The following is a 56,457-nucleotide window of genomic DNA, read 5'->3' as shown; positions in this document are numbered from 1 at the left end:
ACGTCACCCTCTTCGACACCAGCCCCGGCGGCTTCGCCGACATCGTCGGTGAAGCCCTCCCCCAGCGGCCACGACGGGCGATGCGGAGGTGGCAGCACGGCCCCGCGGCGTACAAGCTCGACCTGGCCGTCCGCGGCCCGATCCCGTGGCGCGACCCGCAGATCGGACGCGCCGGGACCGTCCATCTCGGCGGGACCAGCGCCGAGGTGGCCGCGAGCGAGAAGGAGATCGCCGCGGGCCGGATGCCGGAGCGTCCGTTCGTGCTGATCGGTCAGCAGTACGTCGCCGACCCCTCCCGCTCGGCGGGAGACCTCAACCCGGTCTGGGCCTACGCGCAGGTCCCGCACGCCTTCGAGGGTGACGCCACCGACGCGGTGCTCGCCCAGATCGAGCGCTTCGCGCCGGGCTTCCGCGACCGGATCGTGGCGACCCACGTGACCACACCGGCCGACTACGCGGCCTACAACCTCAACTACGTCGGGGGTGACATCTCCACCGGCGCCAACACCCTTCGCCAGCTGATCATCAGGCCGACCCTCACCGCCTACGAGACCGGTATCCCCGGGATGTTCCTCTGCTCGGCCGCCACCCCGCCCGGCGCCGGCGTCCACGGCATGTGCGGCTACCACGCCGCCCACCGCGCCCTGCGCCACCTGGCCGCGATGGGGAAACCAGGTGCCACCGGCTTCCGTCCTGGCTAACGTCTGGCCCATGCCGCAAGCCCGTCTGCGCACCGAGCGTCTCGACCTGGTCCCGCTGAGCGAGGAGCATCTGCCGTTCCTGGTCGAGCTCAACTCCGACCCGGTGGTGCTGCGCTTCCTGTTCACCCGCGCGCTCACGCCGCAGGAGACCGAGGAGCGAATGCACACCTGGATCCGGGTGGCGAAGGAGACCGAGGGGCAGGGCAAGTGGATCGGGTACGCGGCCGGTGAGGCCGTGGGCCTCTACATGCTCGAACCGCCCGACCATCCGCCCCGCACCGACGCCGCCGAGCTCGGCTACCGGCTCCCGCAGCGGCACTGGCGGAAGGGGTTCGCCAAGGAGGGGTCGCGCGAGCTGCTCCGGCACGCCTTCGAGGACCTCGGCCTCGACACCGTGATCGCGCAGACGATGGCCGTCAACGAGGCCTCCCGGGCGACCATGGTCTCGGTCGGGATGAGCTTCGTGCGCAGCTTCCACGAGGAGTTCGAGGAGCCGCTCGCCGGGCACGCCGAGGGCGAGGTCGAGTACGAGATCAACCGCGAGACCTGGCTCGCGGGCCGCGCGGGGTAGGCTGCGAGCACGCTCGTGGCGCAGGAACCCGGTGAGAGTCCGGGGCGGTTCCGCCACTGTGACGTCCGTACCGCTGCCGGTCACGGGCACAGCCAGACACTGGCCGCGGGCATCCGACCGATCGACGGGGCGAGAACCCCTAGGAGGACCCCGGCATGGCCGACCCTGCACGCGTACGCATCGCTCTTCTGTCCACCTCGGACACCGACCTGCTCTCGGCCCGTGCCAGCGGCGCCGACTACGCCTGGGCGAACCCGTCGCGGGCGAGCGACCTCGAGGCCGTCGTCGCCGGAGCCGACCTGGTGGTCTTCCGGCTCCTCGGCTCGCCCACCGAGCTGTGGGACGGCCTGAGCGCGGTCAAGGAGCGCGGCACCCCGGTGGTGGTCCTGGGCGGCGAGCAGCAGCCGAGCGCCGAGCTGATGGAGCACTCCACGGTGCCGATGGGTGTCGCCGCGGAGGCCCACCGCTATCTCGCCGAGGGCGGCCCGGCCAACCTCGCCCAGCTGCACGCGTTCCTCTCCGACACGGTCCTGCTGACCGGGTTCGGGTTCGAGCCGCCGGCCGAGGTGCCGGCGTGGGGGTTCGCGGAGCGGCCCGCGCCCGCCGACGAGGCGCGGCCGAGGATCGGCATCCTCTACTACCGCGCCCACGAGACCAGCGGGAACACCGCGTTCGCGCACGCGCTGGCCGACGCCATCGACGCGACCGGCTCGGCCACCGGCGTACCCGTCTTCGCGGGCTCGCTGCGCTCGGCCCCCGACGACCTCTACGAGGCGCTCGGCACCCTCGACGCCCTCATCGTGACCGTGCTCGCGGCGGGCGGCTCCGTGCCCGCGTCCGCCTCCGCCGGTGGTGAGGACGAGGCCTGGGACGTGGAGCGGATGGCCGCACTCGACATCCCGGTGCTGCAGGGCCTGTGCCTGACCAGCTCGCGCGCGGAGTGGGAGGTCTCCGACGACGGCGTCACGCCGCTCGACTCGGCCAACCAGATCGCGATCCCGGAGTTCGACGGGCGGATCATCACCGCCCCGTTCTCGTTCAAGGAGCTCGACGAGCAGGGTCTCCCCCACTACGTCGCCGACCCCGAGCGCACCGCGCGGGTGGCCCGGATCGCGGTCAACCACGCCCGGCTCCGCCACACTCCGAACGCCGAGAAGCGCCTCGCGCTGGTGCTCTCCGCCTACCCGACCAAGCACGCCCGGATCGGCAACGCCGTCGGCCTGGACACCCCGGTCTCCGCGATCAGGATGCTGCGTCGCCTTCGCGAGGAGGGCTACGACCTGGGGCAGGACAACGAGGTCGTGCGCCTCCTCGACGGCCCGGACGACACCGCCGCCGGCGACGCCCTGATCCACGCGCTGATCGCCGCGGGCGGTCAGGACGAGGAGTGGCTGACCAACGCGCAGCTGACCGACGCCCACGTCCGTGTCTCGAAGGCGTCCTACGACGAGTGGACCAAGGATCTCCCTGCTGAGCTGCGAGAGCAGATGGTCGAGACCTGGGGGCCGACGCCGGGCAACCTGTTCGTCAACGACGACGGCGAGCTCGTCCTGGCCACGCTCCAGGCCGGCAACATCGTCATCCTGATCCAGCCGCCGCGCGGGTTCGGCGAGAACCCGGTCGCGATCTACCACGACCCTGACCTTCCCCCCAGCCATCACTATCTCGGTGCCTACCGCTGGCTGGAAGCCCCCAGAGATCAGCACGGCTTCGGTGCCGACGCCGTCGTCCACCTCGGCAAGCACGGCTCGATGGAGTGGCTGCCCGGCAAGAACGCCGCCCTCTCGGCGAGCTGTGGCCCGGATGCGGCGATCGGCAACATGCCGCTGATCTACCCGTTCCTGGTCAACGACCCGGGCGAGGGCGCCCAGGCCAAGCGCCGCGCGCACGCCACGATCGTCGACCACCTGGTCCCGCCGATGGCGCGTGCGGAGTCCTACGGCGACATCGCGCGGCTGGAGTCGCTGATGGAGGAGTACGACCGCATCTCCTCCATGGACCCGGCCAAGCTGCCCGCCATCCGCGGCGAGATCTGGCAGCTGATGAAGGCCGCCGAGCTCCACCGCGACCTCGGCATGGAGGAGCGTCCCGAGGACGACGACTTCGACGACTTCATGCTCCACATCGACGGCTGGCTCTGCGAGATCAAGGACGCCCAGATCCGCGACGGCCTGCACGTGCTCGGCGCAGCCCCCGAGGGCGAGGCGCGGATCAACCTGGTGCTCTCGATCCTGCGCGCCGCGCAGGTGTGGGGCGGCGTCGGCGGCGCCGTGCCCGGTCTGCGGGCGGCGCTCGGCCTCAAGGAGGGCGCCGACACCCGGGCCGTCGACGAGATCGAGACCCAGGCTCGCGCTCTGGTGGAGCGCATGGATGCGGCCGGCTGGGACCCGGCCGTCGCCGAGTCGCTCCACGACGACCCGGCCGTCCGGCAGGTGCTCGTCTTCGCCGCCGAGCAGGTGGTGCCGCGGCTGGCGGGGACCACCGACGAGCTGTCCGCCGTCCTGCACGCGCTGGACGGTGGCTTCGTCCCCGCGGGGCCGTCGGGCTCACCGCTGCGGGGGCTCGTCAACGTACTTCCGACCGGGCGCAACTTCTACACCGTCGACCCGCGCGCGGTCCCGAGCCGGCTGGCCTGGCAGACCGGGCAGGCGATGGCCGACTCGCTGCTGCAGCGCTACCTGGACGAGACCGGTGACTACCCGACGTCGGTCGGGCTCTCGGTGTGGGGCACCAGCGCGATGCGTACGTCCGGCGACGACGTCGCCGAGGTGCTCGCGCTGCTCGGGGTGCGGCCCGAGTGGGACGAGGCGTCACGGCGGATCACCCATCTCGACATCATCTCGCTGGAAGAGCTCGGCCGGCCGCGGATCGACGTGACCGTACGCATCTCCGGGTTCTTCCGCGACGCGTTCCCGCACGTCGTCTCGATGCTCGACGACGCGGTCCGGATGGTGGCCGACCTCGACGAGCCGGCCGCGGACAACTTCGTCCGCGCGCACACGCTGGAGGACCTGGCCGAGCACGGCGACCAGCGTCGTGCGACGGCCCGCATCTTCGGCTCCAAGCCCGGTTCGTACGGTGCCGGGATCCTGCAGGTGATCGAGGCCGGCAATTGGCGCTCCGACCAGGACCTGGCCGAGGTCTATACGGCCTGGGGCGGCTTCGCCTACGGCCGCGACCTCGACGGTGCCCCGGCGGCCGACGACATGCGCACCAACTACCGCCGGATCAAGGTCGCCGCCAAGAACGTCGACTCCGCCGAGCACGACATCGCCGACTCCGACGACTACTTCCAGTACCACGGCGGCATGGTCGCGACCGTCCGCGCGCTGACCGGCAGCGAGCCGAAGGCGTACGTCGGTGACTCCACCTCGCCCGACGCCATCAGGACCCGCACGCTGCAGGAGGAGACCAACCGCGTCTTCCGGGCCCGGGTGGTCAACCCGCGCTGGATCTCGGCGATGCAGCGCCACGGCTACAAGGGCGCCTTCGAGCTGGCCGCGACGGTCGACTACCTCTTCGGCTTCGACGCGACCGCCGGGGTGGTGCAGGACTGGATGTACGAGAAGCTCGCCCGCGAGTACGTCCTGGACGAGACCAACCAGGAGTTCATGCGGACCTCGAACCCGTGGGCGCTGCGTGGGATCGTGGAGCGGCTGCACGAGGCGGCCGAGCGCGGGCTGTGGGAGGCGCCCGACCCCGAGGTCGTCGCCCAGATGCAGGAGATCTATCTCGACATCGAAGGCGACCTGGAGGAAGGCCAGTGACCTCTTCCGGACAGCGTCGGATCAAGATCATCGGCGTCGGTCCCGGCGACCCCGACCAGGTCACCCTGGAGGCCGTCGCCGCGATGCGGTCGGTCGACTACTTCCTGGTCACCGACAAGTCCGGCACGGTCAAGAAGGGCATGCCCGACCCGCTGGTGCGGGCCCGCGAGGAGCTGCTCGACCGCCATCTCGACGAGCCCGCGCGGGTGGTGAAGGTCGCCGACGCACCCCGCGAGCGGCGTGAGGAGTTCACCGGGACCGACGCGGACTACCAGGCGGCCGTCCGGGAGTGGCACCGCGCCCGGGTCGAGCGCTACCTCGCCGTGCTCGCCGAGCATCCCGGCAACGTCGGCTTCCTGGTCTGGGGCGACCCGGCCTTCTACGACTCCACGATCCGGGTCGTCGACCAGATCGCCGAACAGCTCGACGTCGAGGTCGACGTCATCCCCGGGATCTCCTCGGTGCAGCTGCTCGCCGCGCGGCATCGGCTGGTGCTCCACGACGTCGGGCGCCCGCTCTACGTCACCACCGGACGCGCGGTGCTCGAGGCCGTCGAGGCCGGGCACGACAACCTCGTGGTGATGCTCAACCGCGTCGTCGAGCTCCCCGGGCTCGCGGACTGGCGGATCTGGTGGGGCGGCAACCTCGGCACCCGCGAGGAGGAGCTCGTCGCCGGTCGGGTCGGCGAGGTGCTCCCCGCGATCGATGCGGCTCGGGCGCGGTTGCGCGAGGCCTCCGGCTGGGTGATGGACATCTACCTGCTGCGGGCTCCCCGGCATGGGTGATCAGTGATGAGCGGGCTGCTGGTCGCCGGCACCACCTCGGACGCGGGCAAGTCGGTCGTGACCACCGGGCTGTGCCGGGCCTTCGCCCGCCGCGGCGTCAAGGTGGCGCCCTACAAGGCCCAGAACATGTCCAACAACTCGATGGTCTGTGCCGCTCCCGACGGGACGACGGCGGAGATCGGGCGCGCGCAGTGGGTGCAGGCGCTCGCGGCGCGGGTCACCCCGGAGCCGGCGATGAACCCGGTGCTGCTCAAGCCGGGCTCCGACCGCCGCAGCCACGTGGTCCTGATGGGCCATCCCGCCGGGGAGGTGTCCTCGCACGACTGGGAGGCGGGGCGCCGGCATCTGGCGACCGCGGCCCATGCGGCGTACGACGATCTCGCCTCTCGGTTCGACGTGATCGTCGCCGAGGGCGCGGGGAGCCCGGCCGAGATCAACCTGCGGGCCGGCGACTACGTCAACATGGGGCTGGCGCGGCACGCCGGGCTGCCGACCGTGGTCGTGGGCGACATCGACCGGGGCGGGGTGTTCGCGGCGATGTACGGCACCCTGGCTCTCCTCGAGCCCGAGGACCAGGCCCTGATCAGCGGTTTCATCATCAACAAGTTCCGCGGCGACGCGGGTCTGCTCCAGCCCGGGCTCGACTCGCTGGAGTCGCTCACCGAGCGCCGGGTCTTCGGGGTGCTGCCCTGGGAGCCGTCGCTGTGGCTCGACTCCGAGGACGCGCTCGACCTCGACGGGCGCCGCGCGGTGGCCGGTGCCACCCGCAAGGTCGCGGTCGTACGTCTGCCCCGCATCTCCAACTTCACCGACGTCGACGCGCTCGGCCTGGAGCCGGACCTCGACGTCGTCTTCGCCTCCTCACCGGCCGACGTCGCCGACGCCGACCTGGTCGTCCTGCCCGGCACCCGCTCCACGATCAGCGACCTGACCTGGCTGCGCTCGCGCGGCCTCGACGTGGCCCTGACCGAGCACGTACGCCGCGGCCGCCCGCTCCTCGGGATCTGTGGCGGCTTCCAGATGCTCGGCGGCACGATCGCGGATCCCGACGGGGTCGAAGGGTCGGTCGCCGAGGTCGAGGGGCTGGGCCTGCTCGACGTACGCACCGACTTCACCCCCGCCAAGAACCTCCGGCTGCCCACCGGGTCGGCGCTCGGGGTCGAGGCCGGTGGCTACGAGATCCACCACGGCCGGATCACCCGCGGCGACGGGGTCACCGAGTTCCTGGGTGGCGCGCGCTCCGGGCTGGTCTTCGGCACGATGTGGCACGGGTCCTTGGAGGGCGACGCTCTGCGCGGCGCGTTCCTCGAGGCGACGCTGGGCCGCGAGCCGTCCACCGTCTCCTTCCCCGCCGCCCGCGAGCGCCGCCTGGACCTGATCGGCGACCTCGTCGAGGAGCACCTCGACGTCGACGCCCTGCTCGACCTCGCCCGCGGGGGGATCCGATGAGGCTCCTGATCCTGGGCGGGACCGGGGAGGCGCGGGACCTGGCGGCGCGGCTGCTCGAGGAGGGGGTGGACGTCACCTCCTCCCTGGCGGGCCGGGTGGCACGTCCGCGGCTGCCGGTGGGCGAGGTGCGGATCGGCGGGTTCGGCGGGGTCGAGGGCCTGAGGGGGGCCCTCGACCAGTTCGACGCGGTCGTCGACGCGACGCACCCGTTCGCGCGCGGGATATCGGCCAACGCGGCCGCGGCCTGTGCCCTGACCGGCCATCCGCTGCTCCGGCTGGAGCGGCCGGGCTGGCCGGCGGACCCGTCCTGGGCCTACGTCGACACCCACGACGAGGCGGCCACGCTCGCCGCCGGCCTCGGAGCGCGTCCCTTCATCACGGTCGGGCGCCAGGAGCTGGCCCGGTTCGTCCCGGCGCTGGCCGGCCATGCGGCCCTCGCCCGGGTGGTCGACCGGCCCGACCTCGACCTCCCCGAGCCCTGGACCCTGCTGACCAGCCGCGGGCCCTACGAGATCGAGGGCGAGCTCGCGCTGATGCGCGAGCACCGGAGCGACGTGCTCGTCACCAAGGACTCCGGCGGGACCTTCACCTGGCCGAAGATGGCCGCGGCCGCCGAGCTCGGCGTGCCCGTCGTGGTCGTACGCCGCCCCGCCCCCGCCGACGGCGTCCGCACGGTCGACGACGTCGCCGAGGCGGTCGCCTGGGTCCGGAGCCTCGGATGAGGGTGCTCGTCGGGATGTCGGTGACCGATGTCGACCGGCGCCAGGACCTGCTCGCCTGGGCCGGCGAGCTCGACGCGAGCATGGCATTCCTGCAGCTGGGCGATCCGTCGCTCGCCGCCGAGCTGACCCGGCTCGCCGACTCCGGCGCGGCAACCATCACGCTCGCGGGAGTCAGTCTCGGCCCGCTCGCGCCGGGCCACTCCTGGCTCCGCCGGATCGCGGCCCACTGGTGGCGCGAGCGCCCCGGGAGCCGCCCCGAGATCCAGGTCGCGACCCGGCTGGCGACCACGCACGACGACCTCGCCGACGTGCTGACCGAGACCAGACCGATCACCGGCACCGAGCCCGGACTCACCTCGCCCGCGTGGGAACGAGTCCCCGAACACGTACGCCAGGTGCTGATCTGCCGCGGCCCGCGCTGCACCGCGAAGGGCTCCGAGGAGACCGCCCGGGCGGTGATCCTGGGCGCGATGGAGGCCGGTCTCGACGACGACGATCTGCTGATCACCCACACCGGCTGCCAGTTCCCGTGCAACCAGGCGCCGGTGCTCAGCGTCCAGCCGGACGATGTCTGGTACGGCCACGTGGAAGCGGCCGCCGCCCGGGTGATCGTGCGTGATCACCTGGTCGGCGGCCGTCCGGTGGAGACCTACCGCCTCCCCCGCTAGCCCCTCAGAGGCTGGCGGCCAAGGCCTTGCGCTCCGCGACAGCGCGCTCTGCCGCGTACAGACGAATCACCAGCCCGGTCAGCGCCACTCCGAGCACGCCCCACATCGTGGCGAGCGTGATCAGCGAGGCCCGGCGGAAGAACCACAGCGTGTCGGCCGGGAAGTCCCCGACCTCGTTGACCGTCGTGAACAGCTGCCCGGCGACGACCATCACGACCAGGTAGGCAGCGATCGCGCCGACGACGGCGAGATAGGTGCCGAACCGTCCGCGCAGCCGCACGGCGGCGTACGTCACGACCACTGCCGCCACGACCGAGAGGGCTTGGAAGGCGAAGTAGACCGCGGTGCGGGCGCCGATGGTGTCGCCGCTGCCAACCGCCGGCGGGGTCGCCGGGTATTTGAGGAAGGGCACCAGGGCGACCGCGACGAACCCGATCAGGGTGACCAGCGCCGTCGACTGTCCCGGCGTGAGCCGTCCGAGACGACCCAGCGTGGCCGCGGCGACGAGCCCGATGATGCCGCCGAGCGCGACGCCGACCGCGAGGGTGCCGGTCAGCAGCCCCCAGGTGCTCTGGTTGGTGCGAGAGACCTCGGCGGCCTCCTCACCACCCTCGGCAGCCTCGGCGGCGTGAGAGTGCGAGTGCCCGTCGGCACCGGCCGACTCCTCCAACGCGATGGCAGCACCGACCTGCGGCTCACCGACGGAGTACGCCACCAGGAAGGTGGCGACTCCGGCGAGGAGTCCAGCTAGCAGGCCGCGTACGAGAAAGGCACGCGGGCTCATCAGTGGCAGGGGTAGCCGAGCAGATGGCGACCGTCGTGGACCCACTCGTGGACGAGCGTGCCGGACGGGATCGAGACGGCGCCCTGGTCGGCGCTGATGAAGAAGAGCACCAGGAGACCGAGCAGACCGAAGAAGAGCGCCCAGGGGGCGAGCTCACGGAGCGGGATGGTGGGAAGGTCGGCGCCGGCGACGGGCGCCACAGCGTGCTGCGACATATGTCCTCCTCAGGGATACCTGCGTCCCTGTTCGTTGGGGTTGGACGGACACTCGGGTCTGACTCCACCGCCGCGAGGCGATGTCACAGTAGCGCGACTGTGCCGGAGTTCCACCGGCTTCCTCATGTCCGTTCCGAGCACTATAGCGGGATCTCAGCGGAGCCACCGGTTGCCGTCGAGGTTGGTGAGATCGCTGATGTCGAGCGCCGGTTCGATCCCGGACTCGGGCGCGAGCCCGAAGTGCTCGAGCGAGCGCCGGACCCACTCGGCGGCGTCGATGTTGAGCGGGCCGGAGACCCACATCGCGTAGGGCAGGTTCACGAACCGGTTCTCCTTGACCGCCGGCAGGTCGCGGGAGGCAGGGTTGGCCTTGAGGACCTCGACCTTCTCCGCGTAGGACTGCCCCGGGTAGTCCACGAAGTAGATGACGTCGGGCTTCGCGGCGGCGAAGCGCTCCCAGCCGACCTCGGTCCAGGTGTCCTCGACGTCCGCGGTCGCGCTCCTCACCCCGGCGGTGTCGAAGATGGCCTGCGGGCCGCCGAAGGACCCGGAGGTGAAGATCGCGTCGGTGCCGGAGTCGAAGAGGAACGCGGTCGGCGTCCTCGCCGGTCGCGGAGCACTCTCCAACGCCGTGCGGCGCTTCTCGATGTCGGCCACGACCTTCTTCGCGGTCTCCTCGTGGCCGGTCAGCTTGCCGATGTTGAGCAGGTCGGCACGCAGCGCAGCCCAGGCCTCCATGGTGCCCCGGTCACCGTCCTCCTGCCGGCAGGTCTCGCTGAGCAGGTAGGTCTCGATGCCCCGCACCTGCACCATCTCGGGCACCAGGTTGCGCGACTCGCTGAACCCGTAGCCCCAGCCCGCGAACATCAGCTGGGGATCGAGCGCCAGGACGGTCTCCAGCGTCGGGTGGTCATCGCCCACGATCTCGAGCTCGCCGACCCGGTCCTCGGGGTAGGCGAGCTCGAGCAGCTGCTTGTCCCGAGCCAGGCCGGTCACGGCGACCAGCTCCTCGCGGGCACCGACGGCCAGGGCGATGGAGATGATCCCGCCGTCGTAGGCGTACAGCTCGGTGACCGGCTCGTCGACCGTGAGCCGCTCGCCACAGTTCTCGACGGTGATCGCGCCGTTCTCGGAGGCGTCGTCGGAGGCTGTCTCCTCCGCCCCGCACGCGGTGAGGATCGTGGTGCCGAGGGCGAGCGCGGCGAGGCAGGCGAGCCGTGGGCGGCGGACGGATCTGGTGATGGTCGGGGTCATGCCGAGCGGTCCTTCCGAGGATGGATGAGCAGATGGGGCTGGTCCAGGTCCGGATGCGGCACCTGGACGGATCCGACGCCGAAGTGGTGCTCGACGCGGATCGCGTCGAGCACCTCCGCAGGCGGCCCGTGGGCCACGACGGTCGCCGGGCCGCTGTCGGGGTCGCTGCCGGCGGGCCGGCCGAGGACCGCGAGCCGATCGAAGGAGCGGAGCGCCAGGTCGAGGTCGTGGATGGTCGCGACCAACGTCTCGGCCCGCTCGGCGACGGTACGCAGCAGCCGCAGCTGCCAGGCGACGTCGAGGTGGTTGGTGGGTTCGTCCAGGAGCATCACCGGACAGTCCTGCGCGAGACCGCGGGCCATCACCGCCCGGCGCCGCTCGCCACCCGAGAGACGCTCGCACGGGTCGTCGATGCGGTCGGCCAGGCCGACGGCGTCGAGGGCCGCTCGCACGATCTCGCGCTCCTGCTGCCCGCCTCGCGACCACGGCCGGGTGCGGGGCACCCGGCCCAGCGCGACCATCTCGCCCACGAGCAGCTCGGCGGAGGCGACCTCCTCCTGGGGGACGTACGCCACTCGGCGGGCGCGTTCGCGCGAGCTGATCCGGGCGGTCTCCCGCAGGTCGCCGGAGTCGTCGTCGAGGTAGGCGTGCCCGGCACTCGGTCGCAGCACCCCGGCGAGGATCCGCAGCAGGGTCGACTTGCCCACACCGTTCACACCCACGATCCCGAGGCGGGTGCCGACGGGCACGTCCAGGTCGACGTCGCGAAGCACGTCGCGCTCGCCCAGCCTCGCGGCGACCCCACGCAGCCGCAGCGCCGGCCGGGGCGCGGGGCCACTCATCGGTCGCTGCCGAAGCGGTAGCCGCCGCGGCCCAGCAGCAGCAGGAAGAGCGGCGCCCCGACGACGCCGGTGACCACCCCCAACGGGATCTCCTGCGGGCGCGCCACCAGCCGGGCGAGCACGTCGACCCACAGCAGGAACACCCCACCGCCCAGGGCCGCGACCGGGAGCACCACCCGGTGGCGCGCGCCCACCAGCAGCCGGGCCGCGTGCGGCACGATCAGCCCGACGAACCCGATCCCACCGCTGACCGCGACCAGGACCCCGACGAGCACCGCCAGGGCGACGAAGAGCGTCGTCCGCAGCGCCGCGACGTTCACGCCGAGCGCGGCGGCGGTCTCGGGGCCGGCGGCGAGCGCGTCCAGCCAGCGGTGCAGGGCCAGCATCCCGAGACCGAGGCCGAGGCTGAGGACCGCCGGCAGCCACAGCTTCTCCCAGCTGGCTCCGCCGACGCTGCCGAGCATCCAGAACATCACCGAGTCCGCGGCGCGCGGGTCATCGCTCATGAACACCAGGAACGAGGCGATGGCGGAGAGCCCGGAGGAGAGCACGACGCCGGAGAGCACCAACCGGATCGGGGTCAGCCCGCCCTGCGCGGTGGCCACCAGCCAGACCAGCATGGCCGAGCCGACCGCCCCGACCAGGGCGCCGCCGGAGACGGCGTAGGCGCCGAGGCCGGCCAGCGCGCCGGTGGTGATGGCGGCCGTCGCCCCCACCGAGGCGCCGGAGCTGATCCCGAGCAGGAACGGGTCGGCGAGCGGGTTGCGGACCAGGGTCTGCATGCCGGCGCCGGCGACGGCCAGGCCCGCCCCGACCGCGAGCGCCATCAGCGCCCTCGGCACGCGCAGCTCCCACACGATCACGTCCCATCTCCCCGGCGGCTCACCCCGGAGCCGGTCGAGAACGGTCGCGACGACCTCGCCGACAGGGATGCGCTCGGAGCCGAAGGCCACGGACACCACGGCGCTGAGCGCCGAGGCGAGCAGCAGTCCCACGACCAGCGGCACGAACGGCACCCGTCGCCTCCCGGCTCCGGTGGTGCGTGGAATCAGGGTGGGGGTCTCACGGCTCGGCGTCAGCACGCAGGTCGGCCTCTCAGGTCCTCTGGACCCTGGTCGCGAGGGCCGTGACGAACAGCTGAGCCGACAGGTTTTCGGACTCGGGTTCAACCGGCGACGCTGCCTTCCCAGGGAGTCGGTCCCCAGTGGCTGTCTAGCGTCGCCGTCGCCCTCACCGCTGCGCGCCAGTCCCGGATTCACACCGGAGTTCCCTGGCATCCATCAGGATGCGTTCGACTCGGCGCCGAGGCTAGCACGGGTCGCCGAGCCGGTGACGGGGATGTTCCGCACGACACGGCGAAGCACTAGATCTAGGAAGTTGCATTGGTGTAATTCCCGCATATAGTGGTCCTCGCAGCTGGTTCTCCCTCCTCGGCGACGAGGTGGGAGAGGCAAGAGGGAACCCGGTGCGAGTCCGGGACTGCCCCGCAGCGGTGAGTGGGAACGACCGCCGTCACGAAGCACTGGGAGCAAGCCGGCTCCTGGGAAGCGACGGCCACTAGGACCGAGCACGATGACGCCCACGAGTCCGAAGACCTGCCAGTGCCCACCTCATGGTGGGGTCCGCGACCTCGAGGGAAGGTCAGGGGATCGAGCGCGTACGACGCCGTCCTCTCCTGCCCCGGCACGGATGCACGAGACATCCGAGCGAGCCGCGGGGGCGCGGGAGAAGGGCTGATGAGTTGATCGACACCGAGGGTCTACCGATCCGCACCGAGAAGTCGGCGTACGTCTTCGACTATCCGATGGCCGAGGACCTGGCCAAGAAGCAGCGCAGCATCTTCTGGACCGCCGAGGAGATCCCGGTCGAGAACGACAAGCAGGACTTCCTGGTCAACATGACCGACGCCGAGCAGGCCGCGGTCAAGACCACGCTGAAGCTGTTCACCATCTACGAGCTGATCCTCGGCGGCGAGGTGTGGGGCGACCGGCTCTTCCACGCGTTCCCGCGGCCCGAGATCCAGATGATGACCAACGCCTTCTCGTTCGCCGAGCTGAACATGCACGCGCCGTTCTACGCGAAGCTCAACAAGACGCTGATGATCGACACCGAGGAGTTCTACGACTCCTACAAGAACGACCCGGTGCTGGCCGAGCGGATCGCCTTCGTGTGGGACGCCATCGCCGACGAGGACCTGCTCTACGCGCTGAGCGTCTTCACGCTGATGGAGAACTGCGTCCTCTACTCCAACTTCGCCTTCCTCAAGCACTTCCAGTCCGGCGGGAAGAACCTGCTGCAGAACGTGATCAGCGGCATCAACTTCTCCGCCCGCGACGAGAACCTGCACGCCACCGGCGGCGCCTGGCTGTTCAACACCACCCTGGAGGAGTACGCCGCGACCGTCCCGGCCGACAAGTTCGAGGCCGAGCGCGACGACCTGTTCGCCCGCGTCCGCGACGTGGCCGAGCACCTCTACGCGCACGAGGCTCGGATCGTGGAGATGCTCTTCGCCGACGGGCCGATCGCCGGCATCGACCAGGCCGACCTGGAGGCGTTCGTGAAGTCGCGGGTCGACATGACGCTGGAGAACATGCGGATGGAGCCGCTGTTCGGCGTCGAGGCCAACCCGATCGCCGAGTGGTTCTACAACGGCATCAACGGCACCCAGTTCCACGACTTCTTCCAGGTCACCGGCAACGAATACAACCGCAACATCGGCGAGACGGAGTTCAGCTTCTAATGGATGACAGCCTGACGAGCAGCAACAGCTGGGAGGCGCTCTCCGCCGAGCGCAAGGCACTGCAGGACGAGGGCACCGTGCCTGCCTTCATGACCACCGCGGGCTACGCGATGTTCAAGGCGAAGTACACCGTCGCGGACCAGAGCGTCCGCGAGCGCTACGAGACCATCGCCAGGACGGCCGGTGAGCTGGCCGACGAGATGTACGCCCGCGAGGACGGCGTCTCCTGGACCGAGCGGTTCTTCGAGGCGATCTGGAACGGCTGGCTCTCCCCCTCGACGCCGGTGCTGTCCAACCTCGGCACCGACAGGGGCCTGCCGGTCTCGTGCGAGGGCTCGTACGTCGAGGACTCGGTCTGGGGCTTCTACGAGACCCTCAAGGAGGCGGCGATCCTGTCCCAGAACGGGTTCGGGACCTCGGCGTACCTGGGTGACGTCCGGCCCCGCGGCGCGAAGTTCTCCGACAACGGCAAGGCCAACGGCGTGGTGCCGGTCTTCTGCAACTTCGTGGAGATGACCAACCAGATCAGCCAGGGCGCCACCCGCCGCGGCTCCTGGGCGGGCTACCTGCCGGTGGACCACCCCGACTTCTACGAGCTCGCCGACCTGATCTTCCGCGAGCCGGCCAACAAGAACGTCGGCTGGATCTTCAGCCAGGCGTTCATCGACCGGATGCTGGCCGGCGACAAGGACGCCCTGGAGCGCTACCAGCGGGTGCTGAAGATCCGGGTGGTGCTCGGCAAGGGCTACATCTGGAAGGTCGACACCGTCAACGCCGCCCAGACCGAGTCCTACCGGGCCAACGGGCTGGCCAACAAGGCCTCCAACCTGTGCTCGGAGATCACGCTGTTCAGCGACGAGGACCACTCCTACACCTGCGTGCTCTCCTCGCTGAACCTCTCGACCTATGACGAGTGGAAGGACCGGGACACGGCGTACGTCGCGACCGTCTTCCTCGACGCGGTCGCCGAGGCGTTCCTGCGCAAGGCCCGCACCATCCGCGGCCTGGAGCGGGCGGTGCGCTACACCGAGAAGGCCCGCAGCCTGGGCCTGGGCGTGATGGGCTACCACGACTACCTGCAGAAGCAGCGGGTGCCGTTCGAGTCGGACAAGGCGGCGGCGCTCAACAAGGACATCTTCGAGCGGATCTCCTCCCACGCCGACGCCGCGTCGCGGTGGATGGGCTCGGTGGCGGGCATCCCGGAGTGGTGCGTCGGCCGGCGCAACTCCCACCTGATGGCGATCGCGCCGACGATGAGCACCGCGGTGATCGTCGGCGGCACGAGCCAGGGGATCGAGCCGTACGTCGCCAACGTCTGGAACCAGACCACCTCGGCCGGCGAGATGCCCCGGGCCAACCAGAACCTCGTCGAGGTGATGAAGGAGCGTGGCGTCTACGACCAGGCGCACATCTCCGACATCATCGACAACGGTGGCTCCGTGCAGCACGTCTCGTGGCTCGACGACCACGAGAAGGACGTCTTCAAGACCGGCTACGAGATCGACCAGGAGATCCTGCTCGCCCGGGCCTCCGACCGGCAGGTCTACATCGACCAGGCCCAGTCGCTCAACCTGTTCTTCCAGGCCGACGCGACGCCGCAGTACATCAGCAAGATCCACAAGCTGGCGCTGCTCGACCCGAACATCAAGAGCCTGTACTACCTGCGCTCGCGGGCCGGTGTCCAGGCCAGCAAGCAGTCCACTTCGACCACTTCGACCACCAAGGCGTGACCATGAACGAGAACCCGACCACCACCGACGCCATCGACGACCTCAGCTGGGACGACTGGAGCGACGCCGCGGTCTGTGCCATCGAGAACGGCCCGGACTGCGAGGCCTGCGAGGGATGAGCGGCTCGGCCCCCGGGCGGCCGACGCTGACGGTCTGCCGCGGCTGCTGCTGCGGGACCGAGCGGAAGTCGCCCGGGGCGGACCACGCGGCCGTGCTCACGACGCTGAACGCGGTGGCCGGGGAGTCGGCGACAGTCCGTGTCGCCGACTGCCTCGGCCCGTGCGAGCGAGCCGATGTCGTGGTCGTCGGCCCCTCACCCGAGGGCCGGCAGCGCGGGGCGCGGCCGGTCTGGGTCGCCCGGGTCGGCACGACCCGGGTCGCCGACGCCCTGGCCGAGTGGACCCGCGCCGGCGGGCCGGGCATCGCCGATGCTCCGCCCGCGGTCCTGGCGCGGGCCTTCCGTCACGGGCGCTGAACGATGACGGCGTACGCCGCCGCGACCAGGGCCGCGCCGATGCCGACCCTGCGGGCCAGGGTGGTCGCCTCGACCACGTCGATCGGGGCGGCGTCGCGGCCGTCGCCCATCACCGCGCGATGCTCGATCCGGTTGCCGTAGTAGCGGTTGGTGCCGCCGAGGCGGATGTCGAGCACGCCGGCGAAGGTGGCCTCCACGACGCCGGCGTTGGGGCTCGGGTGCTGGGCGGCGTCGCGACGCCAGGCCGCCCACGCCTGCTTCACGCGTGAGGGCGCGGCGGCCATCGTGAGCAGGCCGGACATCCGGGAGCCGGGCAGGTTGAGCAGGTCGTCCAGGCGGGCGCTGGCCCAGCCGAACCGCTCGTAGCGGTCGTTGTGGTGCCCGACCATCGCGTCCAGGGTGTTGGCGGCGCGGTAGCCGAGCAGGCCGGGTACGCCCGCGACGGCGCCCCATACCAGGGGCGCGACCACCGCGTCGGAGGTGTTCTCGGCGACGCTCTCCACCACCGCCCGGGAGACCTCGGAGGCGTCGAGCTGGTGGGTGTCGCGGCCGACGAGGTGGGTCAGCCGCCGGCGCGCGGCCGGGAGGTCGTCGCGGTCGAGGTGCTCGTGGACGGCCAGTGCCTCACGCTCCAGCGAGCGGCCGCCCAGGACCGCCCAGGTCGCGGCCGCGGTCACCAGCGTCTTCCCCGCTCGCCCGGGGGCGAGGCGCTCCGCGACAGCACCGAGGACCACCGCTCCGCCGACCAGCGTGGCGGTGTGGAGGACGCCGCGGGCGCGGTCGTCCGCATACCAGGCCTGCTCCGCCTTCGTCGCGACCGTGCCGAAGCCGGCGACCGGGTGGAATCGCCGCGGGTCGCCGAGCAGCCGGTCGAGCGCGAACCCGGCGAGGAGCCCGACCGCTCGCGCGCTCACCGCGCTCCCCCGGTCCGGCGCAGCGCGGCCAGGAGCCGGTCGGTCGGCTCGTGCGGGCGCACCGCGATCCGCACCCAGTCCGGGCCGAGGCCGGGGAAGGTGTCGGCGCGGCGTACGGCGATGCCGTGGTCCCGCAGGGTCTCACGGACTCCCGCGCCCGGGCGGGCCAGGACGAAGGAGGCGGTCGACGCGACGTACTCGATCTCCAGGTCGCGCAGGCCGGCCTCGAGATGGTCGCGCCAGGCGGCGATCCGCTCGGCGCGCTCGCGGGCCTCGGCGCTCGCCCGCTCGGTCGCGCAGGCGAGCATCGCGGCGGCGGCGGTGGCCGAGACGGACCACGGGGTGCGTACGGCCTCGAGGTCGCCGACCGCGGTGGGGTCGCCGACGACATAGCCGGCGCGTACGCCCGGGATCGACCAGTGCTTCGTCAGGCTCCGGATCACCAGCAAGCCCTCGGCGCGGTCGCCGGTGAGCGTCTCGGGCTCGCCGGGGACAGCGTCCATGAACGCCTCGTCGACCACGACCAGCCGGCCGGGGCGCAGGAGCGCTCGGAGGGTCTCGGCGGGATGGAGTACGCCGGTGGGGTTGGTCGGGTTGCCGACGACGACCAGGTCCGCGTCGTCGGGCACGGCGGCGGGGTCGAGGGTGAACCCGTCCTGGTGGCGGAGGCGCACCTCGGTGACTCGGTGGCCGGCCTGCTCGAGCGCCGCGTGGGGCTCGGTGAACTGCGGATGCACGACGACCGGCTTCCGCCACGTCCTGGCTCGCGCGACCAGCGTGAACGCCTCCGCCGCCCCCGCCGTCGGGAGCACCTCGTCGCGGTCGCGTGCGTGGTGCTTCGCCAGCGCCGCGCGCGCCGGCTCCTCGTCGGGGTAGGCGGTGGGCGCGAGCGAGTCGTGGAGCGCCTGGTCCAGCCACTCCGGCCGCGGGTCCGGGTAGACGTTGACCGCGAAGTCGAGCAGCCCCTCGCCCACCTCGACGTCCCCGTGGTGCCGCAGCGGATCAGCCACTCCGCCTTCGCTGCTTCCGCTGGGCGAACCGTTTCCCCCGCTGGTCGAACCGCTTCCCCCGCTGGTCGAGCCGCCGGAGCCGCTAGGCGGAGGCGTGTCGAGCGTTGTATCGAGCTTGTCGAGATGACCAACACGGTCCCCTGTCGCGCTCGATGGGACCGTGTTGGTCTCGACACGACGTCGCTCGTCCCTCACGACGTCGGCTCGACCGACGGGGGCGTCGGCTCGACGGACGGCTTCGGCGAAGCGGCGCGCCAGGTGCGGATGGCCGGCCCAGTGCACGTGGAGGTACGACGCGTGGACGGTGTCGCTGCTGAAGCCGGTCGGCATCTCGTCGACGGTCCAGGCCGCCTGGGTCCCGGCCGGGGGCGAGGTGGTGGTGCGGTGGAACTCGTGGCCGGTGACCTGCTCGCCGGCGCGCGTGAGGAGGGAGTCGGAGGCAGCGGTGGCGACCGGGTAGCGCAGGGTGAGGCGCTCGCTCATCGCGGCGCGGGCGGGGAGGGCGCCGGCCATCGGTACGCCGTCGAGAGACTCGGCCAGATAGAGCAGACCTGCGCACTCGGCGACGGTCGGGGTCCCGGCCTCGACGGCGGCCCTCAGGTCCCGGAGCAGGCTCGTGTTGGCGGCCAGCTCGGCGGCGTACATCTCGGGGAACCCGCCGCCGAGGTAGATCCCCCTCGTGCCCTCGGGGAGCGTGGGATCAGTGAGCGGGTCGAAGGAGCGTACGTCGCAGCCTGCCGCCTCCAGCAGCTCCTCGGTCTCGGGGTAGCGGAAGGTGAACGCCCTGCCACCCGCGACCGCGACGACCGGGCGTTCTCCGCCTGGCGAGGCGTCGGTCTCCAGTGCCGTGGCCGGATCCCACGGCTCGGCGTGCAGGTCGGTGGCTGAGCGGGCGACGTCCAGGAGCGCCGCCAGGTCGAGGTGAGCCGCGACCTGCTCCCCCAGCCGCTGGATCAGCGCGACCGACTCGTCGCGCTCGTCGACCGGGACGAGACCCAGGTGACGCGACGGGGACGCGAGCGACTCGTCCCGTGGGAGCATGCCGAGCACCGGCAGGCCGACCTGCTCCAGCGCTCGCCCGATCTCGGACGCGTTGCGTCCCGGGGAGCAGCGGTTGAGCACGACTCCCCCGATGCGTACCGACGGGTCGAAGGCCGCCATCCCGGCGGCGATCGCGGCGGCGGAGCGGGACATCCGGGCGACGTCGAGGACCAGGACCACCGGCGAGGAGGTCAGGGCCGCGACGTGGGCGGTCGAGGCGAAGCCGTCGGTGCCGAGGCGGCCGTCGTAGAGGCCCATGACACCCTCGACGACCGCCACGTCGGCTCCGGCGGCACCGTGGAGGAGCAGCGGCACGACCCGCGACTCCCCCACCAGGTGAGGGTCGAGGTTTCGTCCCGGACGCCCGGTGGCGAGCGCGTGGTAGCCGGGGTCGATGTAGTCCGGGCCGACCTTGTGCCCGCTCACCGTCGTCCCGGCAGCGCGCAGCGCCGCCATCAGCCCGGTGGCGATGGTCGTCTTGCCCGACCCGGTCGAGGGAGCAGCGACCACCAGCCGGGGCAGGGTCACCATTCGATGCCCCGCTGGCCCTTCTGGCCGGCGTCCATCGGGTGCTTGATCTTGGTCATCTCGGTGACCAGGTCCGCGACCTCGAGCACGGCTGGGTCGGCGTCACGGCCGGTGATCACGACGTGCTGGCGCCCCGGGCGCTCGGAGAGCACCGACGCCACCTCCTCGGCGGAGACCCACCCCCACTTGATCGGGTAGGTGAACTCGTCGAGGACCAGCAGGTCGTAGCGCTCCTCGGCCAGGCACCGCTTGATCTCGGCCCAGCCCTCGGCGGCAGCCGCGGCGTGGTCCTCGGCCTCACCCTGCTTGCGCGACCAGGACCATCCGGAGCCCATCTTGTGCCAGTCGACCGGACCGCCCTCGCCGGTCTCCTCGTGCAGCTTCCCGAGGCGCTCGAGCACGGTCTGCTCACCGATGCGCCACTTGGCCGACTTCACGAACTGGAAGACCCCGATCCGCCAGCCCTGGTTCCAGCCGCGCAGCGCGAGCCCGAAGGCGGCGGTCGACTTCCCCTTGCCGGGCCCGGTGTGGACCATCAGCAGGGGCCGGTTGCGGCGCTGGCGGGTGGTGAGCCCGTCGTCGGGTACGTTCAGCGGCTGTCCCTTGGGCATCAGGCTGCTCCCTTCCCGGCGGCGGTGTAGCCGTGCACCGCGGAGGTCAGCGCCTCGGCGCTCACCTCGGCGACCGGCACGTGCTCGGCGCCCAGATGCTCAGCGAGCCGGCGGGCCAGACCGAGCCGCATCGGCCCGCTCTCGGAGTCGATGACGACGGTGGTGACACCCAGACCGGCGACGTACGCGGCGGCCTGCTGCGATCGCCTGACGGCATCCTTGCCGTGGGCCTGCGCCGTTTTCCGGGACGAGTTCGCGCGGCCGTCCGTGACGACCACCAGCAGCGGCCGCAGATCGGGGTCGCGCAGGTGCTCGCGCTGCAGCACGCGGGCGGCCTCGAGGAGGCCTTCGGCCAGCGGCGTACGTCCTCCGGCGGGCACCTCGTCGAGGCGTGCCGCGGCGAGGTCGACCGACCCGGTCGGCGGCAGCACCAGCTCCGCGCCCTCGCCGCGGAAGGTGATCATGCCGACCTTGTCGCGACGCCGGTAGGCGTCCAGCAGCAGCGAGAGAACCGCGGCCTTGACCTGCGCCATCCGCTTGCGCGCAGCCATCGACCCGGACGCATCCACGCAGAAGAGCACCAGGTTGGCCTCGCGGCCCTCCCGGACCGCGGTGCGGAGGTCCTCGGTGCGCAGCTCGACCTTCGCGGACGTACGCGGGCGGGCGGCCTGCTTGCCCGCGGCCGCCTTGAGCGTCTCGACGAGGTGGAGCGAGCCGCGGACGCCGGTGCTCGCGCCGATCCGGCGGCCGCTGCTGCCGATCGCCTTGCTCCGGCCGCCGGTGCGGCCGGTGCCCAGGCCGGTCACGGTCAGGAGGCGGGGGCGGTAGGCCGGGGCGGCCGTGGTGACCGATTCGCCCGCGGGAGCGGTGGGCGTGGGCGGGGCCTCGGGCTGGTCGTCCACGGAGTCGGCAGCGTCGGTCTCGGCACCGTCTCGCCGGCTCTCGCCGGGCTCGGCTGACGGGGGTTCCGCGTCGGCGCGATCCTCGCCGCTGGGCGGAGCCGGATCGGACCCGTCCTCCGGCCCGTTCTCGGGGCCGTCCTCGGGCCCACCCTCGGGAGGCTCCGGCGGCAGCTCCTCGTCGCCGAGGATGCGGTCGAGCAGGTCCTCGTCGAGCCCGGGGGCGTCGAAGGGATTGCGGCGACGGCGGTGCGGCAGGGCCAGCAGGGCGGCGCGGCGGATGTCGGCGCGGGTGACCTCGGAGCGGCCGGCCCAGGCGGCGTGCGCGACCGCGGTGCGCGCGGTGACGATGTCGGCGCGCAGCCCGTCGACCTCGAACGCCGCGCAGACCTCGGCGATCTTGAGCAGCCCGGGCGCGGTGAGCCGGACCTTCCCGACCAGAGCACGCGCGGTGGAGACCCGCGCGGTCAGGTCGCGCTCGGCGGCCACATAGCGCTCGACGAAGGCGGGCGCGTCCAGGTCGAAGGCCATCCGGCGGCGGACGACCTCGGCGCGCAGCGCCGGGTCCCGGGGCGCGGCCACCTCGACGGTGAGCCCGAAGCGGTCCAGCAGCTGCGGGCGCAGCTCGCCCTCCTCGGGGTTCATGGTGCCGATCAGGACGAACCGGGCGGCGTGCTCGACCGAGACCCCGTCGCGCTCGACCGAGACCCGGCCCATCGCGGCCGCGTCCAGGAGCAGGTCGACCAGGTGGTCGTGGAGGAGGTTGACCTCATCCACGTAGAGCAGGCCGCGGTGGGCCCGGGCCAGCAGCCCCGGCTCGAACTCGACGGCCCCGCGCGAGAGCGCGCTCTCCAGGTGGAGCGAGCCGACGACCCGGTCCTCGGTGGCGCCGACCGGGAGCTCGACCAGCCGCACCGGCCGGCTCTCCACGGCGGCGGCGGACCCGAACGGCCCGTCCGGCGACTCCGCGGAGGGGTCGGCGGGATCGATCGAGAACCGATCCCCGGCGTAGACCGAGATCGAGGGCAGCACGGCCGCCAGGCCGCGTACGGCCGTCGACTTCGCGGTCCCCTTCTCGCCACGGACCAGGACCCCGCCGATCTCCGGGGAGATCGTGGTGAGCACGAGCGCGAGGCCCATGTCGTCGAGATCGTCCGCCTGGCAGCCGAGGACGGCAGAAAATGGGTAGTGCACCGGCATGAGAGGCTCCCGCTCCCTATCGCGTTGGATGGATGGACGCGAGGCCGGTCTTCGGACTTGTCGAGTCCCCGTGATGGGGCTCGATTCACCGCAGCGGGCCTGTGCCGGAATCTCACCGGCTTCCCAGATTCTCCCCAGTCGGGGCACCTCGCGCCTGTGCGGTCACTGTAGCGTCTGGCCTCATGATCGTCGTGGTGGGCATCGGTGCCGGAGGGTGGGACGAGGTCCCCGCACGTCACCAGCAGCTGGTCCGGGAGGCCCCGGTCCTCCTCGGCGGCAAGCGTCACCTCGACCTCGTCCCGGACGTCCCCGGCCAGCGGCGCGAGCCCTGGCCCTCGCCGCTGCGTGAGGGCCTCCCGGCGCTGCTCGACGGCATCGGAGACGCGGTCGCCCTGGCTTCGGGTGACCCGCTGGTCTCTGGCATCGGCACGACGCTGATCTCGCTCCTCGGCCGGGAGAACGTACGCATCGAGCCGGCCGTCTCCTCCGTCGCCCTCGCCCGCGCCCGGATGGGCTGGGCGGCCGAGTCGTGCGTGGTCGTCAGCCTGGTCGGCCGTGACGTGTCCCTGGTTGCTCGCGAGCTCGCCCCCGGCCGCCGGATCCTGGCCCTCTCCGCCGACGAATCGACCCCTGCCCAAATCGCGAACCTCCTGGTCACAGCGGGCTTCGGGGGCTCCGCCATGACCGTCCTGGGAGGGCTGGGAGCGGACACGGAGAGCGCCCGGACCGCGACCGCCTCGACCTGGACGGGCGAGTCGCCACGGCTCAACGTCGTGGCGATCGAGTGCGCCGGCGCGCACCTCTACGGCTGGTCCGCCGGCCTGCCTGACGATGCCTTCGAGAACGACGGCCAGCTGACCAAGCGCGACCTGCGCGCCTCGGCCCTGGCCCGGCTGGCACCCACTCCTGGGGCGCACCTGTGGGACGTCGGCGCCGGTGCCGGCTCGGTCGGGATCGAGTGGATGCGGGCGCACCCCTCCTGCACCACGACGGCCATCGAGGCCAGCCCCGAGCGGGCCGCCCGGATCGCCCGCAACGCGGCCCGCCTCGGCGTACCGGGCCTCGCCGTCGTCGAGGGCCGCGCCCCCGACGCCCTGACCGGCCTCCGCTCTCCCGACGCGATCTTCATCGGCGGCGGCGCGACCCGCCCCGGCGTACTCGACACCTGCCTCGCCGCCCTCCGTCCCGGCGGCCGCATCGTCGTCCACGGCGTCACCCTGGAGACCGAGCAGCTCCTGGCGCGGCAGCATGCCGAGCTCGGCGGCGAGCTGACCCGGATCTCGGTCGAGTCCGTCGACACGATCGGCACCTTCCGCGGCTGGGCACCCCAGCGCACGGTCGTGCAGTGGGCCTACAGCGCTCCCCAGGTATCGATCCGGTAAGTGGGCTCGACGACGCCCTCGATCCTGAGGGACTAGCCGAACTTCTCCTCGTGGACCACCGTCGAGAGCGGCGAGCGGTGGCGCCAGCCGAAGCGCTCCAGGTCGGGGACGTCGGGGAGGTCGGCGACGGGCCCGACGCAGAGCCAGGCGACGGGACGTACGCCCTCGGGCATGCCGACCAGGTCCCGCAGGAACTCCTCGCGGTAGAAGCTGACCCAGCCGACACCGAGGCCCTCGGCGGTCGCGGCGAGCCAGAGGTTCTGGATGGCGCAGACGACCGAGTAGAGGCCGGCGTCGGCGATGGCATGGCGGCCGAGCACGTTGGGGCCGCCGCGGGTCGGGTCGTAGCCGACCACGATGCCCAGCCCGGACTCGCGGATGCCCTCGATCTTGATCCGGGAGAAGGTCTCGGCCCGCTCGCCGGACAGGGTCGCGGCGAAGGTGTCACGCTCGGTCGCGACATGGGCGTGGAAGCGCTCGAGGCGGTCGGTGTCGCGTACGAGCACGAAGTCCCAGGGCTGCGACATGCCGACGCTCGGGGCGGCGTGGGCGGCGGAGAGGAGCCGCTCGAGCACGGCAGGATCCACCGGCTCGCCGGTGAACTCCGCACGCGTGTCCCGGCGGCGGTTGATGGCGTCGTAGAGGTCCATCAGGCACGCTCCCGAGCGGCGTCGTAGAGGAACGACTCACCACCGTCGCGGGCCAGCGCCGGGCCGGCGAGGATGACGGCGGCCTGCCGCAGGCCGGCCTCCTCGACCGCGTCGGCGGTCGTCGAGACCGTCCCGCGCAGCACCAGCTCCTCGGGCTGGCTGGCACGGTAGACGACCACGACCGGGCACTCCGGCCCGTAGTAGGGCAGCAGCTCGGCCATCAGCTCCCGGGTGCGCCGGATCGCCAGGTGGAGCACGAGGGTCGCCCCGGTCGCCGCGTACGCAGCCAGCGACTCCCCCTCCGGCATCGCCGTCGAGCGGGCCTGGGTGCGGGTGAGGACGACCGACTGCGCCACCAGCGGCACGGTCAGCTCCCGCCCCACCAGCGCGGCCGCCGCCGCATAGGCCGGCACCCCGGGGGTCACGTCCCACGGCACCTGCGCGGCGTCGAGGCGCCGGGTCTGCTCGGCCACGGCCGAGTAGACCGACGGGTCGCCGGAGACGAGGCGTACGACCTGGTGACCGGCTCGGTGAGCGGCCACGGTCCGGTCGATGATCTGGTCCAGGTCGAGCTTCTGGGTGTCGACCAGCGCGGCCGACGGGCTGCAATGTGCCAGCACCTCGGGATCGAGGTAGGTGCCGGGATAGAGCACCACGTCCGCGGCCGCGAGCAGCCGGGTCGCGCGGACGGTCAGCAGGTCTGCGGCGCCCGGCCCGGCGCCGACGAAGTGGACGGTCACGGGATCGGTCATCGGACGTACCTCGGCGTCCAGACCTGCCCCGAGGCGGTCGCCCGCGTCGAGCTCGCCCCCACGATGACCAGGCACTTCATGTCGATGGACGCGGGGTCGAGATCACCGAGGGTGGTCACCGTCAGCGACTCCTCGGCCCGTCCGACGTCGCGGCCGACGATGACGACGGTGTCGGGCTTGCGCTGCTCGAGGAGTACGTCACGGGCCAGCCCGATCTGCTCGGTGCGCGAGCGCGAGGCCGGGTTGTAGATGGCCAGGACCAGGTCGGCGGCGGCGACCGCGCGCAGCCGGTCCTCGACGACGGACCACGGCTTGAGCCGGTCGGAGAGGGACATCACCGCGAAGTCGGCCCCCACCGGGGCGCCCGCCCGCGCGGCCACCGCCTGGACGGCGCTGACCCCGGGCAGCACCCGGACGCGTACGCCGGTGTAGGCCGGATCCTCGGCGGCCTCGAAGACGGCGGAAGCCATCCCGAAGACGCCGGCGTCGCCGCCGGAGACGACGGCGACCTTCTCCCCCGCGAGCGCCAGGTCCAGGGCGTGCCGGGCCCGGTCGACCTCGACGGTGTTGCCGGAGGCATGCCGCTGCAGCCCAGCGCGCTGCGGCACCCGGTTGACGTACGGCGCGTAGCCGATGACGTGACCCACCTCCGCCAGCGCCGAGCTCACCTCGGGGGTCAGCCACGCCTCCGGGCCCGGCCCCAGGCCGACGACGAGCACCTCCCCGGAGGCCGAGTCCGTCGACACGCCCCCGCGCATCGCCTCGCCGGACTCGACCGCGGGTAGCTCCTGCCGCAGCCGCGCCGCGACCGGTGCGGGCGCCGGTGCGGGCGCCGGTGCGGGGGCCGGTGCGGGGGCCGTGTCGCCGGGGACGACGATGAGAGAGAAGTAGGGCACCGAGGAGGGGTCGACGTCGGCGACGGGCAGCCAGCGCTCCTCGGGCTGCGAGGCACGCTCGACGTACCAGGCACCTTCGAGCCGCCCGGCCGCCTCCAGGGCGGAACGCACCGCCGGGAAGGTGCGGCCGAGCTTCATGATGATGGCGGCCTCGGTGTCGGCCAGCCGGCGGGCGAGCTCGGGCTCGGGCAGCGTGCCCGGCAGCACCGTGAGGACGTCGGTCTGACGCACCAGCGGCGTCGAGACGGCCGCGGTGGCGGCCGCGAAGGCGGGCACCCCCGGCACGACGGAGGTCTCGTAGACCTCCTTGAACCGGTCATGGAGGTACATCGAGGAGCCGTAGAAGAGCGGGTCGCCCTCCGCGAGCAGGACCACGTCGCGGCCGGCGTCGAGGTGGGCCGAGAGCCGGACCGCGCAGGACTCGTAGAACTCGGCCATCGCCCCGACATAGCCGCCCGGGTGCGAGGTGGTCCCGGTGGTGACCGGGTAGCGCAGCTCCTCCTCGATCGCCCCCGAAGGGATCAGCGAGGACGCGATCCGGCGGGCGTGGGACTGCTTGCGCACCCCGGCGTGGTAGGCGACCACCGGCGCCGCACCGATCAGCCGGGCGGCCTTGAGGGTGATCAGCTCGGGGTCGCCCGGGCCGATCCCGACGACGGTGAATCGCCCCGGAGCCTGCTGAGTGCTGCTCATTCCTGCTCCTGGGCGAGTGCGTTGAGGGCGGAGGAGGTCATCGCGGAGCCGCCGCGGCGGCCACGGACGGTGACGAAGGGGATGTCGATCCCGTGGTCGGTGGCGAAGGAGGCGAGCGCCTCCTTGGACTCGGCGGCGCCGATGAAGCCGACCGGGCAGCCCACGATCGCGGCCGGTCGCGGCCCGCCGTCGAGGATCATCTCGAGCAGGTGGAACAGCGCCGTCGGAGCGTTGCCGATGGCGACCACGGCCCCCTCCAGGTAGGGCTCCCACAGCGCGAGCGCGGCGGCGGTGCGGGTCGTCCTCCACTCCCGGGCGAGCGCGGGGACCCGGTCGTCGCCGAGCATGCAGAGCACCTCGTTCTCGCGCGGGAGCCGGCTGCGGGTGACCCCGGTGGCGACCATCGTCGCGTCGCACAGGATGGGCGCCCCGGCCTCCAGCGCGCCGCGCGCGGCCTTCACCAGGCCGGGGTGGATGACCAGGTCGGCGGCGAGGTCGACCTGACCGCTGCCGTGGATCATCCGCACCGCGAGCCGCTCGGCATCGGGCGGCACCGCGGAGAGGTCGGCCTCGCGCCGGATGGTCGCGAAGGAGTCGACGTAGATCGCCGGCCCCTGGTCGATGTAGTGGTAGCGCCGGGTCGGGCGCGCCTTCGGCGAAGGCACCAGTACGCCGCGCCACGGTGTCACCACGAGCGCCGGGCCCCGCTGCGCCAGCGCCTCGACGGCGGCCCGGTCCAGGGCTCCGTCGACGGCCGCGACGTGCTCGCCCCCGGGCACCTCGCCGAACCCGAGCTCCTCGGCCGCGGCCGGCACCCGCGCATCGGCCGCCTCCGGCTCGAGGAGCGGGCCGTCGAGCTCGGTGACGTGCCAGGCCGCCGACGGCCCCTCGCCGCGTACGTCCAGGAAGCGGGCGGCGAGCGCGACCAGCCGGGACGCGGCCTCGGCGAGCGGGACGACCGGCCCCCACGCGTCACCGACGCGCAGCTGAGCCTCGGCCTCCGAGAGCGCCACCAGCCCGAGGTCGCACTCCCGCGAGACCAGGTCGCCGCGGCCGTCGTCGAGCACGAAGAGGAACCGCCCCGGCAGCGCGGCCAGCCGCGGCGAGGCGCACAGGAGCCGGTCCAGCGACGCCGCGACGCCACGCAGGTCGGCGAGGCCCCCGGCGAGCCCGGTCTGCGGGGAGACCATCACGTTGCGGACGAGCTCGTGGGTCTGGGCCGGCACCAGACCGGTCGCCTTCAGCGCGGTGAGCACCTCGCCCGGAAGGCCGCCGTCGACACTCGGCAGGCCGCGCACCTGCAGGTTGGCGCGGCCGGTGAGGTAGATCCGCCCGTCGCCGTAGGTCTCCGCGACGGAGACCAGCGAGAGCAGCGCGGCGGAGGAGACGGACCCGCCGATCAGGCGCAGCCGCACCAGCAGGCCGTCCTCGGCCGCCCACGGACGACCGATTCCGGGGCATCGGTCGGTTCGGACTCGCGACATCGGGACACCTGCTCTGCGTCATGTGCCCTTGCGCGGGGCACGTGGTGACCTGGCGGCGGGCGCCGCCAGAGCCAGCAGGTCTTCGGACTCGGAATCGATCGGTGCGGGACGCCTTCCCGGAGCCAGGCTCCAGTGGCTGCCCTCCCCGGAGAGAGGGCGTGCCCCGCCCGTCATCCTCACCGCTGCGCGTCAGTCCCGGACTCTCACCGGGTTCCCTGACCCCATCAGGCATGGAGTACGACTGGCAGGGCGAGACTACCCACTTGCGGACACGGCACCGAATTGCTCACCCCTCGGCCACGGTTTGTGCCAGTGTTCGCCTACTCGGAACCCTCCCACCCGTCTTTCCACAGATGGAGTCCCCCGTGACCGGCTCGGCTCGCCGACAACTGCTCGTGCTCGCGACCATCTCGGCGCTCGCCCTCGGCCTGACGGCCTGCGCCACGGGCCCGGAGGAGGTCTCGATCGGCCTGGTGGTGCCCACCTCCGGCGTTCACGAATCGATCGGCACCGACATGTCCCGCGGCTTCGAGCTCTACCTCGAGCAGCACGGCGGGAAGCTCGGCGGCCGGCTGGTCGACGTCGTCGAGGCCGACGAGGGCGAGCGGGTCGAGACCGGCGTCGCCGCGGTGCGCAGGCTGATCGAGGACGAGGAGGTCCACGCGGTCGTCGGGCTGGTGAGCTCGGAGACGGCGCTGGCGGCCAAGGACCTCGCGAAGAACAGCGAGACGCCGCTGATCGTCACCGGCGCCGGCGCCGACGGGCTCGCCGACGGGTCCGACTACCTGTGGCGTACGTCCTCGACCAACGCGAGCCTGGGCGGCGCGGTCGGCAAGACGGTCGCCCAGGAGACCGACGGCGGCTCTGCGTACGTCATCGGGTCCGACGACGCGGCCGGTCACCAGCTCTCCGACAGCTTCATGATCGCCCTGGAGGCATCGGGCAGCAGCGTGGCGGGCCAGAGCTACACGCCGGCGGGCGTGACCGAGGAGTGGTCGGGCCTCCTCGACAAGGCGAAGGAGTCGGGCGCGGACGCGATCTACGCCGCCTATGCCGGCAAGGAGGCCGAGGCGTTCGTGCAGCAGTACCGCGACTCCGGCCTGGCCCGGAGCATCCGGCTCTACGGCCCGGGCTTCCTCACCGAGGGCGACGTGCTGTCCGCGCTGGGCAGCGCCGCGTCCGGGGTGCGGACCGCGCTGCACTACAGCGACGCGATGGACACGTTGATGAACGACGCCTTCGTGAAGGACTACCGCAAGGCGTACGACGCCACCCCGACGGTCTACTCGGTGCAGGCCTACGACGCCGCGGCCGCGCTCGACAAGGCGCTCGACCTCTCCGACGACGTCAACCGCAACGAGATCGCCGACTCCCTCGGGTCGGTCGGCACCATCGTCAGCCCCCGCGGGAACTGGTCCTTCGACCCCAACCACAACCCCGACCAGCTCTACTTCCTGCGGGTGGTCAAGGGCACTCCCGACGGCCCCCGCAACCTGGTGCTGCGGGAGATCAGCTCAGCGGGCAGCTGAGTCCGAGCGCAGCTCGGCCCGGGTCAGCGCCAGCTCCTCGCGTACGGCGGTGAGGTCCTCGCGCAGCGAGGCGAGGACGGCCATCATCTCGGCGTCGGACTCCAGCTCGTGCTCGGTGAGGGTCTCGACGCTCTCCATGCCCGAGACGACCACGGCGAGGAAGAGGTTGAGGACCGCGAAGGTCATCACCAGGATGAAGACGACGAAGAAGATCCAGGCGTAGGGGTCCTCGGCCATCACCTCGCGGGCGATGTCGGGCCAGGCCTCGCCGGTCATGGTCTGGAACAGCGTGAACGCGCTGGTGCCGAGGTCGCCGAAGTACTCCGGCGCGATCGAGCCGTAGAGGTTGGTCGAGATGACCACCGCGACGTACATCATCAGCACCAGCAGCGCCGCGACCGAGCCCATCCCCGGCATCGCCGCGATCAGACCGTCGACCACGCGGCGCATCGAGGGGACCGAGTTGACCAGCCGCAGCACGCGCAGGATCCGCAGCGCCCGCAGCACCGACATCGGTCCGGTCGCCGGCACCAGCGCGATCGCGACGATCACGGTGTCGAAGATGTTCCACGGGTCGAGGAAGAACCTGGGGCCGTACGCCACCAGCCGCAGCACCAGCTCGACGACGAAGACCCCGAGGAGCACGCTGTCGAGCAGCGCCAGCTCGTGGGCGAGGTGTTCGGGGACCATCGTCTCGACACCGAGGACCACCGCGTTGAGGATGATCACCCCGATGATGACCTTCTGGAACGTGTCGTCGTCGACCAGCGCACGCACCCGGCCGCGCACTGTGGTGATGCCCGAACCCATCGTCGTCATGTCCTCCCGTGTAACAGCGACCTGTGACAGCGGCCGGAGCCTATCGGCCGGGTTGCCCCACCCTCACCGACGCCCCGCTCCCCCGCCGGTCGAGCCGCTCCCCCGCTGGTCGAGCCGCCGGAGCCGCTAGGCGGAGGCGTGTCGAGACCAACACGGTCCCCTGTCGCGCTCGACGGGACCGTGTTGGTCTCGAGCCGACGGAGGTTCAGGTTGTGGCGAGGTGCACGGCCAGGCCCAGACCGGCGAGGCCGACCAGCCAGCGCAGCGGGCGCTCGGGGGCGACCCGGACGATCGCCGGCCCCAGGAAGCCGCCGATCACGGCCCCCGCTCCGAGCGCGATCGCGGCAGGCCAGTCCACGGGGGCGAAGAAGACGTACGCGATCGCGGCGGTGCCGTTGGCCACGCCGGTGGCGACGTTCTTGACCGCGTTGGTGATCGCCAGGGCCTCGGTGCGCTCGAGCACGAGGACGGCCAGCGCGATGATCCCGACGCCGGCGCCGAAGTAGCCGCCGTAGATGCCGAGCACGAACACGACGGCGCCCCAGCCGAACCCTCGGGCCAGCGTGCGTCGCTCCTCGCCGCCTGGTGGTGGGCCGAGGCGTGGCGGCCGGGCGGCCGCGCGGGCAGCTGCCCAGGCCCGGATCCGGTCGCGGAGCAGCAGGAGCACCGCCCCGGCGCCGACCAGCCAGGGCACAACGGTCTCGAACGCCTCGGCCGGCGTGGTGAGCAGCAGGGCCGCGCCGACCGCACCGCCGAGGAAGGAGGCCAGGGCCAGCCAGGCGATCCTTCTGCCCTGGCCGCGCAGCTCGCGCCGTGAGCCGGCGACGGTGCCGCCGGTGACGCCGAACATGGCCACCGTGTTGGTGACGTTGGCGACGACCGGCGGCAGCCCCGCGGCCAGCAGGGAGGGGTAGCTGACGAGCGAGGCCAGACCGGCCACCGAGCCGGTCAGTCCCGCACCGATGCCGGCGAGCACGAGCCAGCCGAGCCCGGCGCTCACTCGGCGCTCACTCGGCGCTCACCGGGCGGTCATCGGACCAGGCACGGCCGCTTGGGGTCGAAGGTCCACCCCGGCACCAGGTACTGCATGGCGACGCCGTCGTCGCGTACGCCCAGCCCGTGCTCGAGATAGAGCTCGTGCGCGGCCGCGACCCGGTCGCGGTCGAGCCGGATCCCGAGACCCGGGGCGGTCGGCACCGCGACGGCACCGTCGCGGATCTCCAACGGCGACTCGGTCAGCCCCTGGCCGTCCTGCCAGATCCAGTGGGTGTCCAGCGCGGTGATCTCCCCCGGTGCGGCGGCGCCGACCTGGGTGAACATGGCCAGCGAGACGTCGAAGTGGTTGTTGGAGTGAGAGCCCCAGGTCAGCCCGAAGTCGTGGCACAGCTGGGCGACGCGGACGGAGCCGGACATGGTCCAGAAGTGCGGGTCCGCGAGGGGGATGTCGACGGCGTTGGTGCGGATCGCGTGGGACATCTGGCGCCAGTCGGTGGCGATCATGTTGGTCGCCGTACGCAGCCCGGTGGCGCGCTTGAACTCGGCCATGATCTCGCGCCCCGAGTAGCCGCCCTCGGCGCCGCAAGGGTCCTCGGCGTACGCGAGCACATCGTCCTTGCCCTTCAGCAGCCGGACCGCGTCGGCGAGCAGCCAGCCGCCGTTGGGGTCCAGGGTGATCCTGGCGTCGGGGAACCGCTCGTGGAGGGCGGTCACCGCGGCGACCTCCTCCTCACCGGCGAGGACGCCGCCCTTGAGCTTGAAGTCGTGGAAGCCGTAGCGGGCCTGGGCGGCCTCGGCGAGACGTACGACCGCCTCGGGGGTCAGCGCGACCTCCCTGCGGAGGCGGTCCCAGTCGTCGGCGGCGTCCGGCTCGCGGAGGTAGGGCAGGTCGGTCGTGTCGGGGTCGCCGACGTAGAAGAGGTAGCCGAGCATCGGCACCGAGTCGCGCTGCTGGCCGTCGCCGAGCAGCTCGGCGACCGGCACACCCTGGGCCTGACCTGCGAGATCGAGCAGTGCGGACTCCAGCGCGGTGACGGCGTGGACGGTCGTACGCAGGTCGAAGGTCTGGGCTCCGCGGCCGCCGGCGTCGCGGTCGGCGAAGGTGTCCGAGACCTGGCGCAGGAGGCTGCGGTAGCGGGTGACGGGCTGCCCCACGAGCAGCTCGGCGGCCTCTTCGATGGTGCGGCGGATGGGCTCGCCGCCGGGGACCTCGCCGACGCCCTCGCGCCCCTCGGAGTCGGTGAGGATCGCGATGTTGCGGGTGAAGAACGGCGCGTGCGCGCCGCTGAGGTTGAGCAGCATCGAGTCGTGGCCCGCGACGGGCACGACCTCGACCTTGGCGATCGTAGCGATGCTCATGGCAGCTGGAGCTCCCCGTCGATACGGCGGGCGAGGTGCCACGGGTTGTCGTCGCGTACCGCCTCCGGGAGGAGGGCGGCAGGTACGTCCTGATAGGCGACCGGGCGCTGGAAGCGCTCGATCGCGAGGCTGCCGACCGAGGTGGTGCGGGAGTCGGAGGTGGCCGGGAACGGGCCGCCGTGGACCATCGCGTGGCCGACCTCGACGCCGGTGGGCCAGCCGTTGAAGAGGATCCGGCCCGCCTTGACCTCGAGCGCGGAGACGACCCGGGCGGCGGCCTCGCGGTCGGTGTCGGTGGCGTGGACCGTCGCGGTGAGCTGGCCCTCGAGGGAGTCCAGGCTGGGCAGCAGGTCCTCGACGGTGTCGTAGCGGACCACGACGCCGGAAGCGCCGAAGACCTCGTCGGTCACCCCGGCGAGACGGGCGGCCTCGACGATCTGGGGCGCGGGGGCGTCGGTGTCACCGGCGGTGCCCTCGCCGACGACCGTCACACCGTCGGTGGATCGGAGCTTCTCGGTGCCGGCCTCGTAGGCCCGGGCGATCCCGGTCGTGAGCATGGTCGCGCCGATGGCCTCGGCGGTGGCCCGCCCGGCAGCGGCCAGGAAGGCGTCGCCCGCCTCGCTCCTCGGGAGGAAGAGCAGCCCAGGGTTGGTGCAGAACTGGCCGGAGCCGAGGGTCAGCGAGCCGACGTATGCCGCGGCGAGCGCGTCTGTGTCGCTTTCGAGAGCCCCGGGAAGGATGACGACCGGGTTGATCGAGGACATCTCGGCGTAGACGGGGATCGGCTCGGGCCGGGCCGCGGCGGCCGCGACGATCGCCAGCCCGCCCCCGCGGGAGCCGGTGAAGCCGACGGCCTTGATCCGCGGGTCGACGACCAGGGCCTGGCCGAGCTCGATGCCGCCCTTGACGTCGGTGTCGAGGAGGAAGGAGAAGGTGCCGGCGTGCAGCCCGGCCTTCTCGACCGCGCGGGTGATGGCCTGCGCGACCAGGTAGCCGGTGAGCGGGTGCGCCGGGTGGCCCTTGACCACCACGGGACAGCCCGCGGCCAGCGCCGAGGCGGTGTCGCCGCCGGCGGTGGAGAAGGCGAGCGGGAAGTTGCTGGCACCGAACACCGCCACCGGGCCCAGCGCGATCTGGCGCTGACGGATGTCGGAGCGCGGCAGCGGGGTCCGGTCCGGGAGGGCCGGGTCGATGCGTACGCCCAGGTGGTCACCGCGTCGCACGACGCCGGCGAACATCCGGAGCTGGCCGGTGGTGCGGCCGACCTCGCCGCTGATCCGGCCCTCGGGCAGGTGCGACTCGGCGACGGCGGCCTCGACGATCTCGGCGCGAGCCGCCTCGATCTCGGCAGCGACGGCTTCGAGGAAGTCCGCCCGGGCCTCGGGGGATGTGGCGCGGTAGCCGGCGAAGGCCTCGGCCGCGGCGCTGGTGGCGGCGGTGACGTCGGGCTGCTCGGAGTCGGCTCCGGCGATGATCGAGCGGTAGCTCATGGTCCCTTCCTATCGGGTCGGTCTCTCAGGGGCAGATCGGCGTCAGGAGATCCGGGCGATCAGCTCGCGCAGCTCGTCGATCTCGTCCTCGCGCAGGTCGGTCAGCGGCGGGCGGACCGGGCCGGCGGGCCGGCCGATCGCGGCCAGACCGCCCTTGACGATCGACACGGCGTAGCCGGCCGTGCGGTCGCGGATGTCGAGGTAGGGGATCACGAACTCGTTGAGACGACGGTAGACCTCGTCGCGGTCCTGAGCACGTACGGCCTCGTAGAACTCGATCGCCCACTGCGGCGCGAAGTTGAACAGCGCCGAGGAGTAGGTGCTCACGCCGAGCTGGAGCAGCGGCAGCGCGAAGGTCTCCGCCGTCGGCAGGCCACCGATGTAGATGAGCCGGTCGCCGACCCGCGCGTAGGTGCGCGTCATCTGCTCGACGTTGCCGACGCCGTCCTTGAAGCCGATCAGGGTCGGGTTGCGCTCTGCCAGCTGTGCCACGGCCTCGTCGCGCAGCACCGCGTTGGCTCGGCTGTAGACGATGACGCCAAGGCCGGTGGCCTCGCAGACCCGGCTCGCGTGCTCGACCAGACCCGCCTGGCCAGCCTCGGTGAGGTACGGCGGCATCAGCAGGATCCCGTCCGCGCCCGCGGCCTCGGCCGCCTTCGCCTGCGCGACCGCGTTCGCCGTGCTGCCCGTCGCCGGCGCCAGCACCGGCACGGCCCCCGCGACCTCCTCGACGGCTGCCCGTACGACCTGGTCGGTCTCCTCGGGGTTCAGCGAGAAGCCCTCCCCCGTGCCGCCGGCCGCGAAGAGACCGGCCACCGGGTACTCGGCCAGCCAGCTCAGGTGCTTGCGGTAGCCCTCCTCGTCGACCTGGAGGTCCTCGGTGAAATGGGTGACCGGGAACGAGAGGAGTCCGCTCTTGAGCTGAGCGGCCAGGTCGGTCGGGCTGTACTCGGTCACGAGTCACGTCCTTCAGGTGGTGGGTTGCTGAGGGGGAAGGTGGTGACCATCACGCTATGAACGTTCGGTGATGCCTGTCCAAGCCCGAATTTGAATCTCGTGATGCTTCGGGAGCATCACGGGGACTCGATGGCTGGGTTTGTCTTGGGCGGTTGTCGCGCTGATTCTTCGGGGTCCGCCTGGGTCGCCGGTCCGTTCTCGAGGGTCTTCTCGATCTCGCCCGGCGTCAATGCTTCCGCGACGTGTGCTGCGGCCGGATGTCTCGGCGGTCGAGCCGCAGCGCCGAGCGGTGGCAGGGCGGCGCAACCCTGCCGAGTCGGCATTCCCGTGGTCGAGCCTCTCGAGACCACCTGTCGCTGGCCGAGCCGCATCGACGAGCAGTGGCTGGGCGGCGTAATCCTGCCGAGTCGGCGGATCTTGACCGGCGTCTCGCGAAGCGAAGCGAGCGAGCCGGTCAAGATGCGCCGACTCGGCATTCGTTCGCTCTCGATGGTCGAGCTTGTCGAGACCACCTGTCGCGGAACGTTTCTTCGGGGCTGGTCTAGGCCGCCGACCCGTTCTTTGAGGGTCTTCTCGATCTGGTCCGGCGTCAAGGACGCCCTGCGGGCGCCGGCTTCGCCGGCCGCTTCGCGGTCCTGGACTCCGGACCAGATCGAGAAAAGATTTGGCTGGCTATCGGGGCGGCGGCCCGGGTGTGGCGCAGCGGAATCGTTACTGGGATAGGTGGTGTTGGTGGAGTGTGAGAGGTGGCCCTTCGGGCCACTTACCATCCACAGAAGCGAGGACGTTCGCTGACCGCGAAAACTCCGTTTGATCAGGGAAAATAGATAGTCAGCAGGGCGCGCGAGGCGTAGAATCAGACCCATCACAACACACCTCCTCGAAGGAACCACGCGATGAGTCTCGGCCGCGACATCAACCACTGGGGAACCAACCCCGGTGACGCGATCGACGCCGCCCTGGCCGCCATCGAAACCGCCCTCCATGACCTCCTCTCGAGCGACCCTGCCTATTGGCGCACCGCGCAGAAGAAGGACCTGCTGGCACGGTTGGAGAAACTCCAGGCTCAACAGGCCGCACTGAAGCTGCGAGTCCTCGCCGCTGCGGGCGACATCGCCGAGGAGACCGGTGCGAAAGACGTCTCGGGGTGGCTGCGGACCGAGCTCCTGGTCGACAAGGGTGTTGCCCGCTCGCAGATCAAACTCGCTGCTGGGGTCGCCAAGTACGACCTGGTCGCTGCCGGGCTGGCCGAAGGTGTGGTGTCTCAGGACAAAGCCTGGGTGATCACGAAAGCGCTTGATGCCGTCGAGGCCGACCCCGCCGCCAGTGGTGAGCACCTGCTGTCGGCCGAGAAGATGCTGGTCGACTACGCCGCCTGGATGACCGCCAACGAGCTCAAGAACGCCGGCCGACGCATCCTCGCCGAGATCGACCCCGAGAGGTTCGAAGCCGCCGAAGCCAAGGCCCTGCAGAGGGAAGAAGAACACGCCGCCCGGCGCACCTTCTACACCGCCCGCGACAACGGCGACGGCACCATCGACCTCCACGCGAGGGTCTCCCGCGCCGTCGGCATCCGGTTGCGCACCATTCTCGACTCGCTGGCGCAGCCCCGAAAGCTGTCCGCGGAGAACAAGGGCCGCAAAGCCCCCTATGACCGGCTCCTGGGCCAGGCGTTCGCCCGCGTGATCGAGACCTACGACGTCGACCTGCTGCCCAGGCATGGCGGCCACGGGACCACGGTGTTCATCACCATGAGCCTGGACCAGCTTCGTGCCGACCTCGGCACCGCTGCGTTGGGGTTCGACGGCGAGAAGATCACCGCCGCCGAGGCCCGCCGGATGGCCTGCAACGCCGACCTGGTCCCGGTCGTCCTCGGCACCGACTCCGAGATCCTCGACCTCGGCCGCACCGCCCGATTGGCGCACCCGATCCAACACCGAGCACTACGGCTCCGCGACAAGTGCTGCCAAGCCGAAGACTGCGACGCCCCCGCCGCCTGGACCGAAGCCCACCACCTAAAACCCTGGTCCGAAGGCGGCCAAACAAACCTCGCCAACATGGTGTTGCTGTGTCCCAATGATCATCACCGGATCCACGCCGCCGACTACACCTACGAGCGGCTCCCCGACGGACAGATCCGGTTCACCCGACGCACCTAGACCGGCTGATCCGGGCGGGCCGGCGCTGTCGCGCCTGCATGCCTCCGAGCCTGTCACGCGGCGATCGCTGGGATGTGTCCCGTGCCCCGTCGGGTTGTGCCGTTCAGCTGGGTGGCCGACCCGTGGCCTGTGGGTTTGCGGGCGGCACTGATCGGCTCGTGCTGGTGCCGCGTGCTGGTGCCGCCTGCCGGTGCTGCCGGTGCCACGGCGTGCCGCTGCCGACTGTTGGTCCTGCCTGCGATCCTGCGTCAACTGACGGCGTCCCGTCTGCCCCTGCGGCTGGTGATCCCGGCCGCTCTACCCTGGCGGTTGGTGATCCCGCCTCGGTCCTGCGCCGGCGGTCTGTTTGGGACCGCGTGGACAGCAGGGGTGGAGGCAGCGTCGGCTCCTGTGACGGAGTCGTCCCTGCCTGGCCTACGGCCCTGCTTGTGAAGCCTTCACAAGGCGTCATCGTCTTGTAAAAGCACCGCAAACACTCGGCCGCCAGGACCCATCGACCCTGGATCCCAGGCCCGTGCAAACCCAAAGAACTCCGCGCCAAACCCCGCCGCCGACCCGATCACCAGCCAAAATTCTCGACGGGTCCCGGTGTCCAGGACCGCGAAGCGGCCGGCGAAGCCGGCGGCCGCAGGCCGTCCTTGACTCCGGGAACCGGCGAGAACACCCTCCGTAACGGGTCGGCGGACACCAGCCCAATGAGACACCCCAACCCCGAAAAACCGGGCCCCTCAGCAACCCACCTAGCGATTCATCTCGATGATCGCGTCGAGAACCCGGCGTACGACCGGACTGACGGACCCACGCGCCCAGATCGCATGGAGCTCGACCGGGCGCTCGGGGTCCTTGTCGAGACGGGTGTCGCCGCCGCCGTGCTCGATGGGACGGAACACGACGCCTTCGACGTGCAGCGAGCTCGCGGAGACCGGGACGAAGCCGACGCCACGTTCGGCGGAGACGAGCAGCATGGCGGTGAGGACCTGGTGCACGCGTTGCTCGATGCGGGGGTGGGCGTTGGCCAGGAAGCGTACGGAGAGCTCGTGGAAGTAGCGCGACTGCTGCGGGTGGTAGCCGATGACGGGCTGGCCCTCGAAGTCCTGCGGTGTCAGCGGCCGTTCGATCTCGGCCAGGGGGTGGCCCTGCGGGAGCACGGCCATCAGCGGCTCCCGGGAGATGACCCTCGAGGAGAGCAGTTCGGTGTCGAAGGGCGGGCGGGCCAGGCCGATGTCGATCTCGCCGTGGCGGATGCCGTCCACCTGGGCCAGGGTGACTCGCTCGGAGAGCCGCACCTCGACGTCGGGGAGCTCGACGGTGAGGCGGCGCAGCAGCGGCCCCAAGATCGAGATGGCGGAGACCGCCGTGAACCCGAGCCGGACCACGCCGGCGGCGCCCGCGTCCACCCGGCGGGCCAGGTCACCGGCACTCTCGACCAGGTTGAGCATGCGATAGGCCTCATCGAGGAAGGCAGCTCCCGCGCCGGTCAGGGCGACCCGGCGGTTGTCCCGCTCGAGCAGCTGCGCACCGACCGCCTTCTCCAGCTTCTGGATCTGACGCGACAGCGGCGGCTGCGTCATCCGGAGGCGCTCGGCGGCCCGGCCGAAGTGGAGCTCCTCGGCCACCGCCACGAACGAACGCACCTGGTCGAGCGTGATCATTCGGCCAGAGTAGACCACGATGCACCAGGTGGAACACTCTATGCCGAAACGGGCTTGGACCGGTATCGCTAAGACTCTTAGTGTCGGTGGTCACACGACGCCGGGCCATCCCCTGCCACAACCAGCCCGGCCACCAGGACCTAGGAGCAACGATGCGTACCACCACCCACCTGCTCGCCGCGACCGCCGGCGTCGCGGCCCTGGCCCTCTCCGCCTGTGGTGTCTCGAACACCACCGGTGGCAGCGGCGACGGGGAGGAGTATCCCGCCGGCAACGTCGAGATGTACGTCGGCGCCTCGGCCGGCGGCTCCAGCGACCTGATCAGCCGAGCGGTCTCCAAGGGCCTCTCCGACGAGCTCGGCGCCTCCTTCCCGGTGATCAACCTGGAGGGCGCCAACGGTGCGCTCGCCGCCAACAAGGTGGCGAAGGCGAAGGCCGACGGGCAGACCATCGCCATCCAGAACGCGTCGCTCTTCGCCATCACCCCGCTGGCGGTCAGCGCGGACGAGGCCACCGACCTCGGCGACTTCGATGTCGTCCAGGGCGTCTCCCGCGACGACTACGTGATGGTCACCGGACCGAAGAGCGGCTTCAAGACGCTCGACGACATCAAGGCCGCGAAGAAGAAGGTCACCTACGGCACCACCGGCGTCGGCACGGGAGCCCAGCTCTCCTGCGGCCTGACGTACGCCTCGGCCGGGGTCGACGCCGAGGCCGTGCCCTTCGACGGTGGCGCGCCGGCTCTGACCGCCGTGCTCGGCAACCAGGTCGACACCGCCTGCATCCAGGTCGGTGAGGCGATCGAGAACATCGAGTCCGGCAAGCTGACCCCGCTGAGCGTCTTCGGTCCCGAGCGCGTCGACTACCTGCCGGACGTCCCGACCGCCAAGGAGCAGGGTCTCGACGTCGAGGTCGCGCAGTACCGCTTCATGACCGTTCCGAAGGGCACCCCGGACGACGTCAAGGACACCATCGCCGAGGCGATGCAGGCGACGTTCAAGACCGAGGAGTACCAGGCCTTCAACGAGCAGAACAGCCTCACCCCGATGGAGATCTCGGGCGACGAGGTGGTGACCCAGCTCGAGGAGGACAAGAAGCGGTTCGCCGATCTGGTCGAGCAGTACGGTCTCAACCTCGGCGCGAGCTGACCCCGCCCCACACGACGAAGGCATGACGATGAGCGACGAACGTACTCCATCTCCTGACCAGGACATCCTGGCCGAGATCCAGGCCGAGGTGGCCCATGAGCTGGAGGAGGAGCGACCTCCCGCGGGCGGACCGGCCTACCAGGTGGTGGGTGCGCTCGTCGCTCTCGTCGTCGGGATCGGCGGCGCGGTCCTCTCCTACGGCTACGGCCTGGGCTCGCTGCGCCAGCCCGGACCCGGCCTGTGGCCCTTCGTGGTCAGCATCGCCATCACCCTGATGGCCGCGGCGCTCCTCGTCGTCGGCCGCACGCTGACCGACAGCGAGAAGTTCACCCGCTCCAGCGTGCTGCCCGCGGTCGGCCTGGTGACCTTCATCCTCCTGGCCGTGCTGATGCCGGTGATCGGCTTCGAGATCCCCTCGCTGCTCCTGTGCGTGGTCTGGCTGAGATTCCTCGGCGGCGAGTCGTGGCGCAGCACGATCATCACCTCGATCCTCACGGTCGCCGCGTTCTACTTCCTGTTCCTCTACGGGCTGCGCATCCCGCTGCCCCACCTGTTCTGAGCGAGGCACCCAGTGGACGTCAACGCATTCCTCGACGGCTTCGGGCTCGTCACCGAACCGCAGAACCTGCTCTACTGCCTGATCGGCGTGCTCATCGGCATGCTCATCGGCGTACTCCCCGGCCTCGGGCCGGCGGCCACGATCGCGATCCTGCTGCCGATCACCTACAGCATCGACCCGGTCTCCGCGATCATCATGCTGGCCGGTATCTACTACGGCGCCCAGTACGGAGGCACGATCACCTCGGTGCTGCTGCGGCTGCCGGGTGAGGCCTCCTCGGTCGTCACGGTCTTCGACGGCTTCGCCCTCGCCAAGCAGGGAAAGGCGGGCACCGCCCTCGGCATCGCCGCGATCGGCTCCTTCGTCGGCGCGACGGTCTCCATCCTCGGCCTGACCCTGGTGGCCCCGCTGATCGCCGGGTGGGCGCTCAACTTCGGTGACCCGGAGTACGCCGCCCTGGCCCTGCTGGGTGTCCTGCTGGTCGCCACGATCGGCAACGGCAACAAGCTCAAGGCCATGCTCGCCGCCGCGTTCGGCCTGCTGCTGGCCACGATCGGCCGCGACAGCTTCAGCGGCGCCGAGCGCTTCACCTTCGGCAGTCTTCAGCTGACCGAGGGCATCGACTTCGTGGTGGTCGCGATGGGTCTCTTCGGTGTCGGCGAGATCCTCTACAACCTCGAGGAGCGGCACGGGAAGCCCCACGTACCCGCCGCCGTCGCCAACATCTGGCCCTCCCGCAAGGACCTCAAGCAGTCCTCCGGCGCCATCGGCCGCGGCTCGCTGATCGGCTTCGTCCTGGGTGTGCTGCCCGGTGGTGGCGCGGTGATGTCCTCCCTGGCCGCGTACGCCACGGAGAAGCGCATCTCGAAGAACCCCGAGCGTTTCGGGCGCGGTGCGATCGAGGGCGTCGCCGCCCCCGAGACCGCCAACAACGCCGCCGCGACCTCCTCGTTCATCCCGCTGCTGACCCTCGGCATCCCGGCCAACGCGTCGATGGCGATGCTCTTCGGCGCGCTGCTCATCCTGGGCATCTCGCCGGGTCCGCAGCTCGTCGAGGAGCGCCCCGACCTGTTCTGGGGCGTCATCAACTCGATGTACATCGGCAACCTGATCCTGCTGGTCCTGAGCATCCCGCTGGTCGGCATCTTCGTCCGCATCCTGCGGGTGCGCCCGGCGATCCTGGCCCCGATCACCGCGCTGATCACGATCCTGGGCGTCTACACGATCAACAACTCCACCTTCGACATCTTCGTGATGATCGTCTTCGGCCTGATCGGCTACCTGATGAAGAAGGTCGGCTTCGAGCCCGGCCCGATGGTGCTCGCCTTCGTCCTCGGCTCGATCGTGGAGGACGGCGTACGCCGCTCGATGCTGATCTTCGACGGCGACCCGACCGGGTTCTTCACCCGGCCGATCTCCGGAACCATCCTGGCCGCCTTCGTCCTGGTCGCCCTCTGGCCCGCGGCCAAGTCGGTCCTGGCCCGGCGCAAGGCCACCGCCGTCCCCGCGGCCCCGGCCGAGCGCGACGACGTCGACACCCCGACCCGCTGAGTCCGACCCGCTGAGAGAGGCACACCATGACCATCCTGATCGGCTACGTACCCACACCGGTAGGTGAGGCGGCTCTCGAGGCCGGCCTGGCCGAGGCTGCGGCTCGCGGCGACGACGTCGTCATCGTCAACAGCCCCCGCCGCGGCGCCACCGTTGACGCCGACCTCGTCGACGAGACCGCGGCCGCGAAGCTCGTCGCCCGCGCGGAAGAGGCCGGGGTGAGCGCCCGCGTCGACCACACCACGCACGGCGCCGACGTCGTGGAGACGTTCGACGGCCTGGTCGCCGAGACCGGAGCCCGGCTGATCGTGATCGGGCTGCGCCGCCGCTCCCCGGTCGGCAAGGCCCTGCTGGGCAGCGACGCCCAGCGCATCCTGCTCGACGCCGGGGTGCCGGTCCTCGCCGTGAAGCCGACCGCATGAGCGCCGGCCCCAACGCCAGCCGGATCTCGAAGGTCGTCGTCACGCCGGTCGCGTTCGCCGACCCGCCGCTGCTCAACGTGGTCGGCGTCCACCAGCCGTGGGCGCTGCGCGCGATCGTCGAGCTCCACACCGACACCGGCCTGGTCGGCCTCGGGGAGACGTACGCCGACGAGACCCACCTCGCCCGGCTCGACGCCGTCGCCCGGGCCCTCCCGGGCGCCGACCCCTACGACACCCACGGCCTGCGCCGGCTCGTCGTCGACGTGCTCGGCAAGGAGACCGGCGGGGCAGGTGCCTCCTTCGGCGGCATGCTCGACGTCTCCTCCGCCGTCGACACCGTCTACTCCCCCTTCGAGGTCGCCTGCCTCGACCTGGTCGCCCGCGAGGCTGGGCGTCCGGTCAGCGACCTGCTCGGCGGCGCGGTGCGCGACCGGGTGCCGTTCAGCGGCTACCTGTTCTACAAGTGGGCCGGCCACCCCGGCGAGCCCGACGACGCGTGGGGCGAGGCGCTGAACCCCGACCAGATCGTCGCCCAGGCCAAGCGGCTGGTCGACGGCTGGGGCTTCGGCTCGCTCAAGCTCAAGGGCGGGGTGTTCCACCCGGACGAGGAGTGCGCCGCGATCGAGGCGCTCCGCGACGCCTTCCCCGACCTGCCGCTGCGCCTGGACCCCAACGGCGCCTGGACCCCGGAGACGTCGGTGAAGGTCGCCGAGCGGCTCGACGGCGTCGTGGAGTATCTCGAGGACCCGACCCCGGGGATCGAGGGGATGGCCCAGGTCGCGGCCCGCACCGACGTACCTCTGGCGACCAACATGTGCGTGATCGCCTTCGAGCACCTCAAGCCGGCGATCGCGGCGGACGCAGTCCAGATCGTGCTCTCCGACCATCACCTGTGGGGCGGGCTGCGCCAGTCCGCGCTGCTGGGCGGGATCACCGACACCTTCGGGCTGGGCCTGTCGATGCACAGCAACTCCCACCTCGGCGTCTCGCTGGCCGCGATGGTCCACCTGGCCGCCGCGACCCCCCACCTGACCTACGCCTGCGACACCCACTACCCGTGGAAGACCCAGGACGTCGTACGCCCCGGGGTGCTCGACTTCAACGACGGCGCGATCGCGGTACCGACGGGTCCCGGCCTGGGCGTCGAGCTCGACCGTGATCTGCTCGGCGAGCTCCACGAGCAGTACCTGACGTGCGGCGTCCGCCGCAGGGAGGACACTGTCTACATGCGAACGATCCAGCCGGACTTCACACCGAACACCTCACGTTGGTGACCGACCCGGGAAGGACCGGCACCGTCCCGGTCGTCGGCTATGCCTACCCCTGGGACGTGATCGGCGATCCGTCCTTCGCCGGTCGCGCCCGGGGGCTCGGCGTCACGAAGGTCGCCCTCGCGGCGGCGTACCACACCGCCCGCGCGGCGACCCCGCTCCATCCCCGCCACCGGTTCGTCGAGGCCCGCAGCGCGGCGCTCTACCGTCCGGTGCGCCCCGAGGCCTGGGACGGTGCCCGGCTGGTGCCGCCCGCGGCGGCGTGGGTCGATGCGGAGGACCCCTTCGGCGAGGCCGCCGCCATCCTCGCCGACGCCGGGATCGAGGTGGCCGCCTGGATCGTGCTGACCCACTCCACGCTCCTCGGCGAGGCGAACCCCAAGCTCGCGGTCGTCAACTGCTGGGACGAGCCCTACCCCTACGCCCTGTGCCCCCGGCACGAGGACGTCCGCCGCTACGCGGAGACCCTGGCCGCCGAGGCCGTCCGCGACACCCCGACCTCGACCGCCGTCCTGGAGGCGTGCGGCCAGCTCGGATTCGACCACGGCGGACACCACGAGAAGACCGACGGCGCCTACGACGCGGCCACCCAGGACCTGCTCTCGATCTGCTGCTGCCCGGCCTGTCGCGAGGACTGGGCGAGGCGTGGGCTCGACCCGGAGGCCACCGTGGCGACGCTGCGCGCCGCGACCGGCCCGGAACCCGCCGGCGCGGCGGTGAACACGAACGCCCTGGACACGATCCTCGCCTCCCGCCATGCCGCCGCCGACGAGCTCCGCCACCGGGTGATCGCCGCCGTCCGCGAGGCCGCTCCCGGCATCTCCGAGATCGCCGTGCACGCCCAGCCCGACCCGTGGGCCACCGGATCCAGCCCGGGTCTGACCCCGACCACGGCCGACGACGTCGACCTGGTGATCTCCTTCTGCTGGCCGACCACCCAGGCCTCGGTGGAGACCGGGCGCCGGCTCGTCGAGGCGGTCGACGGGAAGGCCGCGGCCGCGGCGTACGTCACCGTTCTTGCGCCCACCACCGAGGACGGCTTCGGCGGCCATGTGCAGGCGCTGGTCGACGCCGGGGTCGACCAGATCCACCTCTACCACCTCGGTCTCGCGGGCGCGGACCGGCAGCACCTGCTCGCCGGGGCCACCGAGATCCGGAAGGATGCATGACCGAGCGTCAGACCGTCCTCGTCACGGGCGCCAGCGGCGGCATCGGTCGGATGATGCGCACCCGACTGGCCCGTGAGGGCCGCGTACTGCGTCTCCTCGATGTCGTACGTCCCGAGGACCCCGCCGAGGGCGAGGCCGTCGAGATCATCGAGGCGTCGGTGACCGACGAGGCGGCGGTGCGCGCCGCCTGCGAGGGCGTGGAGGCGATCATCCATCTCGGTGGGATCAGCCTCGAGGCACCCTGGGACGGCATCCTCTCGGCCAACATCGACGGCACGCGGGTGGTTCTGGAGGCCGCCCGGGAGGCCGGGGTCCGTCGCGTCATGCTGGCCTCCAGCAACCACGCGACCGGCTTCTACGACCTCGACGACGCCCCGGAGGGCGGGCTGCCGGCCGAGGCCTTCCCGCGCCCGGACACCTACTACGGGGTCAGCAAGGTCGCGATGGAGGCGCTCGGCAGCCTGTTCCACGACCGCTACGGCATCGACGTGACCGCGCTACGGATCGGCTCGTGCTTCGAGAGACCCTGGGACCGTCGGTCGCTGTGGACGTGGTTGTCGCCGGACGACTGCGCCCGGCTGCTCGAGGCCTGCCTGGCGACTCCCGAGCCCGGCTTCCGGGTGGTGTGGGGCATCTCCCGCAACACCAGGCGCTGGTGGTCGCTGGCGGAGGGCGAGGCGATCGGCTACCACCCGCAGGACGACTCCGAGGTCTACGCCTCGGAGCTGCTCGGCGACGCGGTCGACGACGGCCCGCAGGGCCCCGAGGAGCGCCTGGCCGGCGGGAAGTTCTGCTTCAGCCCGCTCGGGGAGCACATGAAGTAGCGCAGCCGGGGCGGTCTGTTGGTCTAGGTATGCAGCCGAACCGTCGCTTCCCGTGCGGAGTTCCGCCGGGGAAGCGACGGCTGGTCTGCATACCTAGACCAACCGTCAACCCTGCTGCAGGCGCCGACGGGTGCTGCCCAGGTGCACCCGCATCGCGGCCCGGGCGGTGTCGGCGTCACCGGCGAGGATCGCGGCGGCGATGTTGTCGTGCTCGCGCTGGACCCGCTCGACGTGGAGCGCGTCGCTGGGCGAGTAGGCGTCGGCGAGCCGGGTGCGGGGCAGCATGATCATCATCGGCCCCAGCGAGTCCATCAGGTCGAGGTAGAAGCGGTTGCCGGTCGCGGCCGCGACGGCACGGTGGAAGGCGAAGTCGGCCTCCACCGCGCCGTCCGGATGCGCAGTGGCCAGCGCGGCGAGCGCCTCCTCGATGGCGCGCGAGCCCTGCTCGTCGAGGTGGGCGGCGGCCAGCGCCGCCGCCTCGCACTCCACGCCGAGCCGGAAGTCGACCATGTCGAGCACGTCGTGCTGCGTACGGATCGCAGAGGACTCCAGCGCGAACGGCGAGGGCGCCGGCACCGCCAGGACGAACGAACCACGCCCCTGGAACGTCTCGACCAGACCCTCGGCGCGCAGCCGGGTGACCGCCTCGCGCGCCACGGTCCGCGACACCCCGTAGGTGGCGACCAGGTCGGACTCCGAGGGCAGCTTCGCGCCCGGAGCGAGGTCTCCGGACAGGATCTGGTCCTTGATCCCTGAGACCACGCGGTCGGCGAGCCCGGCGCTAATCGTCATGACGAGAACTTAGCCGTCTCCACGGTCAGCTTGCGCATCTGGTCGCTGAGCGTGAAGCCGAGGCCCGGGCGGTCCGGCACCCACATCTGACCGTCGTGGATGTCGATGCGCTCCTCGAAGAGCGGGTTGAGCCACTCGAAGTGCTCGACCCACGGCTCGGTCGGGTAGGCCGCGGCGAGGTGCAGGTGGATCTCCATCGCGTAGTGCGGCGCCAGCGCGAGACCGGCGTGGGCCGCGAGGGTGGCGAACTTCAGGAACGGGGTGATGCCGCCGATGCGCGGCGCATCGGGCTGCACGATGCCGCGGTAGCCGGCGTCGATCAGCGCCATGTGCTCGGGCACCGAGGTCAGCATCTCGCCGGTCGCGATCGGGGTGTCGAACGTACGCGACAGGTCGGCGTGGCCGACCGCGTCCCAGGCGTCGAGCGGCTCCTCGATCCAGATCAGGTCGAACTGCTCCAGCTCGCGGCACATCCGGCGGGCGCGGGCGCGGTCCCACTGCTGGTTGGCGTCGACCATGAAGGGGGTGTCGCCGAGGTGCTCGCGCAGGGCGGCGACGCGGCGCAGGTCCTCGGCCCAGTCGGGCTGGCCGACCTTGATCTTGATGCCGCCGATGCCGGCCTCGAGCGAGGCGGTGGCCTTCTCCTTGATCTCCTCGACGCTCGCCTGGAGGAAACCGCCGGAGGTGTTGTAGACGCGGCAGGAGTCGCGGTGGGCGCCGAGCAGCTTGGCCAGGGGCAGGCCGGCGCGACGCGCCTTGAGGTCGTAGAGCGCCACGTCGAGAGCGGCCACGGCCTGGGTCGCCACACCGCTGCGGCCGACCGAGGCGCCGGCCCACATCAGCGACTCGTAGATCTTGGCGATGTCGGAGGGGTCCTGGCCGATGGCGACCTCGGCGATCTCCTTGAGGTGGGTGTACTGCGCCGGGCCGCCGGCCCGCTTGGAGTAGCTGAAGCCCATGCCCTCGAGGCCCTGCTCGGTCCTCACCTCGACGAAGAGCAGCACGGTCTCGGTGAGCGGCTTCTGCCGCCCGGTGAGCACCTTGGCGTCACTGACCGGGTTCTCGAGCGGGAGGACGACGTGGGAGAGGGTCAGTGAGCTGATGCGGTCGGCGGCCATGGCGGGATGCTCCTCGATGGGCTAAGTTGTATGACAAGTCGAGAACTTATCCGATGAGTGGCGAGGAGTCCAGAGCGTGCATGATTCTCGGAACGTCAGACAGTTCCCCCGATGGCGTGATCTGGCGCCGTTCCTGCGACCGCGCCCGTTCCACTGGCGCGCGGCCGAGCGGCGGCTGGCCCGCTGCCTCAGCGTCGACGACCTGGAGCGGGCCGCTCGCCGGCGGGTGCCGACGGCGGTCTGGGATTACGTCTACGGCGGCTCGGACGGCGAGCACGCGATGCGCCGGAACCGAGCGGCCTTCGACCGCGTGGAGCTGCGGCCCACCGCCTTCGGCCAGGTGGCCGAGCCGGAGGTGCGTACGACGATCCTCGGGCGGCCCGCGGCGGCACCCATCGTGCTGGCACCGACCGGCTACACCCGGCTCAGCCACCACACCGGGGAGCGCGCGGTCGCCGCGGCAGCGGCCGCGGCCGGGCTGCCCTACACCCTCTCGACGTACGCGACGACCTCGATCACCGACGTCGCCCACGCGGCACCCCAGGGACGCAACTGGTTCCAGGTCTATCTGATGAAGGACCGGGCGGTGACGCTCGACCACATCACCGAAGCGGCCGCGCAGGGCTACGAGGCGCTGATGCTCACCATCGACACGACCGTGACCGGGATGAAGCGCAAGGACAAGCTCAACGGGTTCGCGATCCCGCCCCAGCTGAGCCTGCGTACGTTCGCGGGCATGGCCCGCCACCCCGGCTGGGTCACCGACATCCTGACCACCGAGCCGCTGCGGTTCGCGACCTTCCCCGAGGGCTCGCACTACGGCCGCTGGGGCATGTCCAACGAGCTGCGCGAGCAGGCGATCCGGCCCGCGGACATCGGCTGGCTCAAGGAGCACTGGGACGGTCCGGTGGTGGTCAAGGGCGTGCTCTCGGTCGCCGACGCGGTGGCTTGTGTCGAGGCCGGCGCGGACGCGCTGGTGCTCTCCAACCACGGCGGCCGTCAGCTCGACCGGGCGCCGGTGCCGCTGGAGCTGCTGCCGGCGGTGGTCGACGCGGTCGGCGACCGGACCGAGGTGTACGTCGACTCCGGCGTCCGCTCCGGCGGCGACATCGCGGCCGCGCTCGGCCTCGGTGCCCGCGGCGTGGTGATCGGCCGGCCCTACCTCTACGGCCTGATGGTCGCCGGGCAGCAGGGTGTCGACGCCACGCTGACCCTGCTCGTCGAGGAGCTGCGCCGGGCGATGTGCCTGCTCGGCACTCCCGACATCGCCGCGATCGGCCCCCAGCACGTACGTCTGCGGTCAGCATGACCGCCCGCGTCTCCCCCACCCCGTCGAAGGAGAACCCCGTGTCCAACCTGGTCCATTTTTTGCGAGCCTCGCTCGGCGAGAGCGCCGTCCTGACCGATCCGGCCGACATGGCGGCCTACGTCACCGACTGGACCGGCAGCTTCACCGGCACCGCCCTCGCGGTGGTGCGCCCGGCCTCGACCACCGAGGTGGCGACGGTCGTCCGGCTGTGCGGCGCGGCCGGGGTCGGGGTCGTCCCGCAGGGTGGCAACACCGGCCTCGTCGGGGGCGGCGTGCCCGACTCGGGCGGCGACCAGATCGTGCTCTCCCTCGGCCGGATGCGGCGCGTCCGGGAGGTCGACCCGGTCGCGGACACGCTCGTCGTCGAGGCCGGCACACCGCTGGCCACCGTCCAGGAGGCCGCCGCGGCCGCCGGGCGGCTCTTCCCGCTCTCGCTCGGCTCGGAGGGCTCGTGCACCATCGGCGGCACGATCGCGACCAACGCCGGCGGCACCGCGGTGCTGCGCTACGGGATGATGCGCGAGCTGGTGCTCGGCCTGGAGGTCGTGCTCCCCGACGGCCGGGTCTGGGACGGGCTGCGGCCGCTGCGCAAGGACAACACCGGCTACGACCTCAAGCAGCTCTTCATCGGCTCGGAGGGCACGCTCGGCGTGGTCACCGCGGCGGTGCTGCGGCTGCTGCCGGCGACACCGCGCCGGGCGACCGCGTTCGTGGCGCTCGAGTCGGTCTCGGCCGCCACCGCGCTGCTGCCGCTGCTCCGTGAGCACGGCGGCGGGCAGCTGACCACCTGGGAGCTGCTCGGGCGGCAGGCGCTCGACCTGGTCCTCGCCCACCTGCCGGGCGTCCGCGACCCGTTCGCGGACCGGCACGCGTGGTACGGCCTCGTCGAGCTCGCCGGCACCTCCACCGACGTCGACGAGCGACTCGAGTCGGCCCTCGAGGCCGCCGCCTCACAGGGACTGCTGCTCGATGCCGTGATCGCCGGCAGCCCCACCCAGCGCGAGTCGCTGTGGGCGCTGCGCGAAGGCGTCTCGGAGGCCCAGAAGAGCGAGGGCGCGACCCTCAAGCACGACGTCACCCTGCCGATCACGGCCCTGTCCCGGTTCGTCGCCGAGGTCGGCCCGACCCTGCTCGCTGCGCTGCCGGGGCTGCGGCTGGTGACGTACGGGCACATCGGGGACGGCAACCTGCACTACAACATCTCCGCGCCCGTCGGCGGCGACGCGGCGCTCAAGAGGGAGGCCCCTGAGCTGACCCGGATCGTCTACGACGCCGTCACCGCGCTCGGCGGCAGCATCTCCGCCGAGCACGGGATCGGCGCGCTCAAGCGGGATGCTGCCGCGGCGTACAAGACGGGTGTCGAGGTCGACCTCCTGCGAGCCGTGAAGCAGGCGATCGACCCCGACGGGGTGATGAACCCTCGCAAGGTGCTGTGAGTCAGGATCTGCCTGCAGCAGAACCGGTTGCCGCGTGGTGTTCGCGGTGATTGCGTGTCCCCATGCGAATCCTGGTGCTCGGCGGCACGGTCTTCCTCTCCCGCGCAGTGGCGGAGTCGGCAGTACGCAGCGGTCACGAGGTGGTGTGCGCAGCGCGCGGCCGGTCGGGCACCGTCCCGGAGGGCGCGGTACTGGTGCCGTGGGACCGCACCGAGACACCTCCCTCCACCCTGACGACCGCGACGTTCGACGCGGTCGTCGACGTGGCTCGGATCCCCTCGTGGGTTGGCCCTTCCGTCGCCGCCTTCAGCGAGGCCCACTGGGTCTTCGTCTCGACCATCAGCGTGTACGCCGACCACAGCACCCCCGGCGGCACTCCGGACTCGCTCGCTGTCCTCGCTCCGGCGACGGACGGCGTCGAGGACGACGACCCCGATGCGTACGGCTCGATGAAGGTCGCCTGCGAGGAGCTCGTCCGCGCGGGTGCGGCCTCCGCCACCGTCGTCCGCCCCGGCCTGATCGTGGGCCCAGGGGACCCCAGCGGCAGGTTCTCCTACTGGCCGCGGCGCCTGAGAGCCGGCGGCGAGATCCTCGCTCCCGGCTCGCCCGACGACAGCACCCAGGTCATCGACGTACGCGACCTGGCGGACTGGATCCTCCACTGCGCCACCAACCGGGTGGAGGGCACCTTCGACGCCACCGGTCCGTCGATGCCGATCAGCACCCTGCTGACCGAGACCGCGAGCGGCGTCGGCACCACCCCGACCTGGACCTGGCTCCCCCAGGACTTCCTCCAGGCCAACGACGTCGACCCCTGGTCAGGCCCCGGCTCGATCCCGCTGTGGCTCCCCCGCCCCGAGTACGACGGGATGCTCGCCCACGACACCACCGCGGCTCTGGCAGCCGGTCTCACCACCCGCCCGATCGCCGAGACCGCGCGCGACACCCTCGCCTGGCTGCAGGCCACCCCCGATGCGTACGTCACCGGCATCTCGCCGACCCGCGAGGCCGAGCTCCTCGACCTCTGGCGTCAGAGCCCCTGGGCGACCCGGTAGAACACCTGGTTCCAGCGCACCTGGTCGGCGAAGCCGCGGCGGGTGGTGGACTCGTCGATGACCAGCAGCTCGGTGCGGGCGATGTTGGCGAAGACCTCGAAGGCCTCGATCCCGGCGGCGGTCGACATCACCGTGTGGTGCGCGCCGCCGGCGGTCAGCCAGGCCTCGGCCGAGGTGGCGAAGTCCGGGCGCGGTGCCCAGACGGCGCGCGCGACCGGCAGGTTGGGCAACGCCTGGGTCGGAGGTACGACGTCGACCACGTTGGCGGTCAGCCGGAACCGGTCGCGCATGTCGGCCAGCGAGACGACCACGGCCCCCTCGGTGGTGTCGGCGTCGAAGACCATCCGGACCGGGTCCTCGCGGCCCCCGATCCCCAGCGGGTGGATCTCGACGCGCGGGGTGGAGGTGGTCAGCGAGGGGCAGACCTCGAGCATGTGAGCGCCGAGGATGACCTCCGCTCCCGGGGTGAGGTCGTAGGTGTAGTCCTCCATCAGGGAGGCGCCACCGGGCAGCCCCTCCCCCATCACCTTCGCGGCCCGCACCAGCACCGCGGTCTTCCAGTCGCCCTCGGCGCCGAAGCCGTAGCCCTTGCTCATCAGCCGCTGCACGGCGATGCCGGGCAGCTGGCGCAGACCACCGAGGTCCTCGAAGTTGGTGGTGAACGCCTTCGCGTCGCGCTCGACCAGGAACGCCTCCATGGCGATCTCCTGGCGAGCCGCGTAGCGCAGCGAGTCGTGGCGATCGCCGCCTCGGCGGAGCTCGGGGACGACGTCGTAGAGGTCCTCGTACTCGGCGACGAGCGCGTCCACGGCGGCCTCGTCGACGGCCTCGACGGCCGCCACGAGGTCGTTGACGCCCCAGGTGTTGACCGAGACACCGAAGCGCAGCTCGGCCTCGGTCTTGTCGCCCTCGGTGACCGCGACGTTGCGCATGTTGTCGCCGAAGCGGACCAGGTTGAGCCCGTGGGTGGCGGCCCAGCCGGCGGCGCCGCGGACCCAGGTGCCCACGCGGCGGGTGACCGCCGGGTTGGAGGCGTGGCCGACGACGGTGGTGCGGGCGACGCCGAGGCGGGTGGCGATGTAGGCGTACTCACGGTCGCCGTGGGCGGCCTGGTTGAGGTTCATGAAGTCCATGTCGATCTCCGACCAGGGGAGCTCGACGTTGGCCTGGGTGTGCAGGTGCAGCAGCGGCTTCCGGAGCGTGTCCAGGCCGGCGATCCACATCTTCGCGGGGCTGAAGGTGTGCATCCAGGTGATGACGCCGAGGACGTTGTCGTCGGAGTTGGCCTCGAGCATCGCGCGGCGGATCGCCGCAGAGTCCTTCAGGACGGGCTTCCACACGACCTTCGCCGGTACGTCGTCCGACGCGTCCAGGGCGCGGGCGACCTCCTGGGACTGCTCGGCCACCTGACGAAGGGTCTCCTCGCCGTAGAGGTCCTGGCTGCCGGTGAAGAACCAGATCTCGCGGTCGCCATAGGGTTTCGGCGCGGTGGGCTTGCTCATGTGGGGGTCCTTCCAGTGCTTGGTGCGGTTCGAGGCGGCACAGCTCAGTGCTGGCCGTAGACGTTCTGGTAGCGGTCGTAGAGGGAGTCGACGTGGCTCTGGTCGATCGGCAGGGGCTGGCCGAGCTGGCGGGCGATGTGCACCGTGCGGGCGACCTCCTCGCACATCACCGCGGCCTTGACCGCCGCGCGGCCGTCCTTGCCGATGGTGAACGGACCGTGGTTCTGCATCAGCACCGCGGGGCTGCGCGAGTCGCGCAGCGTCTCCACGATGCCGCGCCCGATCGAGTCGTCGCCGATGATCGCGAACGGGCCGACCGGGACCGGTCCGCCGAACTCGTCGGCCATCATCGTGAGCACGCAGGGGATCTCCTCCCCGCGCGCCGCCCAGGCGGTGGCGTAGGTGGAGTGGGTGTGGACCACTCCCCCGACCTCGGGCATGTTGGCATAGACGTACGCATGGGCGGCCGTGTCGGAGGACGGCGACCGCTCGCCCTCGACGAGGTTGCCGGCCAGGTCGCACACGACCATCGCCTCGGCGGTGATGTCCTCGTAGGCGACACCCGAAGGCTTGATGACCAGCAGGTCCTCGCCGTCGGGGTTCGGCACCCGCTCGGAGACGTTCCCGGCGGTCCACACGACCAGCTCCCAGCGGGGTAGCTCGGCGTGCAGCGCGGCGACGCGCTCCTTGGCGGCGTCGACGGCGGTGCGAAGCGCGGCAGGTACGCCCGTCATCACTGGTCTCCTTCTGCTGCGGTGGGAGTGTGTGCGGCCACGGCGGCGCGCTCGATGTCGAGCCCGGCCTCGTAGCGTTCGAGGTAGGTCCTGAACCCGGCCAGGTCGGCGGCGTCCGGCTCGACGACCTCGAGGTCGATGTCACCGAAGACGCGCTCGGCGAGGTAGGCGCTGAGGTTCAGGTCGCCGCCAACCTCGGCCGCCCGGGCGTACGCCGCCAGGACCGCGATCCCCCAGGCACCGCCCTCGCCGGCGGTGCGGCCGACGGCGACCGGGGCGCCGGTGGCCGCGGCGAGCAGGCGCTGCGCGACGCCCGCGGTGCGGAAGAGCCCGCCGTGGGCGAACATCGCGTCGATCTCGACGCCTTGGTCGGCGAGGACGCGCATGCCGAGGGCGAGGGTGCCGAAGACGCCGTAGACCTGGGCGCGGGCGAACCCGGCCAGGTCGAGGCGGCTGCCGGGGGTGCGTACGAACAGCGGGCGGCCCTCGTCGAGGCCGGTGATCGGCTCGCCGGCCAGGTAGTTGTAGGCCAGCAGGCCGCCGCCGTCGGGCGAGCCCTTCAGGGCCGCGGTGAGCAGGGCGCCGAAGACGGCGTCGGGCTCGCAGGGGTGACCGAGCGCGGCCGCGAACTCACCGAAGACCCCGGCCCAGGCGTCGAGCTCGCTGGCACCGTTGTTGCAGTGCACCATCGCGACCGGGTCACCGGCCGGGGTCGTGACGATGTCGATGGCGTGGTGGACGGTGGCCAGCGGCGCCTCGAGGACGACCATCGCGAAGATCGAGGTGCCGGCGCTGACGTTCCCGGTCCGCTTGGCCACGGAGTTGGTGGCGACCATGCCGGTGCCGGCGTCGCCCTCGGGCGGACACAGCAGGATGCCGGGCCGCAGGGTCCCGGTGGGGTCGAGCAGCGCGGCGCCGTCGGGAGTGAGCCGGCCGGCGTCGGCGCCTGCCGGGAGGACCTGCGGGAGCAGCCCCTCGACCCGCAGACCGGGGCGCTTGGCGGCGGCCAGATGACCGAGCTGCTCCAGCATCCGCTGGTCGTAGGTCCCGGTCTCGGGGTCGATGGGGAAGACGCCGGAGGCGTCGCCGACGCCGAGCACGTGCTCGCCGGTCAGGGCCCGGTGGACGTAGCCCGCGAGCGTGGTCAGCGAGGCGATCCGGGGCAGGTGCGGCTCGTCGTCGAGGATCGCCTGGTAGAGATGGGCGACCGACCAGCGCAACGGGATGTTGGTGCCGAAGATCTCCGACAGCTCGGCGGCCGCGACGGCGGTGTTGGTGTTGCGCCAGGTGCGGAAGGGCACCAGCAGCTCGCCGGCCTCGTCGAAGGCGAGGTAACCGTGCATCATCGCCGAGACCCCGATCGCCCCGAACGTCGTCGGGCGGGTGCCGTAGCGGCGCTCGACCTCGTCGCCGAGAGCGGCGACGGCACCCTGGACACCGGCCCAGACCGCCTCGATCGAGTAGGTCCACAGGCCGTCGACGAGCTCGTTCTCCCACAGGTGGGAACCGGTGGCGATGTGCGCATGGTCGGGCCCGATCAGGCACGCCTTGATGTTGGTGGAGCCCAGCTCGATGCCGAGCGCGGTCTCTTCGAGGTCAGGCAGCTGCCCTGCTCGCTGCGTCATCACGGCTCCGTTTCTGCCCGACGGCTCGGGGTGGGGTTCGAGACGATGTGAACGCTAACATATGACGGGCGGGTTACCGCTGTGTTCCTGGTAGAGCGCTGCCGAGGCGTCAGCCCCGTCGGGCGAGGCGTCAGCCCCGTCGGGCGAGGCGTCAGCCCCGTCGGGCGAGGCGTCAGCCCCGTCGGGCGAGGCGTCAGCCCCGTCGGGCGAGGCGTCAG

47 protein-coding genes, 1 pseudogene and 5 riboswitches (1 of these 53 only partly in view) are annotated in these 56,457 nt (G+C 71.8%); of the genes and pseudogenes, 23 read left to right on the top strand and 25 right to left on the bottom strand.

What is annotated here, in order from left to right:
* From ACZ6WN_RS22745 to ACZ6WN_RS22715, 7 genes are all read left to right on the top strand, one after another.
* Positions 1-701: the 3' portion of a phytoene desaturase family protein gene (locus ACZ6WN_RS22745; RefSeq protein WP_465867832.1), read on the top strand. Its footprint begins 748 nt before the window's first position; 701 of the gene's 1,449 nt are visible here — the last part of the coding sequence; its start codon lies off the left edge, out of view; it ends in the stop codon at positions 699-701.
* A gap of 10 nt (positions 702-711) precedes the next feature.
* Entirely contained in the window at positions 712-1,272 is a 561-nt protein-coding gene (locus ACZ6WN_RS22740) for a GNAT family N-acetyltransferase (RefSeq protein ID WP_465867831.1), read from the top strand.
* A riboswitch (cobalamin riboswitch) is annotated at positions 1,250-1,394 on the top strand. Its footprint overlaps the gene before it by 23 nt.
* Before the next feature lie 33 nt (positions 1,395-1,427).
* A complete protein-coding gene (locus ACZ6WN_RS22735; RefSeq protein WP_465867829.1) occupies positions 1,428-5,039 on the top strand; it encodes a cobaltochelatase subunit CobN in 3,612 nt (1,203 codons plus the stop codon).
* Positions 5,036-5,824, top strand: a complete 789-nt coding sequence (cobF, locus tag ACZ6WN_RS22730) for a precorrin-6A synthase (deacetylating) (protein WP_465867828.1) — start codon at positions 5,036-5,038, stop codon at positions 5,822-5,824. Before ACZ6WN_RS22735 ends, cobF begins: the two co-directional genes overlap by 4 nt.
* A gap of 6 nt (positions 5,825-5,830) precedes the next feature.
* Positions 5,831-7,273, top strand: coding sequence for a cobyric acid synthase (locus tag ACZ6WN_RS22725; RefSeq protein WP_465867827.1), 1,443 nt, complete (start codon positions 5,831-5,833; stop codon positions 7,271-7,273).
* Positions 7,270-7,995 (top strand): cobalt-precorrin-6A reductase, encoded by a 726-nt coding sequence (locus tag ACZ6WN_RS22720; RefSeq protein WP_465867825.1) that lies wholly within the window; start codon positions 7,270-7,272, stop codon positions 7,993-7,995. Before ACZ6WN_RS22725 ends, ACZ6WN_RS22720 begins: the two co-directional genes overlap by 4 nt.
* Complete coding sequence (locus ACZ6WN_RS22715; protein WP_465867823.1) at positions 7,992-8,663, top strand: (2Fe-2S) ferredoxin domain-containing protein; 672 nt, start codon at positions 7,992-7,994, stop codon at positions 8,661-8,663. Before ACZ6WN_RS22720 ends, ACZ6WN_RS22715 begins: the two co-directional genes overlap by 4 nt.
* Before the next feature lie 4 nt (positions 8,664-8,667).
* Here the strand turns inward: ACZ6WN_RS22715 and ACZ6WN_RS22710 are convergent, their stop codons facing one another.
* From ACZ6WN_RS22710 to ACZ6WN_RS22690, 5 genes are all read right to left on the bottom strand, one after another.
* Entirely contained in the window at positions 8,668-9,447 is a 780-nt protein-coding gene (locus ACZ6WN_RS22710; RefSeq protein ID WP_465867821.1) for a CbtA family protein, read from the bottom strand.
* Positions 9,447-9,662, bottom strand: coding sequence for a CbtB domain-containing protein (locus tag ACZ6WN_RS22705; RefSeq protein WP_179659100.1), 216 nt, complete (start codon positions 9,660-9,662; stop codon positions 9,447-9,449). The genes ACZ6WN_RS22710 and ACZ6WN_RS22705 overlap by 1 nt, the downstream gene beginning before the upstream one ends.
* A gap of 153 nt (positions 9,663-9,815) precedes the next feature.
* A complete protein-coding gene (locus ACZ6WN_RS22700) occupies positions 9,816-10,916 on the bottom strand; it encodes an ABC transporter substrate-binding protein (RefSeq protein WP_465867819.1) in 1,101 nt (366 codons plus the stop codon).
* The gene (locus tag ACZ6WN_RS22695; protein WP_465867817.1) at positions 10,913-11,758 is read right to left on the bottom strand and encodes an ABC transporter ATP-binding protein; all 846 of its coding nucleotides are present in this window, start codon (positions 11,756-11,758) and stop codon (positions 10,913-10,915) included. Before ACZ6WN_RS22695 ends, ACZ6WN_RS22700 begins: the two co-directional genes overlap by 4 nt.
* A complete protein-coding gene (locus ACZ6WN_RS22690) occupies positions 11,755-12,774 on the bottom strand; it encodes a FecCD family ABC transporter permease (protein ID WP_465868286.1) in 1,020 nt (339 codons plus the stop codon). Before ACZ6WN_RS22690 ends, ACZ6WN_RS22695 begins: the two co-directional genes overlap by 4 nt.
* Positions 12,775-12,885: 111 nt before the next feature.
* A riboswitch (cobalamin riboswitch) is annotated at positions 12,886-13,069 on the bottom strand.
* 88 nt (positions 13,070-13,157) lie between these two features.
* Positions 13,158-13,375: riboswitch (cobalamin riboswitch) on the top strand.
* A 124-nt stretch (positions 13,376-13,499) separates the two neighbouring features.
* On the opposite strand from ACZ6WN_RS22690, the gene ACZ6WN_RS22685 reads away from it, so the two are divergent.
* The 3 genes from ACZ6WN_RS22685 to ACZ6WN_RS22675 all read left to right on the top strand — a co-directional run bounded on the left by ACZ6WN_RS22685 (position 13,500) and on the right by ACZ6WN_RS22675 (position 16,703).
* Complete coding sequence (locus tag ACZ6WN_RS22685) at positions 13,500-14,498, top strand: ribonucleotide-diphosphate reductase subunit beta (protein ID WP_465867816.1); 999 nt, start codon at positions 13,500-13,502, stop codon at positions 14,496-14,498.
* Positions 14,498-16,228, top strand: coding sequence for a ribonucleotide reductase N-terminal alpha domain-containing protein (locus ACZ6WN_RS22680; protein ID WP_465867815.1), 1,731 nt, complete (start codon positions 14,498-14,500; stop codon positions 16,226-16,228). Before ACZ6WN_RS22685 ends, ACZ6WN_RS22680 begins: the two co-directional genes overlap by 1 nt.
* 115 nt (positions 16,229-16,343) lie before the next feature.
* Positions 16,344-16,703: a hypothetical protein gene (locus ACZ6WN_RS22675; RefSeq protein ID WP_465867814.1), complete on the top strand. Its 360-nt coding sequence runs from the start codon at positions 16,344-16,346 to the stop codon at positions 16,701-16,703.
* On the opposite strand, the gene ACZ6WN_RS22670 is transcribed toward ACZ6WN_RS22675, so the two are convergent.
* Genes ACZ6WN_RS22670 through ACZ6WN_RS22655 form a run of 4 tightly spaced genes read right to left on the bottom strand, consistent with a single transcriptional unit; the run spans position 16,691 to position 22,906 of the window.
* Positions 16,691-17,617, bottom strand: a complete 927-nt coding sequence (locus ACZ6WN_RS22670) for a cobalamin biosynthesis protein (RefSeq protein ID WP_465867812.1) — start codon at positions 17,615-17,617, stop codon at positions 16,691-16,693. The genes ACZ6WN_RS22675 and ACZ6WN_RS22670 overlap by 13 nt on opposite strands.
* Positions 17,614-20,199: a cobyrinate a,c-diamide synthase gene (locus ACZ6WN_RS22665; RefSeq protein WP_465867810.1), complete on the bottom strand. Its 2,586-nt coding sequence runs from the start codon at positions 20,197-20,199 to the stop codon at positions 17,614-17,616. Before ACZ6WN_RS22665 ends, ACZ6WN_RS22670 begins: the two co-directional genes overlap by 4 nt.
* Positions 20,193-20,807, bottom strand: a complete 615-nt coding sequence (gene cobO / locus ACZ6WN_RS22660; RefSeq protein ID WP_357341097.1) for a cob(I)yrinic acid a,c-diamide adenosyltransferase — start codon at positions 20,805-20,807, stop codon at positions 20,193-20,195. The genes ACZ6WN_RS22665 and cobO overlap by 7 nt, the downstream gene beginning before the upstream one ends.
* On the bottom strand, positions 20,807-22,906 hold the full coding sequence (locus ACZ6WN_RS22655; protein WP_465867808.1) for a VWA domain-containing protein: 2,100 nt from the start codon (positions 22,904-22,906) through the stop codon (positions 20,807-20,809). The genes cobO and ACZ6WN_RS22655 overlap by 1 nt, the downstream gene beginning before the upstream one ends.
* Positions 22,907-22,931: 25 nt before the next feature.
* Positions 22,932-23,072, bottom strand: a riboswitch (cobalamin riboswitch).
* A 16-nt stretch (positions 23,073-23,088) separates the two neighbouring features.
* Here ACZ6WN_RS22655 and cbiE point away from each other — a divergent pair.
* On the top strand, positions 23,089-24,288 hold the full coding sequence (cbiE, locus tag ACZ6WN_RS22650; RefSeq protein WP_465867806.1) for a precorrin-6y C5,15-methyltransferase (decarboxylating) subunit CbiE: 1,200 nt from the start codon (positions 23,089-23,091) through the stop codon (positions 24,286-24,288).
* Between the two features lie 32 nt (positions 24,289-24,320).
* Here cbiE and bluB read toward each other — a convergent pair whose 3' ends face one another.
* The 5 genes and pseudogenes from bluB to ACZ6WN_RS22625 all read right to left on the bottom strand — a co-directional run.
* A complete protein-coding gene (gene bluB / locus ACZ6WN_RS22645; protein WP_465867805.1) occupies positions 24,321-24,938 on the bottom strand; it encodes a 5,6-dimethylbenzimidazole synthase in 618 nt (205 codons plus the stop codon).
* A complete protein-coding gene (gene cobM, locus ACZ6WN_RS22640) occupies positions 24,938-25,690 on the bottom strand; it encodes a precorrin-4 C(11)-methyltransferase (RefSeq protein WP_465867804.1) in 753 nt (250 codons plus the stop codon). Before cobM ends, bluB begins: the two co-directional genes overlap by 1 nt.
* Entirely contained in the window at positions 25,687-27,279 is a 1,593-nt protein-coding gene (cobJ, locus tag ACZ6WN_RS22635) for a precorrin-3B C(17)-methyltransferase (protein ID WP_465867802.1), read from the bottom strand. Before cobJ ends, cobM begins: the two co-directional genes overlap by 4 nt.
* Entirely contained in the window at positions 27,276-27,944 is a 669-nt protein-coding gene (locus ACZ6WN_RS22630) for a precorrin-8X methylmutase (protein WP_465868284.1), read from the bottom strand. The genes cobJ and ACZ6WN_RS22630 overlap by 4 nt, the downstream gene beginning before the upstream one ends.
* Positions 27,945-28,574: 630 nt before the next feature.
* Positions 28,575-28,763, bottom strand: a pseudogene (locus ACZ6WN_RS22625) (nitrite reductase); the annotation flags it as partial.
* Positions 28,764-28,819: 56 nt separating this feature from the next.
* A riboswitch (cobalamin riboswitch) is annotated at positions 28,820-29,023 on the bottom strand.
* A gap of 105 nt (positions 29,024-29,128) precedes the next feature.
* Here ACZ6WN_RS22625 and ACZ6WN_RS22620 point away from each other — a divergent pair.
* Positions 29,129-30,292 (top strand): ABC transporter substrate-binding protein, encoded by a 1,164-nt coding sequence (locus tag ACZ6WN_RS22620; RefSeq protein ID WP_465867801.1) that lies wholly within the window; start codon positions 29,129-29,131, stop codon positions 30,290-30,292.
* Here the strand turns inward: ACZ6WN_RS22620 and ACZ6WN_RS22615 are convergent.
* The 5 genes from ACZ6WN_RS22615 to kdgD form a co-directional block, all read right to left on the bottom strand.
* Complete coding sequence (locus tag ACZ6WN_RS22615) at positions 30,278-31,111, bottom strand: ion transporter (protein WP_465867800.1); 834 nt, start codon at positions 31,109-31,111, stop codon at positions 30,278-30,280. The two genes, ACZ6WN_RS22620 and ACZ6WN_RS22615, sit on opposite strands and share 15 nt — an antisense overlap.
* A gap of 205 nt (positions 31,112-31,316) precedes the next feature.
* Positions 31,317-32,111 (bottom strand): sulfite exporter TauE/SafE family protein, encoded by a 795-nt coding sequence (locus ACZ6WN_RS22610; protein WP_465867798.1) that lies wholly within the window; start codon positions 32,109-32,111, stop codon positions 31,317-31,319.
* Between the two features lie 29 nt (positions 32,112-32,140).
* Positions 32,141-33,466 carry an enolase C-terminal domain-like protein gene (locus ACZ6WN_RS22605; protein WP_465867797.1) on the bottom strand — a complete coding sequence of 442 codons (1,326 nt, stop codon included), beginning with the start codon at positions 33,464-33,466 and terminating at the stop codon, positions 32,141-32,143.
* The gene (locus ACZ6WN_RS22600; protein ID WP_465867795.1) at positions 33,463-34,956 is read right to left on the bottom strand and encodes an aldehyde dehydrogenase (NADP(+)); all 1,494 of its coding nucleotides are present in this window, start codon (positions 34,954-34,956) and stop codon (positions 33,463-33,465) included. The genes ACZ6WN_RS22605 and ACZ6WN_RS22600 overlap by 4 nt, the downstream gene beginning before the upstream one ends.
* A 42-nt stretch (positions 34,957-34,998) precedes the next feature.
* A complete protein-coding gene (gene kdgD, locus ACZ6WN_RS22595; protein WP_465867793.1) occupies positions 34,999-35,913 on the bottom strand; it encodes a 5-dehydro-4-deoxyglucarate dehydratase in 915 nt (304 codons plus the stop codon).
* A gap of 896 nt (positions 35,914-36,809) precedes the next feature.
* Between kdgD and ACZ6WN_RS22590 the strand changes: the two genes are divergently transcribed.
* The gene (locus tag ACZ6WN_RS22590; RefSeq protein ID WP_465867791.1) at positions 36,810-38,072 is read left to right on the top strand and encodes an HNH endonuclease signature motif containing protein; all 1,263 of its coding nucleotides are present in this window, start codon (positions 36,810-36,812) and stop codon (positions 38,070-38,072) included.
* A gap of 740 nt (positions 38,073-38,812) precedes the next feature.
* Here ACZ6WN_RS22590 and ACZ6WN_RS22585 read toward each other — a convergent pair.
* Positions 38,813-39,724: a LysR family transcriptional regulator gene (locus ACZ6WN_RS22585; protein ID WP_465867789.1), complete on the bottom strand. Its 912-nt coding sequence runs from the start codon at positions 39,722-39,724 to the stop codon at positions 38,813-38,815.
* Positions 39,725-39,876: 152 nt separating this feature from the next.
* Between ACZ6WN_RS22585 and ACZ6WN_RS22580 the strand changes: the two genes are divergently transcribed.
* The 7 genes from ACZ6WN_RS22580 to ACZ6WN_RS22550 are packed head-to-tail and all read left to right on the top strand — an operon-like array spanning position 39,877 to position 46,668.
* A complete protein-coding gene (locus ACZ6WN_RS22580; protein WP_465867787.1) occupies positions 39,877-40,872 on the top strand; it encodes a tripartite tricarboxylate transporter substrate binding protein in 996 nt (331 codons plus the stop codon).
* Between the two features lie 28 nt (positions 40,873-40,900).
* On the top strand, positions 40,901-41,431 hold the full coding sequence (locus tag ACZ6WN_RS22575; RefSeq protein WP_465867785.1) for a tripartite tricarboxylate transporter TctB family protein: 531 nt from the start codon (positions 40,901-40,903) through the stop codon (positions 41,429-41,431).
* 12 nt (positions 41,432-41,443) lie between these two features.
* Positions 41,444-42,982 carry a tripartite tricarboxylate transporter permease gene (locus ACZ6WN_RS22570; RefSeq protein ID WP_465867783.1) on the top strand — a complete coding sequence of 513 codons (1,539 nt, stop codon included), beginning with the start codon at positions 41,444-41,446 and terminating at the stop codon, positions 42,980-42,982.
* Between the two features lie 26 nt (positions 42,983-43,008).
* The gene (locus ACZ6WN_RS22565) at positions 43,009-43,404 is read left to right on the top strand and encodes a universal stress protein (protein ID WP_465867781.1); all 396 of its coding nucleotides are present in this window, start codon (positions 43,009-43,011) and stop codon (positions 43,402-43,404) included.
* Entirely contained in the window at positions 43,401-44,678 is a 1,278-nt protein-coding gene (locus ACZ6WN_RS22560) for a glucarate dehydratase family protein (RefSeq protein ID WP_465867779.1), read from the top strand. The genes ACZ6WN_RS22565 and ACZ6WN_RS22560 overlap by 4 nt, the downstream gene beginning before the upstream one ends.
* Positions 44,675-45,844, top strand: coding sequence for a hypothetical protein (locus ACZ6WN_RS22555; protein ID WP_465867777.1), 1,170 nt, complete (start codon positions 44,675-44,677; stop codon positions 45,842-45,844). The genes ACZ6WN_RS22560 and ACZ6WN_RS22555 overlap by 4 nt, the downstream gene beginning before the upstream one ends.
* Positions 45,841-46,668 (top strand): NAD-dependent epimerase/dehydratase family protein, encoded by an 828-nt coding sequence (locus tag ACZ6WN_RS22550; RefSeq protein WP_465867775.1) that lies wholly within the window; start codon positions 45,841-45,843, stop codon positions 46,666-46,668. The genes ACZ6WN_RS22555 and ACZ6WN_RS22550 overlap by 4 nt, the downstream gene beginning before the upstream one ends.
* 105 nt (positions 46,669-46,773) lie before the next feature.
* On the opposite strand, the gene ACZ6WN_RS22545 is transcribed toward ACZ6WN_RS22550, so the two are convergent.
* Positions 46,774-47,460, bottom strand: a complete 687-nt coding sequence (locus ACZ6WN_RS22545; protein WP_465867774.1) for a FadR/GntR family transcriptional regulator — start codon at positions 47,458-47,460, stop codon at positions 46,774-46,776.
* Positions 47,457-48,578, bottom strand: coding sequence for an L-talarate/galactarate dehydratase (locus ACZ6WN_RS22540; protein WP_465867772.1), 1,122 nt, complete (start codon positions 48,576-48,578; stop codon positions 47,457-47,459). Before ACZ6WN_RS22540 ends, ACZ6WN_RS22545 begins: the two co-directional genes overlap by 4 nt.
* A 76-nt stretch (positions 48,579-48,654) precedes the next feature.
* On the opposite strand from ACZ6WN_RS22540, the gene ACZ6WN_RS22535 reads away from it, so the two are divergent.
* From ACZ6WN_RS22535 to ACZ6WN_RS22525, 3 genes are all read left to right on the top strand, one after another.
* A complete protein-coding gene (locus tag ACZ6WN_RS22535) occupies positions 48,655-49,887 on the top strand; it encodes an alpha-hydroxy acid oxidase (RefSeq protein ID WP_465867771.1) in 1,233 nt (410 codons plus the stop codon).
* 38 nt (positions 49,888-49,925) lie between these two features.
* Positions 49,926-51,323, top strand: coding sequence for an FAD-binding oxidoreductase (locus ACZ6WN_RS22530; protein ID WP_465867769.1), 1,398 nt, complete (start codon positions 49,926-49,928; stop codon positions 51,321-51,323).
* A gap of 62 nt (positions 51,324-51,385) precedes the next feature.
* Positions 51,386-52,378 (top strand): NAD-dependent epimerase/dehydratase family protein, encoded by a 993-nt coding sequence (locus ACZ6WN_RS22525; RefSeq protein WP_465867767.1) that lies wholly within the window; start codon positions 51,386-51,388, stop codon positions 52,376-52,378.
* Here ACZ6WN_RS22525 and araA read toward each other — a convergent pair.
* Genes araA through ACZ6WN_RS22510 form a run of 3 tightly spaced genes read right to left on the bottom strand, consistent with a single transcriptional unit; the run spans position 52,354 to position 56,239 of the window.
* The gene (gene araA, locus ACZ6WN_RS22520; protein WP_465867765.1) at positions 52,354-53,880 is read right to left on the bottom strand and encodes an L-arabinose isomerase; all 1,527 of its coding nucleotides are present in this window, start codon (positions 53,878-53,880) and stop codon (positions 52,354-52,356) included. The two genes, ACZ6WN_RS22525 and araA, sit on opposite strands and share 25 nt — an antisense overlap.
* 44 nt (positions 53,881-53,924) lie before the next feature.
* Positions 53,925-54,614, bottom strand: a complete 690-nt coding sequence (locus tag ACZ6WN_RS22515) for an L-ribulose-5-phosphate 4-epimerase (protein WP_465867764.1) — start codon at positions 54,612-54,614, stop codon at positions 53,925-53,927.
* On the bottom strand, positions 54,614-56,239 hold the full coding sequence (locus tag ACZ6WN_RS22510; RefSeq protein WP_465867762.1) for a xylulokinase: 1,626 nt from the start codon (positions 56,237-56,239) through the stop codon (positions 54,614-54,616). Before ACZ6WN_RS22510 ends, ACZ6WN_RS22515 begins: the two co-directional genes overlap by 1 nt.
* Positions 56,240-56,457: the final 218 nt, after the last annotated feature.

Source organism: Nocardioides sp. NPDC054178, from assembly GCF_055585005.1.
Note: the sequence above shows the minus strand (reverse complement) of the source record. Positions and strands in the feature narration are given on the sequence as shown.

Bases quoted from the DNA above. Each gene is read 5' to 3' on its own strand.
- ACZ6WN_RS22740 (WP_465867831.1), top strand. From the start codon at position 712: ATGCCGCAAGCCCGTCTGCGCACCGAGCGTCTCGACCTGGTCCCGCTG.
- ACZ6WN_RS22735 (WP_465867829.1), top strand. From the start codon at position 1,428: ATGGCCGACCCTGCACGCGTACGCATCGCTCTTCTGTCCACCTCGGAC.
- ACZ6WN_RS22725 (WP_465867827.1), top strand. From the start codon at position 5,831: ATGAGCGGGCTGCTGGTCGCCGGCACCACCTCGGACGCGGGCAAGTCG.
- ACZ6WN_RS22720 (WP_465867825.1), top strand. From the start codon at position 7,270: ATGAGGCTCCTGATCCTGGGCGGGACCGGGGAGGCGCGGGACCTGGCG.
- ACZ6WN_RS22715 (WP_465867823.1), top strand. From the start codon at position 7,992: ATGAGGGTGCTCGTCGGGATGTCGGTGACCGATGTCGACCGGCGCCAG.
- ACZ6WN_RS22710 (WP_465867821.1), bottom strand. From the start codon at position 9,447: ATGAGCCCGCGTGCCTTTCTCGTACGCGGCCTGCTAGCTGGACTCCTC.
- ACZ6WN_RS22705 (WP_179659100.1), bottom strand. From the start codon at position 9,662: ATGTCGCAGCACGCTGTGGCGCCCGTCGCCGGCGCCGACCTTCCCACC.
- ACZ6WN_RS22700 (WP_465867819.1), bottom strand. From the start codon at position 10,916: ATGACCCCGACCATCACCAGATCCGTCCGCCGCCCACGGCTCGCCTGC.
- ACZ6WN_RS22695 (WP_465867817.1), bottom strand. From the start codon at position 11,758: ATGAGTGGCCCCGCGCCCCGGCCGGCGCTGCGGCTGCGTGGGGTCGCC.
- ACZ6WN_RS22680 (WP_465867815.1), top strand. From the start codon at position 14,498: ATGGATGACAGCCTGACGAGCAGCAACAGCTGGGAGGCGCTCTCCGCC.
- ACZ6WN_RS22675 (WP_465867814.1), top strand. From the start codon at position 16,344: ATGAGCGGCTCGGCCCCCGGGCGGCCGACGCTGACGGTCTGCCGCGGC.
- ACZ6WN_RS22665 (WP_465867810.1), bottom strand. From the start codon at position 20,199: ATGGTGACCCTGCCCCGGCTGGTGGTCGCTGCTCCCTCGACCGGGTCG.
- cobO (WP_357341097.1), bottom strand. From the start codon at position 20,807: ATGCCCAAGGGACAGCCGCTGAACGTACCCGACGACGGGCTCACCACC.
- ACZ6WN_RS22655 (WP_465867808.1), bottom strand. From the start codon at position 22,906: ATGCCGGTGCACTACCCATTTTCTGCCGTCCTCGGCTGCCAGGCGGAC.
- cbiE (WP_465867806.1), top strand. From the start codon at position 23,089: ATGATCGTCGTGGTGGGCATCGGTGCCGGAGGGTGGGACGAGGTCCCC.
- bluB (WP_465867805.1), bottom strand. From the start codon at position 24,938: ATGGACCTCTACGACGCCATCAACCGCCGCCGGGACACGCGTGCGGAG.
- cobM (WP_465867804.1), bottom strand. From the start codon at position 25,690: ATGACCGATCCCGTGACCGTCCACTTCGTCGGCGCCGGGCCGGGCGCC.
- cobJ (WP_465867802.1), bottom strand. From the start codon at position 27,279: ATGAGCAGCACTCAGCAGGCTCCGGGGCGATTCACCGTCGTCGGGATC.
- ACZ6WN_RS22615 (WP_465867800.1), bottom strand. From the start codon at position 31,111: ATGACGACGATGGGTTCGGGCATCACCACAGTGCGCGGCCGGGTGCGT.
- ACZ6WN_RS22605 (WP_465867797.1), bottom strand. From the start codon at position 33,466: ATGAGCATCGCTACGATCGCCAAGGTCGAGGTCGTGCCCGTCGCGGGC.
- ACZ6WN_RS22600 (WP_465867795.1), bottom strand. From the start codon at position 34,956: ATGAGCTACCGCTCGATCATCGCCGGAGCCGACTCCGAGCAGCCCGAC.
- ACZ6WN_RS22590 (WP_465867791.1), top strand. From the start codon at position 36,810: ATGAGTCTCGGCCGCGACATCAACCACTGGGGAACCAACCCCGGTGAC.
- ACZ6WN_RS22585 (WP_465867789.1), bottom strand. From the start codon at position 39,724: ATGATCACGCTCGACCAGGTGCGTTCGTTCGTGGCGGTGGCCGAGGAG.
- ACZ6WN_RS22580 (WP_465867787.1), top strand. From the start codon at position 39,877: ATGCGTACCACCACCCACCTGCTCGCCGCGACCGCCGGCGTCGCGGCC.
- ACZ6WN_RS22575 (WP_465867785.1), top strand. From the start codon at position 40,901: ATGAGCGACGAACGTACTCCATCTCCTGACCAGGACATCCTGGCCGAG.
- ACZ6WN_RS22565 (WP_465867781.1), top strand. From the start codon at position 43,009: ATGACCATCCTGATCGGCTACGTACCCACACCGGTAGGTGAGGCGGCT.
- ACZ6WN_RS22560 (WP_465867779.1), top strand. From the start codon at position 43,401: ATGAGCGCCGGCCCCAACGCCAGCCGGATCTCGAAGGTCGTCGTCACG.
- ACZ6WN_RS22550 (WP_465867775.1), top strand. From the start codon at position 45,841: ATGACCGAGCGTCAGACCGTCCTCGTCACGGGCGCCAGCGGCGGCATC.
- ACZ6WN_RS22545 (WP_465867774.1), bottom strand. From the start codon at position 47,460: ATGACGATTAGCGCCGGGCTCGCCGACCGCGTGGTCTCAGGGATCAAG.
- ACZ6WN_RS22540 (WP_465867772.1), bottom strand. From the start codon at position 48,578: ATGGCCGCCGACCGCATCAGCTCACTGACCCTCTCCCACGTCGTCCTC.
- ACZ6WN_RS22525 (WP_465867767.1), top strand. From the start codon at position 51,386: ATGCGAATCCTGGTGCTCGGCGGCACGGTCTTCCTCTCCCGCGCAGTG.
- araA (WP_465867765.1), bottom strand. From the start codon at position 53,880: ATGAGCAAGCCCACCGCGCCGAAACCCTATGGCGACCGCGAGATCTGG.
- ACZ6WN_RS22515 (WP_465867764.1), bottom strand. From the start codon at position 54,614: ATGACGGGCGTACCTGCCGCGCTTCGCACCGCCGTCGACGCCGCCAAG.
- ACZ6WN_RS22510 (WP_465867762.1), bottom strand. From the start codon at position 56,239: ATGACGCAGCGAGCAGGGCAGCTGCCTGACCTCGAAGAGACCGCGCTC.